This window comes from Kitasatospora sp. NPDC022856, assembly GCF_055561235.1.
In genome coordinates, this window is the sequence record NZ_JBVHHE010000030.1 from 1 (window position 1) to 57,671 (window position 57,671).

The 57,671-nt window shown below is 71.8% G+C and carries 30 protein-coding genes and 5 pseudogenes (1 of these 35 running past the window's edge); 12 read left to right on the top strand and 23 right to left on the bottom strand.

Annotated elements, in window-relative coordinates:
* Together ACZ34W_RS29560 and ACZ34W_RS29565 are read right to left on the bottom strand one after the other, a co-directional pair.
* The coding region (locus ACZ34W_RS29560; protein ID WP_465608436.1) for a PhoH family protein at positions 1-917 on the bottom strand (917 nt) is incomplete at its 3' end.
* A gap of 225 nt (positions 918-1,142) precedes the next feature.
* Positions 1,143-1,937, bottom strand: coding sequence for an isoprenyl transferase (locus ACZ34W_RS29565; RefSeq protein WP_329489398.1), 795 nt, complete (start codon positions 1,935-1,937; stop codon positions 1,143-1,145).
* A 522-nt stretch (positions 1,938-2,459) separates the two neighbouring features.
* Between ACZ34W_RS29565 and ACZ34W_RS29570 the strand changes: the two genes are divergently transcribed.
* A complete protein-coding gene (locus ACZ34W_RS29570; RefSeq protein ID WP_465608439.1) occupies positions 2,460-4,064 on the top strand; it encodes a chitinase in 1,605 nt (534 codons plus the stop codon).
* 101 nt (positions 4,065-4,165) lie between these two features.
* On the opposite strand, the gene ACZ34W_RS29575 is transcribed toward ACZ34W_RS29570, so the two are convergent.
* On the bottom strand, positions 4,166-4,879 hold the full coding sequence (locus ACZ34W_RS29575; RefSeq protein WP_359836770.1) for a prepilin peptidase: 714 nt from the start codon (positions 4,877-4,879) through the stop codon (positions 4,166-4,168).
* A 148-nt stretch (positions 4,880-5,027) separates the two neighbouring features.
* On the opposite strand from ACZ34W_RS29575, the gene ACZ34W_RS29580 reads away from it, so the two are divergent.
* Positions 5,028-5,798, top strand: a complete 771-nt coding sequence (locus tag ACZ34W_RS29580) for a hypothetical protein (protein ID WP_329489395.1) — start codon at positions 5,028-5,030, stop codon at positions 5,796-5,798.
* Between the two features lie 100 nt (positions 5,799-5,898).
* Positions 5,899-7,113, top strand: coding sequence for a pyridoxal phosphate-dependent aminotransferase (locus tag ACZ34W_RS29585; protein WP_329489394.1), 1,215 nt, complete (start codon positions 5,899-5,901; stop codon positions 7,111-7,113).
* Between the two features lie 237 nt (positions 7,114-7,350).
* Here ACZ34W_RS29585 and ACZ34W_RS29590 read toward each other — a convergent pair whose 3' ends face one another.
* Entirely contained in the window at positions 7,351-9,177 is a 1,827-nt protein-coding gene (locus ACZ34W_RS29590; protein ID WP_329489393.1) for a phosphoenolpyruvate carboxykinase (GTP), read from the bottom strand.
* A gap of 276 nt (positions 9,178-9,453) precedes the next feature.
* Here ACZ34W_RS29590 and trhA point away from each other — a divergent pair, with 276 nt between their 5' ends.
* Positions 9,454-10,137, top strand: coding sequence for a PAQR family membrane homeostasis protein TrhA (gene trhA / locus ACZ34W_RS29595; RefSeq protein ID WP_352289949.1), 684 nt, complete (start codon positions 9,454-9,456; stop codon positions 10,135-10,137).
* Here the strand turns inward: trhA and ACZ34W_RS29600 are convergent.
* Positions 10,108-10,833: a hypothetical protein gene (locus ACZ34W_RS29600; protein ID WP_465608443.1), complete on the bottom strand. Its 726-nt coding sequence runs from the start codon at positions 10,831-10,833 to the stop codon at positions 10,108-10,110. The genes trhA and ACZ34W_RS29600 overlap by 30 nt on opposite strands.
* A 304-nt stretch (positions 10,834-11,137) precedes the next feature.
* Between ACZ34W_RS29600 and ACZ34W_RS29605 the strand changes: the two genes are divergently transcribed.
* Both ACZ34W_RS29605 and ACZ34W_RS29610 read left to right on the top strand, forming a co-directional pair.
* Positions 11,138-12,706, top strand: a complete 1,569-nt coding sequence (locus ACZ34W_RS29605; RefSeq protein WP_465608445.1) for an MFS transporter — start codon at positions 11,138-11,140, stop codon at positions 12,704-12,706.
* 8 nt (positions 12,707-12,714) lie between these two features.
* Positions 12,715-13,371: a TetR family transcriptional regulator gene (locus tag ACZ34W_RS29610; RefSeq protein WP_329489389.1), complete on the top strand. Its 657-nt coding sequence runs from the start codon at positions 12,715-12,717 to the stop codon at positions 13,369-13,371.
* 166 nt (positions 13,372-13,537) lie between these two features.
* Here ACZ34W_RS29610 and ACZ34W_RS29615 read toward each other — a convergent pair whose 3' ends face one another.
* Positions 13,538-14,392, bottom strand: coding sequence for a hypothetical protein (locus tag ACZ34W_RS29615; protein WP_465608448.1), 855 nt, complete (start codon positions 14,390-14,392; stop codon positions 13,538-13,540).
* An 8-nt stretch (positions 14,393-14,400) separates the two neighbouring features.
* The gene (locus ACZ34W_RS29620; RefSeq protein ID WP_329489387.1) at positions 14,401-15,057 is read right to left on the bottom strand and encodes a papain-like cysteine protease family protein; all 657 of its coding nucleotides are present in this window, start codon (positions 15,055-15,057) and stop codon (positions 14,401-14,403) included.
* A gap of 265 nt (positions 15,058-15,322) precedes the next feature.
* Between ACZ34W_RS29620 and ACZ34W_RS29625 the strand changes: the two genes are divergently transcribed.
* Positions 15,323-16,255, top strand: coding sequence for a hypothetical protein (locus ACZ34W_RS29625; RefSeq protein ID WP_465608450.1), 933 nt, complete (start codon positions 15,323-15,325; stop codon positions 16,253-16,255).
* A 76-nt stretch (positions 16,256-16,331) separates the two neighbouring features.
* Here the strand turns inward: ACZ34W_RS29625 and ACZ34W_RS29630 are convergent, their stop codons facing one another.
* Positions 16,332-17,192 (bottom strand): GNAT family N-acetyltransferase, encoded by an 861-nt coding sequence (locus ACZ34W_RS29630; RefSeq protein ID WP_465608452.1) that lies wholly within the window; start codon positions 17,190-17,192, stop codon positions 16,332-16,334.
* A gap of 41 nt (positions 17,193-17,233) precedes the next feature.
* A pseudogene (locus ACZ34W_RS29635) lies at positions 17,234-19,325 on the bottom strand (thioredoxin domain-containing protein).
* 295 nt (positions 19,326-19,620) lie between these two features.
* Here ACZ34W_RS29635 and ACZ34W_RS29640 point away from each other — a divergent pair.
* Both ACZ34W_RS29640 and ACZ34W_RS29645 read left to right on the top strand, forming a co-directional pair.
* Positions 19,621-21,756: an ATP-dependent nuclease gene (locus tag ACZ34W_RS29640; RefSeq protein WP_465608454.1), complete on the top strand. Its 2,136-nt coding sequence runs from the start codon at positions 19,621-19,623 to the stop codon at positions 21,754-21,756.
* On the top strand, positions 21,753-23,567 hold the full coding sequence (locus tag ACZ34W_RS29645) for a UvrD-helicase domain-containing protein (protein WP_465608456.1): 1,815 nt from the start codon (positions 21,753-21,755) through the stop codon (positions 23,565-23,567). The genes ACZ34W_RS29640 and ACZ34W_RS29645 overlap by 4 nt, the downstream gene beginning before the upstream one ends.
* Before the next feature lie 196 nt (positions 23,568-23,763).
* On the opposite strand, the gene ACZ34W_RS29650 is transcribed toward ACZ34W_RS29645, so the two are convergent.
* Both ACZ34W_RS29650 and ACZ34W_RS29655 read right to left on the bottom strand, forming a co-directional pair.
* On the bottom strand, positions 23,764-24,798 hold the full coding sequence (locus tag ACZ34W_RS29650) for a DUF3825 domain-containing protein (protein WP_465608500.1): 1,035 nt from the start codon (positions 24,796-24,798) through the stop codon (positions 23,764-23,766).
* A 51-nt stretch (positions 24,799-24,849) separates the two neighbouring features.
* A pseudogene (locus ACZ34W_RS29655) lies at positions 24,850-25,152 on the bottom strand (cold shock domain-containing protein); the annotation flags it as partial.
* Positions 25,153-25,416: 264 nt separating this feature from the next.
* On the opposite strand from ACZ34W_RS29655, the pseudogene ACZ34W_RS29660 reads away from it, so the two are divergent.
* Positions 25,417-25,724, top strand: a pseudogene (locus tag ACZ34W_RS29660) (transposase); the annotation flags it as partial.
* 37 nt (positions 25,725-25,761) lie between these two features.
* Here ACZ34W_RS29660 and ACZ34W_RS29665 read toward each other — a convergent pair.
* A pseudogene (locus tag ACZ34W_RS29665) lies at positions 25,762-26,070 on the bottom strand (IS110 family transposase); the annotation flags it as partial.
* 146 nt (positions 26,071-26,216) lie between these two features.
* Between ACZ34W_RS29665 and ACZ34W_RS29670 the strand changes: the two are divergent.
* On the top strand, positions 26,217-26,783 hold the full coding sequence (locus ACZ34W_RS29670) for a Uma2 family endonuclease (protein WP_465608458.1): 567 nt from the start codon (positions 26,217-26,219) through the stop codon (positions 26,781-26,783).
* A gap of 157 nt (positions 26,784-26,940) precedes the next feature.
* On the opposite strand, the pseudogene ACZ34W_RS29675 reads toward ACZ34W_RS29670, so the two are convergent.
* Positions 26,941-27,096 (bottom strand): annotated as a pseudogene (locus ACZ34W_RS29675) (DUF255 domain-containing protein); the annotation flags it as partial.
* Between the two features lie 298 nt (positions 27,097-27,394).
* Between ACZ34W_RS29675 and ACZ34W_RS29680 the strand changes: the two are divergent.
* Entirely contained in the window at positions 27,395-28,492 is a 1,098-nt protein-coding gene (locus ACZ34W_RS29680) for a MinD/ParA family ATP-binding protein (protein WP_465608460.1), read from the top strand.
* Positions 28,493-28,508: 16 nt separating this feature from the next.
* On the opposite strand, the gene ACZ34W_RS29685 is transcribed toward ACZ34W_RS29680, so the two are convergent.
* The 10 genes from ACZ34W_RS29685 to ACZ34W_RS29730 form a co-directional block, all read right to left on the bottom strand.
* Positions 28,509-29,936: a S8 family serine peptidase gene (locus ACZ34W_RS29685; protein ID WP_465608462.1), complete on the bottom strand. Its 1,428-nt coding sequence runs from the start codon at positions 29,934-29,936 to the stop codon at positions 28,509-28,511.
* The gene (locus tag ACZ34W_RS29690; RefSeq protein WP_465608464.1) at positions 29,933-33,376 is read right to left on the bottom strand and encodes a right-handed parallel beta-helix repeat-containing protein; all 3,444 of its coding nucleotides are present in this window, start codon (positions 33,374-33,376) and stop codon (positions 29,933-29,935) included. Before ACZ34W_RS29690 ends, ACZ34W_RS29685 begins: the two co-directional genes overlap by 4 nt.
* Positions 33,377-33,482: 106 nt before the next feature.
* Positions 33,483-34,715, bottom strand: coding sequence for a hypothetical protein (locus ACZ34W_RS29695; protein ID WP_465608466.1), 1,233 nt, complete (start codon positions 34,713-34,715; stop codon positions 33,483-33,485).
* A gap of 177 nt (positions 34,716-34,892) precedes the next feature.
* Positions 34,893-35,336, bottom strand: a complete 444-nt coding sequence (locus tag ACZ34W_RS29700) for a hypothetical protein (protein ID WP_465608468.1) — start codon at positions 35,334-35,336, stop codon at positions 34,893-34,895.
* Between the two features lie 101 nt (positions 35,337-35,437).
* Positions 35,438-53,785 (bottom strand): WXG100-like domain-containing protein, encoded by an 18,348-nt coding sequence (locus ACZ34W_RS29705; protein ID WP_465608469.1) that lies wholly within the window; start codon positions 53,783-53,785, stop codon positions 35,438-35,440.
* A gap of 80 nt (positions 53,786-53,865) precedes the next feature.
* Positions 53,866-54,165: a hypothetical protein gene (locus ACZ34W_RS29710; protein WP_465608470.1), complete on the bottom strand. Its 300-nt coding sequence runs from the start codon at positions 54,163-54,165 to the stop codon at positions 53,866-53,868.
* Complete coding sequence (locus ACZ34W_RS29715) at positions 54,158-54,634, bottom strand: YbaB/EbfC family nucleoid-associated protein (RefSeq protein ID WP_465608471.1); 477 nt, start codon at positions 54,632-54,634, stop codon at positions 54,158-54,160. The genes ACZ34W_RS29710 and ACZ34W_RS29715 overlap by 8 nt, the downstream gene beginning before the upstream one ends.
* Positions 54,635-54,708: 74 nt before the next feature.
* Positions 54,709-56,988, bottom strand: coding sequence for a hypothetical protein (locus tag ACZ34W_RS29720; RefSeq protein WP_465608472.1), 2,280 nt, complete (start codon positions 56,986-56,988; stop codon positions 54,709-54,711).
* Between the two features lie 34 nt (positions 56,989-57,022).
* A complete protein-coding gene (locus tag ACZ34W_RS29725) occupies positions 57,023-57,457 on the bottom strand; it encodes a hypothetical protein (RefSeq protein ID WP_329489374.1) in 435 nt (144 codons plus the stop codon).
* A protein-coding gene (locus tag ACZ34W_RS29730; protein WP_465608474.1) for a hypothetical protein crosses the window boundary here: on the bottom strand, positions 57,457-57,671 show its 3' portion. 73 nt of this gene lie beyond the right edge of the window; the window shows 215 of its 288 coding nt (coding positions 74-288); its start codon lies off the right edge, out of view; the stop codon is at positions 57,457-57,459. Before ACZ34W_RS29730 ends, ACZ34W_RS29725 begins: the two co-directional genes overlap by 1 nt.

Genomic DNA, 57,671 nt, shown 5'->3' on the forward strand with positions numbered 1-57,671 from the left:
CCGGGCAGGTAGCCGAGCTCCTGGCCGCCGACCGCGTACAGCGGCCGGAACACCATCACCTTGCGGTGCTGCCCCCGCTCCAGCACCGCCTCCAGCCCCGCGCACAGCGCCAGCGCCGACTTGCCGGTACCGGCCCGCCCGCCCATCGAGACGATGCCCACCTCCGGATCGAGCAGCAGGTCCAGCGCCACCCGCTGCTCGGCACTGCGCCCGCGCAGCCCGAAGGCCTCGCGCTCGCCGCGCACCAGCCGCACCCGGCCGTCGCCGGTGACCCGGCCCAGCGCCCGGCCGCGCTCGGAGCCGAGCACCAGTCCGGTGTGGACGGGCAGCTCGGCCGCGCCCTCGACGTCCACCGCGGCGTCGTGGCCGGCCGCGAACAGCGCGTCCACCTGGTCGGCGGGGACGTGCAGCTCGGCCATGCCGGTCCACCCGGAGGTGATCGCCAGCTCGGCCCGGTACTCCTCGGCGAGCAGGCCGACCGAACTGGCCTTGATCCGCAGCGGCAGGTCCTTGGAGACGACGGTGACGTCGTACCCCTCGGCCTGCAGGTTGCGGGCCACCGCAAGGATCCGGCTGTCCGCCTCGCCGCCCGCGGACCGGTAGCCGACCGGCAGTATCGACAGGTCGGAGTGGTTCAGCTCGACCCGGATGGTGCCGCCGAGCTCCCCGACCGGGATCGGCTCGTCGAGCCGGCCGAAACGGATGCGGTAGTCGTCGAGCAGCCGCAGCGCCTGGCGGGCGAAGTAGCCCAGCTCCGGGTGGTGCCGCTTGGCTTCCAGCTCGGTGACCACGACCACCGGCAGGACGACCTCGTGCTCCTCGAAGCGGGTCATGGCGAGCGGGTCCGCCAGAAGCACGCTGGTGTCGAGAACGTAGGTCCGCCGGTCTGGTGTCCGGCGGCTCTTGGAACTGACCACTAGGCCTCCAGAGCGGATGACCCTGCGTCATCCGCGGCAAGCCGGCCCCCGCTGCCCCGGTGGCCTCGGGGCCGGTCTGCTCGGAGTATTCCCAGGCGAGGGGCGGTGCATTCACGCACTCGGCGAACTGACGGATCATTGCCGGTGAACGTTTGGCCTCGCGCCGCCGCCGGGTACTCCAGCCCTACTGGGGGGTCGGCGGGGGCGGGTGGGGACCGGTGGGCGTCAGAGCCCCATCCGCCGGTGGCGCTCCTCGTACGCGCGCAGTGCCCGGAGGAAGTCGACCTTCCGGAAGGCGGGCCAGTAGGCCTCGCAGAAGTAGAACTCGCTGTGCGCGCTCTGCCAGAGCAGGAAGCCGGACAGCCGCTGCTCGCCCGAGGTGCGGATGACCAGGTCCGGGTCGGGCTGGCCCTTGGTGTAGAGGTGCTCGGCGATGTGCTCGACGTCGAGGATTTCGGCCAGTTCCTCGATCGAGGTGCCGCGCCCGGCGTGCTCCTGGAGCAGCGAGCGGACGGCGTCGGCGATCTCGTGCCGGCCGCCGTACCCGACGGCGACGTTCACGGTGATCCCGTCGATCCCGGCGGTCTCGTCGGCGGCCCGCTTGAGCACGTCCGCGGTGTGCTGCGGGAGCAGGTCCAGCGCGCCGACCGGGTTGACCCGCCAGCGGCGGGCGGCGGCCAGGCCGGTGACGGCGTCCTCGATGATCCCGAGCAGCGGGACGAGCTCGTCGGCCGGCCGGGAGAGGTTGTCGGTGGAGAGCATCCAGAGCGTGACGACCTTGACGTGGGTCTCGTCGCACCAGCCGAGGAACTCGCTGATCTTGTCGGCGCCGCGCTGGTGGCCGTAGGCGGTGGAGCCGCCGGTCGCCTTGGCCCAGCGGCGGTTGCCGTCGAGGATCACGCCGATGTGATGGGGGGTCCGGGCGAGGTGCACCTCGACCCGGCGACCGTAGAGGCCGTACATACCGTCCAGCAGGGTGCGCAGACCCGGCGTGCGTTCGACGACATCGCGCAGACCCATGGTTTTCGGCCCCTCCGTACTCATTACACCGGGGGACGTCACAACCCCCGGCGCAGCCTACTCCGGCCCGGAGGCAGTGGGTAAAGCCGCAGGTAGCAGTCCGGTCACAGTCCTGTGCGGAGCACGTCGAGGGCCGCGTGGCGGAAGTGGCCGGAACACACCCGCACGAACGCCCGGTGGCTCCCGGGGCTCCGGATACGGAACGGTATCCGGTTCCTTAAAGAATCCGTAAGCCGACGGTTCAATGCTTGACGACCACCAATGGTCTAGTCCAGCTTGTGACCAGGGCGGAACACGCACCACCGCCGCCCCATCCGAGGCAGTACTGCGGACGCAATTCCCTCCTCGCCCCCGGGCGTTCCCGAACCGAACACGACGCTCCTCGCTCCGGTGCTCCCACACCGCCGACCGTAGGTCGTCCTCGGCCCGGGCACGCTCGTCGGCCCGGCGGGAGCCCTCCCCCACACGCGGCCGCCGCGCCCCCCACCGCGGCGGCCGCTCCTCCCCCAGGAGCGCACCTCCATGGCCCGTACGCTGAACCAGCCCGCGCACAAGCGCCGGCGCAGCACCCTTCCGGCCCTCGCCGCCGGTGCCACCGCCCTCGCCCTCGCCCTCGCCGGCAGCGGCCTCGCCCTCTTCGCCGGCGGCGCCAGCGCGGCCGCCGGCAACCTGGTCTCCAACGGCGGCTTCGACTCCGGTTCGACCGCCGGCTGGGTCTGTACCGGCGCCGCGGGCACCGTCTCCACTCCGGTCCACTCCGGCACCGGCGCGCTGCAGGCCACGCCGGGCGCCGCGGACACCGCCGAGTGCACCCAGACCATCAGCGTGCTGCCCAACACCAGCTACACCCTGAGCGCCTGGGTCCAGGGCCCTTACGTCTACCTCGGCGCGCGCGGCACCGGCGGCACCGACCCGAGCAGCTGGTCCAACCAGAACAGCTGGAACCAGCTCTCCTCCACCTTCACCACCGGCGCGAACGTCAAGAACGTCACGCTGTTCGTGCACGGCTGGTACGGCCAGAGCGCCTACCTCGCGGACGACATCACGCTGAGCGGCCCCGGCGGCACCTCCACGCCGAGCCCGACCGCGACGCCCACCGCCACCGCGTCGCCCACGGCCACCGCGACGCCGACCGCGACCGCCACCCCCACGGCGACCGCCACCCCGACCCAGACCGCCACGCCGACGCCCACGGCGACCGCGACCACCACCGCCCCGCCGGTCACCGGCCTGCCGAAGCACGTGGTCACCGGCTACTGGCACAACTTCGACAACGGCGCGACCGTCCAGAAGCTGAGCGACGTCCAGAGCGCCTACGACATCATCGCGGTCTCCTTCGCCGACGCCGTGCCGACCAGGGGCGGGGCGATCAGCTTCACCCTCGACCCGGGGCTCGCCAAGGCCCTCGGCGGCTACACCGACGCGCAGTTCCGCGCCGACCTGAAGGCCAAGCAGGCGGCCGGCAAGAAGGTCGTCCTCTCGATCGGCGGCCAGAACGGCGCGATCAGCGTGGGTGACGCCGCCGCGGCGGCCGCGTTCACCGACAGCGCCTACGCGATCATCAAGGACTACGGCTTCGACGGCATCGACGTCGACCTGGAGAACGGCGTCAACCCGACCTACCTCGGGAACGCGCTGCACAGCCTGCAGGCCAAGGTCGGCTCGAACTTCATCCTGACGATGGCCCCGGAGACCATCGGGATGTACAGCACCGCCGGCGCCTACTTCCAGCTGGCGCTGAACACCAAGGACATCCTGACCGTCGTCAACACCCAGTTCTACAACTCGGGCGGCATGAACGGCTGCGACGGCAAGGTCTACAACCAGGGCACCATCGACTTCATCACCGCGCAGGTCTGCACCCAGATCCAGGGCGGCCTGCGGCCCGACCAGGTCGGCATCGGCGTCCCGGCCTCCAGCAAGGCGGCCGGCGGCGGCTACGTCTCGCCGGCCGTGGTGAACAACGCACTGGACTGCCTGGCCACCGGCAAGAACTGCGGCAGCTTCGTCCCGCCGGCCAAGTGGCCCACCATCCGCGGCGCGATGACCTGGTCCACCAACTGGGACGCCAACAACGGGAACGCCTTCTCCAACGCGGTCGGCCCTTTCGTCCACCAGATGCCGTAACTCCCCCCGGCGCGCCGCTCCTTGAGGGTGGGGCTCGCGCGCCGACGGCGGGGCCCGCCGTACCGGTCCGGTACGGCGGGCCCCGCTCGTCCCCCCTCCTCCTACTGCAGCAGGACCGCGGCCAGGGTGCCGAGCAGCAGGAACGGGCCCATCGGCAGCTCCAGCCCGCGTACCGGCCGCCGCCGCGCCAGGGCCGCCACCGCCCGGACCACCGCCCAGAGCCCGGCCAGCACCGAGGCCGCGAAGAGCCCGGTGAACGCGGCCGACCAGCCGTACCGGCCGAGCAGCGCGCCCAGGCCGAGCGCCAGCACGGTGTCCCCCGGGCCCATCAGACCGATCCAGCCGGGCAGTTCGAACAGCGCGGCGGCGGCGAGCGCCACCAGCAGACAGCGCAGCAGCACACCCGGACTGCCGGCCGCCAGCTCCACCACCACCAGCAGCGCGGCCAGGCCGGCCGCCAGCGCCCAGCTCAGCGGGTACGGCAGCCGCCGCACCCGGGCGTCGGTGAAGCCGAGCACCACGCCCGGGCCGGCCGCCCAGAGCAGCAGCACCGCGTCGGCCGGGTGCGCCGCCGACAGCGCGGCCGCCGCCACCGCGACCGTCACCGCCTCCACCTGCCAGGCCCCCGGCCCCAGCCGCTCCCGGCAGCCCGGGCAGCGCCCGCCGGGCGGCAGACCGCGCAACCGCCGCTCGCACGCCGGGCACCGGGTGCACCACGGCCCGCCCTCCGGCACGGCGTAACGCACCACCAGGCCCCGCAGCGCGGGCGCCACCAGCAGGCCGCCCAGCACCGCCCCGAGCACGGCCGCGATCACGGCGCCCCCTCTCGTCCACCGTCGGTCACTGTCCCCGGGCACCGGTACGGTTCCCCGGGAACCGCCCGGCACTCGCCGGCGTCCGACCTCGCGGCGCCACATCCGCATTCCGGCGCCGCACCGACCACATCATCCACGGGGAACCACTGTGACCAACACTCAGAACGCGCTGCGCGCCGCCGTCCCGCTCGCCGCGCTGGCGCTGCTGCTGACCGCCTGCGGGCCGGAGAACGAGGACCCGGCCGCGGGCGCGGCGGGCGCCGCGGGCGCGAGCGCCGCCGCCACCACCGCGCCGGGCGCCACCGGGGCCCCGTCGGCCACCGGCGGCTCCGCCGGCACCGCGGGCACCGGCGGTACGGCCGGCTCGGCCGGCACGGCGGGCGCCGGCGGCAACACGCCGAACGCCGTCCCGTCCGCCGCCACCAGCGGGAACCCGATCGGCGGCGCCGGCGGCGGCGCCGGCAGCGGGAAGATCGGCTACGACAACCCGCTGGCGACCACCGCCACCGGCAGCTACCTGGGCAAGACCAAGGCCGACGTCACCCCGGTCTCGGTGGTCAAGGGCACCGCGGCCGAGGTCGCGCCGTACAACTTCAAGCCGGCCGAGCTCGACGGCAAGACGCCGTACTACGTGACCGTCTCGTTCACCAACCGCACCGGTGGCCCGCTCACCGACGAGTACTTCATGATGCGGTTCAAGGTGAAGTCGGACACCGCCGCCACCGGCGGGGTGCTGCCCGCGCCGACCGTCCTGAAGTCGATCCCGCAGTGCGACTCCGGCAAGAAGCCCGGCACCCTGGCGGACGGCCAGACCCAGCAGCAGTGTGCGGTCTATCTCGTTCCGACCAACACCCCGCCGAAGTTCCTCGTCTTCGGCAGCGTTCTGGACACCGAGCCCCTGATCTGGAAGGCCGGCTGACAGCTCCGCCTGCCGTTCGAAGGGGGCCCTTGAGGGCGGTCCGGCGCGTGTCCCCGCACCCGCGCCGGACCGGCCCGGGATACCCCTAAAGTAGGCAGGCATGCAGGTCATCCAGTCCAGCAAGCTCGCCAACGTCTGCTACGACATCCGCGGCCCGGTGCTCGACGAGGCGATGCGGCTGGAGGAGCAGGGCCACCGCATCCTGAAGCTCAACACCGGCAACCCCGCCGTGTTCGGCTTCGACGCGCCCCCGGAGATCCTCCAGGACATCCTGCGCAACCTCTCCTCCGCGCACGGGTACGGCGACTCCAAGGGCCTGCTCGCCGCCCGCCGGGCCGTGGTCATGCACTACGAGGAGCGCGGGCTGCACGGCCTCACCGTCGAGGACGTCTTCCTCGGCAACGGCGTCTCCGAGCTGATCCAGCTGGCGATGACCGCCCTGCTCGACGACGGCGACGAGGTGCTCGTCCCGGCGCCGGACTACCCGCTCTGGACGGCCTCCGTCTCGCTCGCCGGCGGCACCGCCGTGCACTACCGCTGCGACGAGCAGTCCGAGTGGTACCCGGACCTCGCCGACATCGAGGCCAAGGTCACCGACCGGACCAGGGCGATCGTGGTGATCAACCCGAACAACCCGACCGGCGCGGTCTACCCCCGCGAGGTCCTGGAGGGCCTGGTCGAGATCGCCCGTCGGCACAAGCTGGTGGTCTACGCGGACGAGATCTACGACAAGATCCTCTACGACGACGCCGAGCACGTCCCGCTGGCCACGCTGGCCCCCGACCTGTTCTGCGTCACCTTCAACGGGCTCTCCAAGGCGTACCGGGTGGCGGGCTTCCGCTCCGGCTGGATGGTGCTCTCCGGCGACCGGCAACGCGCCCGCAGCTACATCGAGGGCCTGACCGTGCTCGCCTCGATGCGCCTGTGCGCCAACATGCCGGCCCAGCACGCGGTGGCCGCGGCGCTCGGCGGCCGACAGTCGATCAAGGACCTGGTGCTGCCCGGCGGCCGGCTGCTGGAGTCCCGGGACGCCGCGTACCGGCTGCTCAACGAGATCCCGGGGGTCAGCTGCGTCAAGCCGAAGGGCGCGCTGTACGCGTTCCCCCGGCTGGACCCGAAGGTCTACAAGATCAAGGACGACGCCCAGATGGTGCTGGACCTGCTGCGCGCCGAACGCATCCTGCTGGTCCAGGGCACCGGCTTCAACTGGCCCGAGCCGGACCACTTCCGCCTGGTCACGCTGCCCCGGGCCGAGGAGATCACCGACGCCGTCACCCGGATCGGCGACTTCCTCGGCGGCTACACCCAGCCGTAGCGGGCCCGGACGGTCAGGCCGTCGCGGTCAGTCCGGTCCGGCTGGCCGTCGCGGTCCGCTCCGGTCCGGTCCGGTCCGGTCCGGTCCGGTCCGGGAAAAGCTACGGCCGGAGTCCCGGTCCGGACGATCTCCTTGGTCGGGGAAAGATCGTCCGCGGAACTCCGGCCGTCCTGTCGCTCGGTGGGTGCGCGATTCGTGCCACGCACCCACCACTACTCGCCGGGCTGAGGCTCAGGCTCAGCCGAGGCGGGCGACCAGGTCTCGGTACTCGTCCCACAGCTCGGTGGGCGTGTGGGAGCCGAAGAGCTCCAGGTGGGCCGGGACGAGCGCGGCCTCCTGACGCCAGATGTCGGCGTCCACGGTGAACAGCAGCTCCCGGTCGGCCTCGGAGAGGTCCAGGCCGTCCAGGTCGAAGCCCTCGACGGTCGGCAGCACGCCGATCGGGGTCTCGACGCCCTCGCCGGTGCCCTGCAGGCGCTCGACGATCCACTTCAGCACGCGGCTGTTCTCGCCGTAGCCGGGCCAGACGAACGAGCCCTCGCTGTTCTTGCGGAACCAGTTCACGTAGTAGATCTTCGGCAGCTTGGCGGCGTCCGCCTGGGCGCCGACCTTCAGCCAGTGGGCGAAGTAGTCGCCCATGTTGTAGCCGCAGAACGGCAGCATCGCGAACGGGTCGCGGCGCAGCTCGCCGACGGTGCCCTCGGCGGCGGCGGTCTTCTCGGAGGCGATGTTCGCGCCCAGGAAGACGCCGTGCTGCCAGTCGAAGGACTCCGTCACCAGCGGGACGGCGGTGGCGCGGCGGCCGCCGAACAGGATCGCCGAGATCGGCACGCCTGCCGGGTCCTCCCACTCGGGGGCGATGGTCGGGCACTGCGCGGCCGGGACGGCGAACCGGGCGTTGGGGTGGGCGGCCGGGGTGCCGGACTCCGGCGTCCAGTCGTTGCCGCGCCAGTCGGTGAGGTGCGCCGGGGGCTCCTCGGTCAGGCCCTCCCACCAGACGTCACCGTCGTCGGTCAGCGCGACGTTGGTGTAGACGGTGTTGCCCCAGAGGGTCTCGATGGCGTTGGCGTTGGTGTCGACGCCGGTGCCGGGCGCGACGCCGAAGAAGCCGGCCTCGGGGTTGATGGCGTAGAGCCGGCCGTCGGCGCCGAAGCGCATCCAGGCGATGTCGTCGCCGATCGTCTCGACCTTCCAGCCCGGGATGGTGGGCTGGAGCATGGCGAGGTTGGTCTTGCCGCAGGCGGAGGGGAAGGCCGCCGCGACGTACGTGGCCTCGCCGGTCGGCGGGGTGAGCTTGAGGACGAGCATGTGCTCGGCCAGCCAGCCCTCGTCACGCGCCATCGTGGAGGCGATCCGCAGCGCGTAGCACTTCTTGCCCAGCAGGGCGTTGCCGCCGTAGCCGGAGCCGAAGGACCAGATCTCGCGGGTCTCCGGGAAGTGCGAGATGTACTTGGTGCTGTTGCACGGCCAGGCGACGTCCGCCTCGCCCTCGGCGAGCGGCGCGCCGACGGTGTGCACGGCCTTGACGAACTCGCCGTCCTCGCCCAGCTGGTCGATCACGGCCTGGCCCATGCGGGTCATCACGCGCATCGACACGGCGACGTAGGCGGAGTCGGTGATCTCGACGCCGTACGCGGCCAGCGGGGAGCCGACCGGGCCCATCGAGAAGGGCACGACGTACATCGTGCGCCCCTTCATCGAGCCGCGGAAGAGACCGTTCTCGCCCTGGAAGACCTCCCGCATCTCGGCGGGGGCCTTCCAGTTGTTGGTCGGACCGGCGTCCTTCTCCTGCTCGGAGCAGATGTAGGTGCGGTCCTCGACGCGCGCCACGTCCGTGGGGTCCGAGGCGGCGTAGTAGGAGTTGGGGCGCTTCTTCTCGTCGAGCTTCCTGAAGGTGCCCTGAGCGACCAGCAGGTCCGCGAGGCGCTGGTACTCCTCCTCGGACCCGTCACACCACTCGATGCGGGCCGGCTGGGTGAGCTCGGCGATCTCGCTCACCCAGGCCAGCAGGCGCTTGTGACGGGTGGGCGCGGATGCGCTGAGAGCGAGGTTCTCGTACGACACGATCGCTCCGTTTCACGCCATCTCGGCACGGAGACGGCGTAGCGGGGGTTTGAGGGTGCTTGCAGCGTAGCTCCGGCCTCAAGCCCAGAACACGGCACAACGGTGAAATTGACTCATCTTTTACTACATTCAGTCTGGTTACTTGTTGGTAATCCGGCTCCTTCGGCCGACCCGGGCCCGACCCGACCGACCCCCGAACACTCCAAAACGTCCAAGTAGTGATGAGGACCACTTCCTACGCGTCAGTAACCTACGGAGCCGTAGGTGGCAGGTAGCATGCTGCCCATGACTGCTGAGCTCCTGGAGAGCACGGAGCGCGTGGAGATCAAGCCGAGTTGGCGCGGCTGGCTGCACGCCGGGATGTTCCCCGCCACGGTGGCCGCCGGGATCGTGCTGATCTGCCTGGCCGACTCCACGCCCGCCAAGATCGCCTGCGCGATCTACTCGGTCAGCGCCTGGCTGCTGTTCGGGGTCAGCGCGGTCTACCACCGCTTCACCTGGGGGCCGCGCGGCGACGCCGTGCTGCGCCGCCTCGACCACGCGAACATCTTCTTGATCATCGCGGGCACCTACACCCCGTTCACCATCCTGCTGCTGGACGGCGCCGCGCAGCAGGTGCTGCTCTGGGCGGTCTGGGGCGGTGCGCTGGCGGGGATAGCGTTCCGGGTGTTCTGGGTGGGCGCGCCGCGCTGGCTGTACACGCCGGTGTACATCGCGCTGGGCTGGGCCGCCGCCTTCTTCCTGCCGGACTTCCTGCGCACCGGCGGGGTCGCGGTGCTGGTGCTGATGATCGTCGGCGGGGTGCTCTACAGCGTCGGCGGCGTGGTGTACGGGCTCAAGCGGCCCAACCCCTCACCGCGCTGGTTCGGCTTCCACGAGGTGTTCCACGCCTTCACCCTCGGGGCCTTCATCGTGCAGTACGTCGGGGTCTCACTGGTGGCGTACAGCGCGACCCGCTGAACCCGGCGCCCCACGACGGGCGGTCGGCCGGTCCAGTGACCGGGCGGCCGCCCGTTCCGCTGTCCACTCCGGACCCGGCCGGCCCGGCCGGCGGTCCCCGCGCTCGTGCGCCGCGCCGTCGTGCCCCGGGCGCTCGTACGCCGGGCGCTCGCCCCCCGGACGCTCCCGTGCGGCGCGCTCGCGGGCCGCGCGGTCGTGACCCGGAAGCTCGGCGGCCGAGTGGTCGTGGCCCGCGAGCCCAGGGGCGGAGTGGCCGTGACCCGTGAGCCCGGCAGCCGAGTGGGCGTGACCCGGAAGCTCCGAGGTCCGACGTTCCGGCGCCGGGAACCCGCGCACCGGGTACTCGCGGCCGGGGTGCTCGCGGATCAGCTGCTCACGCACCCCGTACGGACGGGAGCCGGCCTGCCGCGCGTCCAGCGCCTCGCGCGCCCGGCGGCAGCGCTCGCAGTGCGCCGGGTCCGGCCGGCCGCGCCCCGGGCGGTGCCGGCGCGCCGGACGGCGCTCGCGCGGCCCGGCCTGCTGGTGCAGCTGCTGCCAGCGCCGGCCGACGTACACCATGAGCAGCAGCACCTCGACCCCGGCGACCCCCAGCACCAGGACGGCACCGTTGATCAGGTAGGCCGCGACCACGGCCAGCGCGGACACCACCACCACCGCCGCACCCCAGATCTGGGCGCTCGACTCCCTGCCGGCCATTCGACTCCCCTTCCTGCGCCGGGCACGTGGTCGGCTCCTGCCGCCCCACCCCTTCTCGCTCTCGGCACGCTTCGGCCAGCACTGACCGATTGCCACATCCTATCTACCGTCAGTCACCCGAAGCCGCCCCGGGGCGGCGAACGCCAGATCAACGTTGCGTCAATTCCTTGTGCGGGAAGCACACTTCCAGGACACGTCACGGTGGGTCACGACTACTCGCGGTGGCGCGCGACATTGACGGCCGCCCTCTTTTGGAAGTTACTCTCATTTGACAGTCACTCCCACGAAGGCTCCGGAGGCCGCCGTGACCCCTCCCGCCGTACCCGCCCCGCCCGGCCCCGATCCGCGGCGCTGGCTGGCGCTGGTCGCCGTCGCGCTGAGCGTCCTGGTCATCAGCTTCGACATGACGATCCTCAACGTGGCCCTGCCGACCCTGGCCTCCCAGCTGCGGGCCACCACCGGCCAGCAGCAGTGGATCGTCGACTCCTACACGGTGGTCTTCGCCGCCGCGATGCTCCCGGCCGGCCTGCTCGGGGACCGCTTCGGCCGCCGCCGCACCCTCACCACCGGCCTCGCCCTCTTCGGCCTCGCCTCCGCGGTCGGCATGCTCGCCGACAGCCCCGGCACCCTGGTCGCCGCCCGTGCGGCGATGGGTCTGGCCGGCGCCCTGGTGATGCCGATGTCCCTGGCGGTGATCCCCGGCCTGTTCCCGGCCGGCGAGCAGCGCCGCGCCACCGCGATCCTCTCCGCCGCGCTCGCCGCCGGGACCCCGCTCGGCCCGCTGATCGGCGGCTTCCTGCTGCAGCACTTCTGGTGGGGTGCGATCTTCGTGATCAACGTCCCGCTGACGGTGATCGGCATCGTCGCCTGCGTCCTGCTGCTGCCGGAGACCCGCAACCCCGCCGCACCCCGGATCGACGTGCTCGCCACCGTCCTCGGCGCGGGCGGTCTGGCCGCACTGACCTACGGAATCATCGAGGGCCCCGAACGCGGCTGGGCCGACCCGCTGGTGATCGGCATGATCGGCGGCTCGCTGGTCGCCCTCACCGTCCTGGTGCTGCGCAGCCGCCACCAGCACGCCCCGATGCTCGACCTCACCCTGCTCGCGGACCCGACCTTCCGCTGGGCCGCGGGGGCCGCGACGCTGGTCTCCCTGGTGCTCTTCGGCGCCTTCTTCGTCCTGCCGCTGTACTTCCAGAGCGTGCTGGGCGCGGACGCCTTCGGCACCGGTCTGCGGCTGATGCCGATGATGGTCGGGCTGATGGTGGCCGCCAAGCTCAGCGAGGGGCTGGTCGCCCGGATCGGCCCCCGGTCGGTGATCGCCCTCGGGCTCACCTCGCTGGCCGCCGCCCTGCTGCTCGGCAGCCGCACCTCCGTCTTGGAGGGCTACGGCCTGGCGGCCGTCTGGCTCACCCTGCTCGGCCTGGGCATGGGCCTCTCGCTGATCACCGCCCAGGCCTCCGCCCTGCTCACCCTGCCGCCGGCCCGGGCCGGGGTCGGCTCCGGCCTGATGCAGACGCTGCGCCAGGTCGGCGGCGCGATCGGGGTCGCCGTCTTCGGCAGCATGCTGGCCGACTCCTACCGCGGTGCGCTGGACACCGCCGCGCTCCCGGCCGAGGCCGCGCACCGGGCCGGGCAGTCGGTGGTCGCCGCCGACGCGGTGGCCGCCGCCTCCGGGGACGGCGCCCTGACCGTCTCCGCCCACGCCGCCTACGTGCACGGGATGACGCTCGTCCTGCTCGTCTCCGGGGTGATCGCCCTGCTCTCGGCGGTGCTGGTCGCCCTGCGGATGCCGACCGCCGAACCGCGCCCGGGCACCGGCGCCGGTCCCGCCCCGGAGACCACCGCCGTCCCCGCCGCCGATCACGGATAATCGAAGGTATGAGCGCAACGCGGCCGACCACGGCGCCCCCGGCAGACCCGGCCCACTCGGTCCGGGCGATGCTGGAGGCGCCGCTGTCGCTGCGCGAACGGAAGAAGCTGAGGACCCGCCGGACGATCCGCCGCGAGGCGTACCGGCTGATGGCCGCGCAGGGCTACGAGAACACCACCGTGGAGCAGATCGCGGCCGCGGCCGAGGTCTCGCAGTCCACCTTCTTCCGGTACTTCGCCACCAAGGAGGACCTCGTCCTCACCGACGAGTACGACCCGGCGATCGTCAGCGCGCTGCTCGCCCGCCCCGCTGACGAACCGTTTCTCCGCTCCTGCCGCGAAGCCATCGTCGGCCTGATCCGCGAACTGATCCAGGACGAACGCGACGAGCTGCTCACCCGCCTGCGGCTGATCCACGACGTCCCCGCGCTGCGCGCCAGGATGCGCGAGAACGCCAACGACCCGCAGCGCCTCTACCTCGCCGTCCTGACCCGGCGCCGGGGCGTCGAGGAGCCGACCTTCGAGATGCGGGTCACCGCGGCCGCCCTGGGGGCGGCGACCGGCGAGACCGTCCTGCGGTGGGCCGAGAGCAACGGCGAGCTGGACATCGCCGACCTGGTCGACCACACCTTCGCCGTGCTGGAGCGCGGCTTCACCGACCTCTAGGGCCGCACCGGCGAAGCCGCGACGGAGCCCGGCCGCAGAGCCGGACCCCGCCGCTCACCCGGTGGACGCGCTGCCCGGCGGACTCGTCGTCCGGCGGACCCGCTATCCGACGGACCCGCCATCCGGTGGACCCGCTAGCCGATGGACGCGCCATCCGATGGACCCGCTAGCCGCGCCGGGCGCCCGCCCGTCGCCGCAGGGCGAGGCCCGCGCCCACCAGCGTCGTGGCCCCCAGGGCCGCCGCCGCCGTGACGGCCGGCAGCGTGCCGCCGTCCGCCGCGGCCGCCCCCTGCCCGGTGGCGTCCGGCTGGTAGCCGCCGCCCTTGCCGGCCCGGTCGTACGCCGAGCCGGGCAGCTTGTCCCCGTACCGCTGGTGGACCAGCCGCTGGTAGGCCGCCAGGCTCACCCCGGACCCGCCCACCGAACGCCGCGCCTCGTCGTCCAGCGGCAGCACCCGGCCGTCCCGCAGCACGTACCAGGCGTTGAGCTGCGGTTCGCGGAACGCCGTCCCGCCACCGCCGGCCGCCGCCCGCGCCGCGTAGTCGGTCTCGTCGCCGCCCGAGGCGATGTTGACCACCCGCCAGCCGTCGCCCTGTTTGACCGTCCAGACCGAGGCCACCTGGCCGTCCGCCGAGACGGCCTTGCTGGCGGTGTACTCGGCCGTCGCGACCGGTGCGCCCGCGGCGCCGGCCACGAAGCCGGCGTCCAGGGTGTAGACCGGCACGGTGTCGCCCGAGAGGCTCGGCGCGGCCGCGCTCGCCGCCCGCGCCTCCTCGGCCGCGCCGATGGTGAGCTGCTGGGTCGGCGGGACGCCCTTGCGGGCGAAGAAGTGGCCCAACCGGTCCAGGACGGCCGGGTCCTGGACCGCGCCCCGGGCCTGCGCGAGGTCGGCGGCGGTGACCGGGGCGGGGGTGCCCGCGGAGCTGTCCGCGGCGGTGTCCGCCTGGGCGGCCGGGGTGACGGCCAGACCGAGGCCGGCGGCGAGCAGGACGGCGACGGCCGCGTTACGGATGCTGGTCATGGCCGCCCTCACGCGCCGATCCGGTACAGGGAATGGGTCCAGGAGAACGTGCCGTTGGACACGTAGTAGGTGAAGTCCGCCCAGTTGTAGCGGGTGTTGGAGGGCCACGGGTCGCCCCAGTACACCCAGTTGCTGCCGGTGTCGTAGCCGTAGACCACGTGCATGTGGCCACCGCCGGAGCTCCACTGGATCCGGGTCTCGATCGGCCGGTTGGCGTTCACCTCGGTCTGCACCGTGCTGTAGCGCAGGTACCCGGTGACGTACGAGCCGGGGTTGATGCCGATTCGGCTGAGACCGTTCTGCACGTCGCCCAGCGTGGCCTGGCTGTTGGGGCAGCTGGAGTTGGACGAGCGGCCGAACGCGGCGTTGCAGAACTGGTTCTGGCTGTAGTCGTACCCGAACCAGGTGGCGATGGTGTTGCCGCTCGCCGCCCAGCACCAGTTGGTCTGCTGTTGCTGCTGCATGGTGATGTTGAGCTTCTTGAACGTGCCGGCCAGATCGGCCGTACTGCCCGGCGCCGCGGCCGGACGAACCTGGGCGGACGCACCGGTGGGGGCCGGCGCGGCCGAGGCGGGGCTGGTCGCCGCGACGCTGAGCGCCGGGCCGAGCACGCCCAGCGCGAGCGCCGCGACGGCGCGGCGCGGACGTATCCGTGGAACTGGCATGGGGGAGTTTCTCCTTGCACGACAGAGGAGTGGGGGTTCCGTCTGGGTGCGGTCCGGATCGCGCCACCGAGCATCGCCCCGTTGACAGAAGCAGGTCAACGGCCTTCACAGCACGCGGAACGCGGTGTGAACGGCCCGGCCCAGGTGTGAACGCCGCCCCGGAAACGCCCGCGCGGCAGGCCCGGACCGGTGACAAACGGCCTTCCACATGTGAATATTCACGACCAGCCGGTGTCCGCCCTGCCCGCCCACCGAGGAGGCCGCCATGCAGCGGAGCGACCAGGCCGACCTCGCCACCGCGCTGCGCACCGGCCCGTTCCACGTGGCCCTGCGCACCGCCATCGCCGCCCGGGGCCTCGCCCTGCACCGGATCCGCCGGCACCTCGCCCTGCGCGGCATCGACATCGGGGTCACCAGCCTCAGCTACTGGCAGCAGGGCCGCCGCCGGCCCGACCGGCCCGAATCGCTGCGCGCGGTCCGGGCCCTGGAGGAGGTGCTGGAACTCCCCGAGCACTCCCTCACCCGGCTGCTCGGCCCCCGCCGGGCCACCCCCGCCGAGCAGGCCGGCCCGCCCGTGCGCCCCTACCGGGACCTCATCTCCCCGGCCGCCGCCGTCGACGACCTGCTCGCCGAGCTCTCCGGCCCGCGCGACACCGGCCTGCACACCATCACCCACATCGAGCGGATCCGGATCGGAGCCGACCGCCAACTGCTGCGCCGCGACTCCCAGCACGCGCTGCGCGCCCACCGCGAAGGCATCGACCGCTACCTGGCCATCTACCAGGGGGACCCGGGCTGCGACATCGCCCGGGTCGGCGTGCGCGCCGAGGAGAACTGCCGCCCCGGCCGGATCCGCCGCGACCAGACCCATCACCTGCTGGTCGCCGAGCTCCTCCTCGACCGCCGCCTCCGGGCCGGCGACACCCACCTGCTGGGCTACGGCTTCGACGCCAGCCCGTCACCCACGCCCGGCTGCGAGTACGTCCGAGGCTTCAACTCCGGCGCCGGCCAGTACGTCCTTCAGGTCACCTTCCACCCCGCCGCCCTGCCCGTCCGCTGCCACCGCTTCGCCCTCCACTCCCCCGGCGAGAAGCCCTACGAGACGGAGGAGTTGACCCTCGACGGCCACCACTGCGTGCACCTGGTGGCGACGGCCCTCCAGCCCTGCCTGCTCGGCGTCCGGTGGGACTGGGAGTAGCCCGCCCCCGCGCCGTGGACGGGCCGCCCGCCGGTCACGCCCGGACGCCGAACCGTCGGACGGGGACGCCCGCCGCTCAACCCCGGAAGCCGACCGTCAGGCAGTCCTCCACCGGGCGGTAGCCGAGCTGCCGGTAGATCGAGTTGCTGGTCGGGTCGGCCAGATCGGTGAACAGCAGCACCTCGGCCGCCCCCTGCGCGAGCGCGTGCGCCGAGGCCGCCGCGGTGACGCCGCTCGCGTAGCCGCGGCCGCGCCGCTCGGGCGGGGTGTAGACCGGGCCGATCCGCGACATGCCGGCGATCACCGGGCTGTTCCCGGCCATCGCGACCGGGGCGCCGCCGTCCTCCCAGACGTGGAGCAGCCCGGCGGCGATCCGGTCGTCCACCGTGTCCCGGGCGTTCGGGAGTTCGATGGCGACCTCGGCCCCGAAGGCCCCGTACCAGTCCACCAGCAGCTCGCGGTCGGCCGGAGCGCAGACCCGGGGGCGGCCGGCCGGCGGGCGCGGCGGGCCGGTCAGCCCGTCGAGCCGGTAGAGCCGCTGACGGGAGCGCGCGCACGCGGTGGCGCCGGTCGCGGCCTGCCAGGCTGCGGCGAACGCGTGGACCGCCGACTCGCCACCGGAGACTGCCGTGACCTCGGTGAAGTCCGGCCCCGCCGCGGCCAGTTCGACGGCGAGTTCGGCCGCCGCCCGGTCCGGCATCACGCTGAGGCGCGGCTCGAACGGCGGGGTCCGCAGGAACGCGCCCTCGACCGGGCCGCGCGGCTCACGGCTCCACCACCCGAAGACCGGCGTCTGCGGGCCGAAGGCGTGCGGCCCGCGCCCGACCAGCCGGTCGCTCACGGTGAGCAGGACGGTGTTCTCGGCCGGGCGGGCGCGGAGGAAGCCGCCCGCCCGCGCGAGGAAGTCGTCCAGGGACGTGGCCAGGGTCCAGGTCATGGGCGATTCTCGCCCGGCCGCCCGGCCGGGCACAACTCGATTCAGCTCGCCGGGTCGTCCAACTCCACCAGGACGCCCAGTCGTTCGGCCAGCACCGCCGGGTCGGTGGTCGGTGCGTCGCAGGCGAAGTGCCGGCAGATGTACGCGGCGGGTGCGCCGCCCACCAGCGGCCGGTCCGCCAGCAGCGGCACCTCGTCGGCGTCCGGCGCGCCGACCGCGACCACCGCGCCGGGCGCGGTGCCCAGCAGCGCCGCCCGGTGCAGCGCGGCCGTCGCCGGATCCGCGGCCGATCCGACCACGGCCACCTCGCGCGGGCCGTCCACCAGCGCCTCGGCCACCGCCAGGCCCCAGCCGATGAACCGGGGCGCCCGGCCGGCCAGTGCCCCGACGATGCCGAGCGCCCGCTCGGCGGCCGTGCGGTGGCGCGCCGACCCGGTGTAGGCGGCGTAGGTCAGCAGCGCGCCGGCCGCGGCCGTCCAGCCGGACGGGGTGGCGTTGTCCGTCGGGTCCTGGGGCCGCCGGATCAGCTCCTCGGCGTCGTCGGCGGTGTCGTACAGCGCGCCGGACGCCTCGTCGGCGAAGTGCTTGAGCACGGTGTCCAGCAGCCCGCCTGCCAGCTCCAGCCACTCGGCCTCACCGGTGACGGCGTACAGCGCGAGGAAGCCCTCGGCGGTGTCCGCGTAGTCCTCCAGGACGCCCGCGTGGGCACCGGCCCGGCCGTCCCGGGAGGTGCGCAGCAGCCGGCCGTCCGGCGTGAGGTGGACCGCCAGCAGCAGGTCGGCGGCGCGTTCGGCGGCCTCGACCAGGTCGGGCCGCTCCAGCAGCGCGCCGGTCTCGGCGAGCGCGGCGACGGCCAGCCCGTTCCAGGCGGCGACCACCTTGTCGTCCCGGGCGGGCGCCGGCCGCTCGGCCCGCGCCGCGAAGAGCCTCGCCCGGATCCGCTCGGCCGCCTCGGCGTCCGGCGGGTCGGCCGGCAGCTGCAGCACCGAGGAGCCGTGCTCGAACGTCCCCGTCGCGGTCACCTCGTAGAGCTCCGCCGCGAGGGCCCCGTCCGCCTCCCCCAGCACCTCGGCGAGCTGCCCCGGCGTCCAGGCGTAGTACGCCCCCTCGACCGAGGCCCCGCTCCCGTCCAGGCTGTCGGCGTCCAGCGCCGAGGCGAACGCCCCTTCGGGGGTGCGCAGTTCACGCAGCAGGAAGTCGGCCGTGGAGAGCGCCACCCGGCGGGCGAGCGGGGAGCCGGTGGCCCGCCACAGGTGCAGGTACGCGCGGAGCAGCAGCGCGTTGTCGTAGAGCATTTTCTCGAAGTGCGGGACGACCCAGCCGGCGTCCACCGCGTACCGGGCGAAGCCGCCGCCGAGCTGGTCGTGGATGCCGCCGCGGGCCATCGCCGCGGCGGTCCGGACGGCCATCTCCAGCGCGGCCGCCGAGCCGGTCCGGGCGTGGTGGCGCAGCAGGAACTCGATCACCATGGCCGGCGGGAACTTGGGCGCCCCGCCGAAGCCGCCGCGCCGGGCGTCGAAGTCCCGGCCGAGCGCGACCAGCGCCTCGTGCAGCTCGGCCTCCCCCGGCGGCCGGTGGACCCCGCTGCCGACCCCGTACACCGAGGCCCGCTCGGCCAGGTCGGCCCGGATCCGGGCGGCGACCTCGCCGACCTCCTCGCGCCGGTCCCGCCAGGCCGCGTCGACGCCCTCCAGGACCTGCCGGAAGGACGGCATCCCGTGCCGGGGCTCCGGCGGGAAGTACGTCCCGAAGTAGAACGGGTCCTTGTCGGGCGTGAGGAAGACCGTCATCGGCCAGCCGCCCTGCCCGGTGGCCGCCTGCACCGCCTCCATGTAGACCGCGTCGACGTCCGGCCGCTCCTCGCGGTCGACCTTCACCGCGACGAACCGCTCGTTGGCGTACGCGGCCAGCGCCTCGTCCTCGAAGGATTCGTGGGCCATCACGTGGCACCAGTTGATTTGTCGTCAGAAGCGGTAACCAATGGCAGGATGCGTACCCTACCGAGAGGAGGATGGGTACGTCCCGCCTTGCTGCTTCTGACATCGCCTCCTCTCCCCACTCCCACCAGTCCACAGGATTGGTGGCGTGCTGCTGGAGATACGGCGACTGGGCGTGCACCAGTCGATTCACCATGCCCGCAGTATCCCAGACCTTCCACCCACCGCGCGGACCGATCAGCCAACACGCCGAGTATCTGCCCCTCGCGACCTGCGCCAACGCTTCGCAGCAGCACAGCTTCAGAGCATCGATTGGCGCTCCGTCACTGCAGCATCGCTCCCCAAGCCAAGCAGCGACCGGCCGCAGCCGTCAGTGTCAAGCAGCCCGCTCTGCAAGTAAGCCAGGGCTGGGAAATCAGCCCAAACGGTCACACGGTGACCGCTTCGAGGCTACTGTCTTGGCCCAAGTGCGCGCCCTGACAGGAGCGATCGTGAGCGCAGGTCAGCCAGAGTCTTCCGAACAGCCGCAGTCCGTACCGCAGGTGAGCCCGCCCAGGGTCACGAGGACGGACGTCAAGAACTTCCGTCTTCTGCGGGACGTCAGCATCGCCTTCGACAAGGACGTCACCGTCTGTGTGGGCCGGAACAACACCGGAAAGACGTCACTGGCGGAGGTACTGAGCAGGTTCCTCCGCCCTGGCGACATCAGGCTCCGTGTAGAGGACTTCTCTACAGAGGCGTACTCAGAGTTCTCCCAGGCATACAAGACGTTCACCACTGGAGACGAGGAAGCCGCGCGAAAGCTGCTCCCGGAGATCTCGCTGACCGTCTTCATCAGCTACGACAAGGAGACCACCGAGTACGGCCCCCTCGGCTCGCTCATCGTCGACCTCGATCCGGACTGCACCGAAGTGGTTGTGACTGTCCGCTACGCACTGAAGCCCGGCGCAATGAAAGATTTCTTTCGGGACGGGCCAAACGACTTGGCAGAGGGTTGGGGTGATTCGCTCCTCCTCTCCCTGGTAGGCCCTCGAATCCCTCACCTCTTCGAGCGATCCGCCATGGCCGTGGACCCAGCCGATCCAACGAACTTCCGCCAGGTTTCGATGAGCGAGGTCGCCAGAGCAATCAAGGTCGATTTCGTGAAAGCGCAGCGCGGCCTCGACGACGAGACGGAGCGACCCAAGGAGCCGATCGGCAAGGTCTTTGAATCGCTTTTCGTCGGAGCATCGAAGGCAGATGAAAACTCTCCCCTCAGGGACTTCGCCGATGATGCGGAAGCCGCTTTGGGAGAGATCTTTTCCAACCTGGACGGAAAAATCCAGGACATGTACGACAAGATGGCACCCACCGTCTCCGACTTCGGATATCCCGGCCTGGGGAACCGAAATTTCTCCACCCGGACAACCCTCGACGCAAAACGTCTTCTGGCGAACTTCACGAGCATCAGGTATCCAGGATCAGCCGGAATCGAACTACCCGAGTCGTACAGCGGCCTGGGGTCTCGAAATCTCCTCCTAATCCTACTTACGCTCTTCAGTTACTATCGGGATTACGCGGCCCAACGCAACCAGTCCTGCATCCACTTGATCTTCATCGAGGAACCCGAAGCGCACCTGCACCCCCAGATGCAGGAGATCTTCATTAACCAGCTCGGGGTATTCAAGAAGAACTTCCCCGCCACGGATCAGAAGTCGAATTCCTGGAACGCGCAATTCCTCGTAACTACTCACTCCGCTCATATCGCCAACAGGGTGGGGTTTTCCGCAGTTCGATACTTCCGACTGGATGAGCACAGCGAGCCAGATGGCGCCACTAGCTCACAGGTTCTGAACCTTGCCGATGCCCCGGGAGTGAGCAAGGAGTTCCTGCACAAGTACCTGACCTTGACGAGAGCCGACCTCTTCTTCGCCGACAAGGCCATCCTGATCGAGGGAACGAGCGAACGCCTCTTCATTCCCGCCGCAATCGCGAGGCTCGACCAAGCCGGCGGAGTAGGGGGAGGGAGCCTGGGGAGCCAGTACGTCACCGTCATGGAGGTCGGCGGGGCCTACGCTCACCTCTTCTATCCGTTCCTGGACTTCTTGGGGCTTCCGACGCTCGTCATCACCGACCTCGACGCAGTAAAGCCCGACTCCTCCAAGAAGCTCAAAAGCTGCTGCGCGACCGAAGGAACCACAACCTCAAACGAGGGGATCAAAAAGTGGTTCAACAACGAGAAAATCACCCTCGCCGAACTGGAAAAGTTCGCCACTCAAGAGATGCCCGTGATCGAGCGACGCGGGCTCGCCTACCAGGTGCGGGAAATTCCCGGCGGCGCGTGCGGGCGAACATTCGAGGATGCGTTCATCCTGGCCAACCCCGGAATCTTCAACCTGGAAGATTTCGCAACCATGAGCGTTGCGGAGCAGGAGCAGGAGGCTAGAGACCTGGCCAAGGGGCAGAAGAAAAGCAACTTCGCCCTCCGCTTCGCCGTCATGGAGGAGAATTGGAATACCCCACGCTACATCAGGCGCGGTCTCGAATGGCTGCTTCGCCAGAAACCGACACTGACCGAGGCGAACGTGCCGGAGCCCAACGCCGAACACAGTGAAACACCGCCGGAAAGCCAGGTGGCAGTGCGATGAAGACCTCCACCTTCCTAGAAGGTGCCACGGCTGACCACGAAAGCCAGCATGCGCTGCGGCAGATTCTCGCTTCCCTGGACAGTCGCCGCAACTTCAAGTTGGAGGCCGGCGCTGGTGCAGGCAAGACCCGCTCGCTGATCGACACGCTTCGGCACATCCTAGAAAACCGTTCGGAATACTTGCCACAAGATGGCCAACAAGTAGCATGCGTCACCTATACCAACGTCGCCCGCGATGAGATCATAAGCCGCACCGACGCCAGTTCCCATGTCTTTGCTGGAACGATCCACGGCTTTCTGTGGGAGATTATTTCCGGATTTCAAAAAACACTTGCTCAAGAGATCAGCACCCTTCCTAGTTGGGATCGATTGTTGGCCGAAGAAGGCCCCATAGACGGCTTCTCGGTCAGCTATGATCTAGGCTTTCGCCGTATTAGGGACGGCGTCGTCCGGCTCCATCACGACGATGTCCCAGCGCTCGCCATCAGGCTCTTTGAGCGGAAGAAATTCCGGTCGCTTGTTGCCGATAGGTTTCCAATCATCTTCATCGACGAATATCAGGACACTCCCGCCGGCTTGGCGGAAGCCATGATCGGCGATACTGCGACCCAGCCCACCGGGTCAACTTACGGATTCTTCGGGGACCACTGGCAGCAGATCTACGATCGAACCTGCGGAACGATAGACCACCTTCCGGTGACTGCGATCGATAAACGAGCGAACTGGCGCTCCAGCCCGGCCGTCGTGAGCCTGCTTAACCACATGCGGCCCGAACTTCCCCAAGCTCCAGTCCCTGATCGCAAGACCAGCTCTGTCGTGGTCTATCACACGAATTCCTGGACCGGCCCTAGAGAGTCGCGTTCGAAGAAGGGGCAGATCCCTGACATAACTTTGAAGGAAACTCTTCGCCTCGTCACAGAGGACGCCCGGCTGCGAAATCTGACCCCCCAGAACGAACCACTGAAGACCCTTATGCTCACCCATTCGTCAATCGCTGGCGAGCTAGGCTTCGGCAATATAAATGATGTTTTCCGATATAATGACGACTACGTCCGCAAACAGGACGAGGTAGTGGCTTTCCTACTGGAAACCCTGGAGCCGGCCTGCGAGTATTTTCGCAATAAACGGTACGGCCTGGTATTCGACACTCTTAAGCGCTCTCGCCCTCGCATGAAACATCGCCGCGATAAAACCGGCTGGGCAGAACTTTTCCATCGCCTCGACGAGGCTCGCAACAGCGGCACGGTCGGAGATGTCCTGGATATCGTGCTGCAGCAGAGCTACTTCTCCCCTCCCCGGGCAGTTCACGACCGTCAACGGAAGTGGGCGGAAGCGCTGAGCGTTCTGGAGCCCGGACAGGTGCGGTCAGAGCCGAGGCGGATCGTCGAGTACGGAAAACTCCGAGAAGTCCAGTATCGCCAGATCATAGCTCTCCGCGAATACGTGGACGAAAAGACACCGTTCTCCACCCAGCATGGCGTCAAGGGCGAGGAATACCCGTCCGTACTGGCTGTGTTCGGTGGCTGGTCCCTGTACAACTTTCCGAAGATGCTGGCCGACTTCTCTCGCCGTCAATTGCTCAACGATGAGGATCGCAAGAGGTTCGAGCGGTCGCGAAATCTCTTCTACGTCGCGTGCTCGCGCGCTCAAGAGAATCTAGCCCTGCTCTTCACCACGGAGCTCCCTAAGGAAGCTCTGAAGACCATGGAGGAGTGGGTCGGTCCACTCAACATCGTTGCGGTCACCTACTCCGCTGACGGCTCTCCTCGAATCAGCCGCCCAGGCGACGCCAGTTCAGGTTCCACTCGATGATGGCCTTCTTCCCGAAACGGGAAGAAGGCCGACCGGTGGAGTGGCAGACACCACAGCCTCGGACTGCGCACCCGGGGCCAAGCCCGGCCGCCTCGCCCTCAGTACTTCCGAGAATGGGCTTAAAGTAGAGTTCTGCCCTACCGAGCATAGGCTCTCATTCCATCCCTCGCCGATCGTCGAGGGATGGAATTTCGGATTAAGGGTTCAGCCAGTCCCGGTCGGGCCGTGCCAGGAGGCGAGCGTTCTTGAGGGCCGCCGCAAGCGCAAGAACGGTCTCGCCGTGATATTCGTCGCCCACTCGCCGGACCACCAGCGCCAGCTGCGCTTCTGCTGTGCCACGCAATGCGAGCGGTAGAAGCAGTTGGACCTCACCTCTGTGGAACTGCGGAACCGCTGCCTTGTAGTTGCGGGCAACTCGCTCGACAGCACGGTCAATCGCTGATCGAGTGAGCATTAGGGCCATTGCTTGATCGCGTAGATCCGAGGGGTATCGCGAGATGTTGTCCTTGACGAAATGGTCCCAATCCAGAATCAGTGGAAGGCGCGGATCGTAAAAGAGGACCGACGGATCTGACCAATAGGTGGCCCTGGCGGGGCGTGGTGAAAACAGTCCGGCAAGTCGCCCGTCGGACTCCTTCATCCACCCTTGGTGGCGCCACGGGTACCCGTCCTCGTCCGACTTCTCTGCGAGGATCCCGTAGATCTCCTCCTGATTTTGGGTCACCAGGCCGGTATTGAAACCCGCTCGCTTGCCGTCCGTTGTCTCCCCATACGCTATCTTTCCCTGATCCAACAGACGCGCGAAGGTGTGCTGGATGTAACTGCGAAGGATCGGTAGATCCGCTAGTGAGGTGCCACCGCCTTCGGTGTCGTCGAGCAGCTCGTCATCTTCGTCCGGGCTATTCATAATCCATGCTTCACCCTCTGCCAGGTTCGCAAGGTCTTGCCATGATGCCGCAGGCATACGGACGAATCGCTGCAGAGGCTCTCTCGGGTCCAGGCGTTTGACGCGCTTCGCCACCGGGCCCTTGGCGCCGGGCTCGATCTCGAATTCCACCTTCTCTCCGGTTGAGAGCGTGGCGCGAGTTGAGCTGGGGCGAAGGATCTCGGTGTGGTGAACGAAGGATGAATTTCCCGTATCGTCGTCGACGATGTAGCCGAACCCCTTCAAATGGTCAAACTCCTGGACGGTTCCATACTGCCGATCGGCTGGAAATTCCAGGTTTGCCACGCGGGTCTTTCCAGTAGTTGGATCGGGTTCCGTTGATACCAGTACCTTCTCCCCTTCCACGAGACATCGGTATCCTCGACCGGGGAGGGTTGAAATATGTACAAATGCTGTCTCATTGGAAGAGTTGAGTCTCACCATCCCAAAGCCGCGGATGGAATTCCACCATTCAACGACCGCGCCCGTCGAACCGGCCTGGTCGTTCGATGTGGGGGCCACAGGGTGGGGAGTGATCCGCGGTGATTGGGCTGTGCTCGCATCGGCCGATCGGTGGGGCATGTTGGCGGGCGTCGGGCGGCCCGATTCGTGCGGCATTGGGGTGACCTCCTCAGGTTTGGGGGTCTCACATCGAGGCATCGAGCAATGTATCCAGGATCTCGCCGGTGCGGACGGGAATGCGTGAGCACCGCGCGAGCGGACCGGATGGATCGAACGGTTGCATGGTGGATCACGGAACCTGCCGCACGGCGCTGACCTGCAGGTTCAGCACCATGCGGCATCACGTGTCACGTCCCGTCGTGATACGGGTTCTTCTTGTAACACGATCTCGTGGGATGTGGGCTGGTGGGCCGTATCCGGTGTGACGATTCGTCCGTTGGTGGTGGCGTGAGTGCACTGTGGATGGTCGATGACGAGTTGTGGGCGCTGATCGAGCCGGTGCTTCCGCCGTGGCCGGAGCGGTCCCCAGGGCCTCGGCCGGTGGACGACCGGTTGTGCCTACAAGGCGTCCTGTTCGTACTGTTCACCGGCATCACCTGGCAGCAGCTTCCACCGGAGCTGGGCTTCGGCAGACGTGCTGGCGCCGGCTGTGCCGGTGGCACGACGCCGGAGTGTTCGACCAGGTCCACCGGCTACTGCTCGCCGAGTTGAACGCAGCCCGACGGATCGACTGGACGCGTGTGGACGCCTCCCACGTGCGCGCGAAAGGGTGCGCCTATGGTCTTTGTCGAGCAGTGGCGGCGGTAGGGGCTGGTAGAGGGTGCCGTCTCTGAGCATGGCGAACAGGACGTTAATGCGGCGGCTCGGGAGGGCGACGAGGGCGGCGACGTGGTGCTTTGCCTCGCGGCGTTTCCGGTCGTAGTAGGCCTGTGACTCCGGTTGCGAACGCCACGAGGTAGAAGGCCCGTTTGAGCCGCTTGCTGCCGCGCCGAGAGGGGTGTCGCCACAGATGACGGAGCCGAGGCCGGCGTAGGCCGCGAGATGTCCGGCGCTCGGGAAAAGCGCTCGCGTCGCCGATGTCGAGAGGATCCGGGCAGGCCTGCTGGCTCCGCCTGGAGCAGCCGCTGCAAGATCGGCAGCACAGCGATGCTCGTGCAAGCCAGCCCGACATCAAGGCCTGGCAAGAGCAGCGTCCCCGAGCCGCAGAACAGTACGCTGGGCCGAGCAGCACCGAGCCCGTCGAGTCCCGAGGAGGTACGCCGATGACCGCCGAGATGGTCGCTCCCGAGTGGATGCACCACCAGATCACCGTGGACGAGTACGACTCCTGGTCCGAGGAGCAGTGTGCGGGTATCGAGATCGTGGACGGGATGGTCGTCGTGAGCCCGAGTGCCTCCAAGCGGCACAACCGCCTGGCCCGGATCCTGGCGAACACCCTGGATACGGCCGCTGGTCCGGACTGGAACGCCGACACGGACTTCGATGTCCGGTTGCAGGACGTGCCACTCACCAACCGGCGGCCCGATGTCGTGGTCTACCGGGCCGAGACCATCGACATCACGCCCACCCGCCCGGAACACGTCCTCCTGGTCGTCGAGGTCGTGTCACCGGGCTCGGAGACCACTGACCGCATCGTGAAGGTGGATCAGTACGCCCAAGCCGGCATCGCCTTCTACTGGCGGATCGAGCAGACCGCCAACGGCGTCCCTCTCGTCTACACCTACGTCCTTGATCCCGCGAGCCGGTCCTACCGCGACGCGGACGTGTTCACGGGCACGATCAGGACGGCCGCTCCGTTCGCAGTCGAGATCGACCTCAGCACGATCTGACTCGTCCCCCGGAAGATGGCTGGCCGGTCTCGGGCGAGGCGGGCCAACTGGTCTTCACCTCAGGCGCCTACGTCCCGAGACCCTCATCGTACGTGTCCGCGCCAGCACTCCTTGGAAACATCCCAGGTCAGGACTACCTGGTTGTGTTAAGTCACTGGCACCAGTGGCAGGCCGCGTAGCCGACCGACAGCAGCACCGGCACGCCGCGCCGCTCCGCCTCCGCGAACGCCTCGGGGCCCCAGGGCCACCAGTCGACCGGGTTGTCGGCGTGCTGCAGCAGATAGGGCGAGGTCGCACCGGCGAGACGATTCACGCCGCCACCCTACTCATGGCAGGCGACGGGACAGCTGTCGAAACGGCGGCCCGGTGCGCCCGAGTGCCGGCGGTGCGGTCCGGCGGTGGTCGAGCGTCCTGGTCGCGAAGCCCGGGACGCGGGGGCTGCCAGGGGACGGCTGCTCGGCGTCCGGCCGCTGCCGCAGCTGATCCGACGCGCACCCGTCGGGTGTTCGCCCCGTCGATCCGGGGCGGGATGCGGCGTTGAACCGGCTCGCCGCCCCGGGCCGTTGAGTCGAGGCGGGCGGCGGGGCGATGCGGTGACAGGAGGCAATGGCGTGACGGGCGACCACACGGTCATCGAACGGGTGCGGCGGCTGGAACGGGAGGCGGACTGGGACCTCGCCCCGGTGTACGGGCCCGTCTCGCCGCCACAGGAGCCCGAGCGGCACCGGCCGCTGGACGCCACGGGCACGGTGCCCGTGCTCCCGGAGGCCGCTCCCCTCGCCGCCCCGCCCCAGCCGGCGGCACAGCCGGCCCAAGCCGTGCCGGGGGTCGGCGCGCCCGTCGCCCGGCGGGGCCTGCGCGGGATCGGCCTCGGCGCCGGGCTCGGCCTGGGCCGGGTCGATCGGGAACGGCTGGAGGCCGTCGTCCGCACCCCGCTGCACCGCTCCTACCGGATCGCGGTCGTCGGCCTCAAGGGCGGTGTGGGCAAGACCTCCGTGACGCTGGCGCTCGGCTCCGTGCTCGCCGAGACGCGGTCCGACAAGGTGATCGCCGTCGACGCCAATCCGGACACCGGCACCCTGAGCGGGCGGGTTCACCGGGAGACCACGGCCACCGTCCAGGACCTGCTGGTCGCCGCTCCCTCGATCACGGGCTACATGGACATCCGCCGCTTCACCTCGCTGACCCCCAGCGGTCTGGAGGTGCTGGGCAACGACCCGGACCCGGCGGTCGCCACCGCCTTCGGCGGCGAGGACTACCAGCGGCTGGTCGACCTGCTCGCCCGCCAGTACCCGATCGTCCTCAGTGACTGCGGCACCGGCCTGCTGCACGGCGCCACGCGCGCCGTGCTCGACCTCGCCGACCAGTTGGTCGTCGCCGCCACCGCCAGCCTCGACGGCGCGAGCGGCGCCGACGCCACCCTGGAGTGGCTGCACGCGAACGGTTACGGGCCGCTGGCACGGCGCAGCGTGACCGTGGTCTCCGGCGTCCGCGGCACGGGCCGGGTGGTGAAGGCGGAGAACCTGGTGGCGCATTTCGAGAGCCTCTGCCGGGCCGCCGTCGTCCTGCCCTTCGACGAGCACCTGGCCCTCGGCGGGACGTTCGAGCCCGCGAAGCTCCGCCACCGGACCCGCCGTGCCCACCTCGAACTCGCCGCCGCGGTCGCCGAGGGGATGAGCCACCCAGACGCCGCCGTTCCCGCCGACTAGGGCCTGGTAGGGCCCGTCAGGCCTGCCAGCGCCCGGGGCGCCAGGCGCGGCGGCGGCCGGCCGCGCAGACCAGTGCGGTGCCGGTGACCAGGGCGACGCCGGCGAGGACGGCGCCCGCCGTCACCACCGCCTGGTGCCCGGCGGTGTCCGGCGACGGCGGCCGGAGTGCGGCGACGGTCGGGGCCGGGCGGGGCGACGGCGGGACGGCGGCCGGCGCCGGGGCGCCGACGGCGGCCGCCGGGTCGACCGTGCCGTAGCCCACGCGGGGGTCCGGCAGGGCGGTGCCCGGGTGGTAGGCGGTGGACGTCAGACGGTCCTTCAGCCCGGCCGGCCCGAGGTCGGGCCGGTAGCCGAGGACCAGGGCGGCGGTGCCGGCCACCACGGCGGCGGCGAAGCTGGGCCCCGAGCCGGTGAAGTAGCCCTTGCCGCCGGGCCCGACGCTCATCATGGCGCCCCCCGGGGCCACCAGGTCGATCCGCCCGGCGCCGCTGCCCGGGGCACCGGAGCCGCCGGAAGTGCCGGAGGTGCCCGAGCCGACCCCGCCCGACCCGCCGGAGTCCGTACCGCCGCCGTTCGGGGCACCGTTCGGGGCCAGGTCGGACACCGTCAGGACCTCCGCGGGGGCCGGGGCGGACCCGGACCCGGACCCGCTCCCCTGGTCGGGCCCGGCCGGGGCGACCACCAGCGCCCCCTTGCCGCCTGCGTAGCGGACCGCGCCGGCGAGGTCCTCGTCGCCCGCCGCGACGGGCAGGGCCAGCGCGATCACCCGGGCGCCGCCGTCGGCCGCGTCGCGGATGCCCTTGGCCAGCAGGGCGGCGGTGGTGTTCCCGGCGTCATCGGTCACGGCCACGGCCAGGACGCGTGCCTCGGGGGCGATGCCCGCGAAGCCGACGCCGTCGCGCCGGCCGGCCGCGATCAGTCCGGCGAGGAACGTGCCGTGGCCTACGCAGTCGCGGGTGGAGGCGCCCTCGCCGTACTCGCGCGGCCCCGGCACCAGGCGCCCGCCCAGGACGCCGGAGGCCGGGTCCACTCCGGAGCCGACGACGGCGACGGTCACCCCGGCGCCGCGGCCGAGCTGCCAGGCGGTCTCGGGACGCAGGAAGGCCTGCGCCCACGGCATCCGGTCGGTGTCCTTGTCGGAGGGCTTCACGCAGCCGTCCGCGCGGCCCGCGCTCCGGCTCTGCCCGATCACGGGCAGCGACCCCGGCTCGGCGCCGCCGGAGGAGGGCTGTCCCGGACGGGCCGTACCCGCCGCGGCGGGAGTGCCGGGGACCGGGGCGCCGGGGACCGGGGCGCCGGGTGCGGCGCCGGCCGGGCCGGCCTGCGCCAGCAGGATGCCGAGGCACAGCACGGCGCACACCGCCGGACCGGCCCCCGTCCGCCGCACCCCCGCAGCCGGTCGGATCAGCGCGGCGCGGCGCGCACGGGAGCGAGCGCCGGTCATCCAGCCCTCCCCCGCGCCGGCACGGGGATGTCCTGCGGCAGCAGCAGGCTCAGCTCCGAGACGTCGCCGATGTCGAGCCGGGCCAGGCGCCCGGCCTGCCGGGTCACCATCGCCTCCAGCGTCTGCCGGGCGAAGCGGCCGTTGCCGAAGTTGCGGTCGCGCGGGACGGTTTCGCACAGCTGCGCCAGGGCGGCGAGGGTCTCGGGCGCGCAGACGTAGCCGGCCTGCTCGGCCTGCAGCCGGACGATGGTGACGAGTTCGTCCGCGCTGTAGTGGTCGAAGGCGATCTGCTGGGAGAAGCGGGAGGCCAGGCCGGGGTTGGAGGCGAGGAAGCCCTCCATCTCCTCCTGGTAGCCGGCCACGATCACCACGACCTCGTCGCGGTGGTCCTCCATCAGCTTCATCAGGGTGTCCACCGCCTCCTGGCCGAAGTCCCCGCCGGCCCCGTTGCGGGGCGTCAGGGTGTAGGCCTCGTCGATGAACAGCACGCCGCCGCGCGCGCGTTCGAAGGCGTCGCGGGTGAGCTGGGCGGTGTGACCGATGTAGCGGCCGACGAGGTCGGCGCGGGCGGTCTCGATCAGCTGACCGCCGGGCAGCACGCCGAGTTCGGCGAGGAGCTCGCCGTACAGTCGGGCGACGGTGGTCTTGCCGGTACCGGGCGGCCCGGCGAAGACCAGGTGGTGGCTGATCTTCGCGGTGGGCAGGCCGGCCTCCTCCCGGCGGCGCACCTGGGTGATGAGGTTGACCAGGTTCTCGACCTGCTCCTTGGCGGCGGCCAGGCCGACCATCGAGCGCAGCTGTTCCAGCAGTTCGGTGCCCCTGCCGCCGTCGGCGCCCGCCGCGCCGGCCTCCGCCCGGGCCGCGGCGGCGGCCTCCGCGCCGAGGTCCTCGGGCAGCAGCAGCGGCAGGTCCGCGTCGGTGACTTCGGCGAGCTCGGCCAGCCGGGACGCCTGGCGGTCCACCATCTCCTCGAACACCTTGCGGGCGGCGCGGCCGTTGCCGAAGTCGGCGCCCTTGGGCATCCGCGTGAAGTGCGTCCCGAGCGCGTCCACGGTGACGGCGTCGAGTTCGTAGCCGTGCGCGGTGGCGGACCGCTCGACGATGGTGACCAGTTCCTCGGGCGAGTAGTTGCGGAAGTCCACGGTGCGGCTGAAACGGGAAGCCAGGCCCGGGTTGGAGGCGAGGAAGTCGCGCATCTCGTCCGAGTACCCGGCGACGATCACCACCACGTCGTCGCGGTGGTCCTCCATCAGCTTGACCAGGGTGTCGATCGCCTCCCGGCCGAAGTCCGGTCCGGTGCCGCCGGAGCCGGCGGACAGCGTGTACGCCTCGTCGACGAACAGCACGCCGCCGAGCGCGGACTGGAACACCTCGGTGGTCTTGATCGCCGTGCCGCCGATGATCGAGGCGACCAGGTCGGCGCGGGCCACCTCCACCAGGTGGCCGCTCGGGAGCACGCCGAGCTCGGCGAGGATGGCGCCGTAGAGACGGGCGACGGTGGTCTTGCCGGTACCGGGCGGCCCGGCGAAGACCAGGTGGCGGCCCATCGGCAGAGCCGGCATGCCGGCCTGTTCCCGGCGCCGGGCCAGCTTGTTGAGGTTGACCAGGGTGGCCACCTGGTCCTTGACTCCCTCCAGACCGACCAGCGCCTGCAGCGCGGCCTGCGGTCCCTCCGGCTCGGGCGGCGGCGGGGCGGCGGCCGAGTGCCGCGCCGGGTCGGTGGCGTCGTCGCGGTCCCCGGCGCCGGTGCCGTCCTGCGCGCCGGCCGGCCGGACCGCCGCGGGGCCGTCCTCGGCGCCGGCGCTCGCGCTACCGTGGCTGTCGGCGCGGCCGTTGTCCCGGCTGGTGAGGTCCTGTACCGCCAGCCGGCTGCCGGCCCTGGTCTGGCGCAGCCCCGAGCCGCGGTTGCCGGCGACGGTGCACCCGGTGACCCGGACCGGTTCCTCGGAGTCCACCCGCAGGCCGTCGCCGGCGTTGTCGGTCAGTTCGCAGCCGTTCAGCGCGGCCCGGCTGCCCGCCGCCATCAGCACGCCGTGGCCGCGGTTGCCGTGCACCCGGGCGCGGACCATGGTGAGTTCGCCGCCGTCCTCGACCAGCACGCCGTCGCCGGTCCATTCGGCGATGTCGCAGTCGCGCAGGGAGGCGACGCCGCCGGGGCCGACCTCGACCCCGGCCACCGCGGCGGCCCGGCCGGGGCCGGCGGCCGGGGCGCCGCCGCGCACCGTGGAGCCGCCGACCTGGGTGTTGCCGCCGTCGGCGACCCGCAGTGCGGCCCGCCCGGTGGCGGACAGCACGCACGACTCCAGGCGTCCGCGTCCTTCCCGGAACACCTCGACGCCGTGGCCGCGCACCTCCGCGATGTCCAGGCGGCGCAGCAGCGGGTTGGCGCCGTCGCGCACGCTCACCCCGGCCCCGGCCGCGCCGCGCACCTCCAGCCGGTCGAACTCGGCGGCGCTCTCGCCGGTCAGCTCCACTCCCGCCCCGGCGGTGTCGGCGACCGCGGTGCGGGTCAGGGCGGGGCTGGAGGACTCGTCCACCAGGATCCCGGCCAGCTCCGAGGCGGCCACCTCGCACTCCTCGAAGCGGCCGCGGGAGCGTCCGGTGACGTGGATGCCGTGGCCCTTGGTGCGCACCGTGCGGCAGCGCCGCAGCAGCGGGTCGGTGCCGCCGGCCAGCACCACGCCGTGGCCGCGGGTTGAGCTGACGGTGCAGTCCTCCAGCACCACCTGGGCGGCGGAGCTGACGTAGACGCCGATCGAGGTGTCCAGGACGGTGGTGCGCAGCACCCGGGTGGAGCTGTTCTCCTCCAGGGCTATGCCGGGCTTGTCGGTGGCGGAGATCTCGCAGTCCTCGATCGAGCCGCGGCCCTCGCCGTTGACGCACACGCCGTTGCCGCGGGCGTCGCGCATGACGCAGCCGCGGACGACGGGGTTGGCGCGTTCGCCGATCACCACGGCGGAGCTGCCGAGGTGTTCGATCACGCAGTCCTCGATGACGCTGGTGCCGGTCGAGGTCTCGACGATGCCGGCCCCGGCGGGGTTGACGACGCGGCAGCCGCGCATCGCCAGCGAGCCCTGCTGGCGGGCCAGCACGGCCGTCCAGGAGTTGCCCGCCACCTCGCAGTCCTGGAGGGCGGCCTGGCCGCGCGGGACGTCGACGGTGGGCAGTTCCTCGTCCTGGCCCTGGAGGACCAGGCCGGTGAGCTGGACGGCCTCGGCGACCACCTGCACCACCGCGCCGCGCCGGGGTGAGATGCGCACGCTGCCGCGGGCCTCCTCGGCGGTGATGGTCACCATCTTGGTGATCACCAGGTTCTCCTCGTAACGGCCCGGGCGGACGCTGATGACCGCTCCGCTGCGGGCCGCCTCCAGGGCGGCGCCGATCGTGCGGTAACCGCCGCCGCTCGGCTCCGCGCAGACCGTCAGCACATGGCGGCTCATCGGGCGTTCTCCTCCGTCGTTCGTGGGGCGGTGACGCTGGTCGGGCGGTGGTGCGGGCGGTGGTACGGGCGGCGGTCGATGGGCCGCCGGTGGTGCGGGCCGCGGGTCAGCCGGTGCAGTTGGCCCTGACCGCGGAGGCGGCGTGGTGGGCGTAGGTCTGGGTGCCGCCCTTCCAGTCGTTGCCGCGGCTGTGCAGCACCACGGCGATCCTTCCGCCGCTGAGCGGGAAGGTGCCCGCGGAGACCCACTGGCCCCGGTGGGCGACCTGGTTCACCTCGAAGGACCTGTCCTGCACGGTGTAGTAGGTCGGGGCGCCGCCGACCGCCTTGATGTCCCCGTCGGGCACGAAGACCGACAGGTTGCAGGTGCCGGTGGTGACCGGGCCGGTGGTGAAGGTCCACACCACCGAGTTGCTCTTGTCGTCGTTCGCGTCGCCGGACATCGGCACCGAGCTGAAGCCACCGCCGCAGCCGTCGCCGGTGTAGCCGCCGGAGTTGCGACGCCAGCCTTCCTGGCCCTTGTCGTACCAGCCGTTCAGCTGCATGGAGGTGGACCCCCCGCAGCCGGGGCCCGCGACGGCGTAGTAGGTCGGCGGTGGGGGCGGGGGCGGCGGGGCCGCCTGCTGGGTGGGCTTGGCCGGGGGCACGGCGGGCTGCTCGGCGGCGGGCGGCTGGGGTTGCGGCGTGCCGGCGGCCTGTCCGGTGGTCTGGGCGGTGCTCTGTCCGGCGCCCTGGGCGGGTGCGGGGGCGCTCGCCGCGGTGCCGGTGGCGGGACGACCGGTGGGTCGTGCGCTCGGGCCCGGGTCGGGTGCCTGGACGGCGTCGGGCAGGGCGGCGGCCCCGGCGGCGGCGGGGACCACGCCCTCCCCGGGTGCCGGGCCGTCGGCCGGCGGGCCGGGCTGCGGGGGCTGGTCGCCGGGCGGGTTACCGGGCGGGTTTCCGGGCGCGTCGGGGCCCGGCACGTAGCCGTCGCCGCCGCCGTCCGGCTGGGAGTACCCGGCGGGCGGCGGGCCGTCGGCGCCGGGGGTGTGGGGGCCGTCCCCGCCGAACCCGGAGAGGGCCAGCGGCACCCCGACCAGCACGAGGCCGGCGATCACCGCGGCGGCCACCATCGACTTGGGGAGGCGGCGTTGGCCGCCCTCCTCCTCGGCCGCTCCCGCCGGTGCGGGCACGGCGCTCACCCCGGCGCGGGACTGCCCGGGCGCCGCGGCGCCGCTCTCCCCGACCGGGGGCACCGCCCCGGCGGCGCCCACAGCGGCGGGCGCCCGCCGCGCGGGCCCGGCCGCGGCCTCCGCCGGCTGCCCGGCCTCCTCGGCCGGCTCGGGCACCGCCCATGCCACGGCGGGCAGTTGGACGCCCCCGCCTGACGGCTGACTCTCACGTCCGTTGCGCACCTTGCCCACCCGGGCCTCCTGGCTCTCGACAACGACACCCGACAGGGACGGCCCGTCCCGGCCGCAGCGGCCGCCCGACACAGCCGTCCCTTAGGAACTCACGGACGGCGGGGCACGCGGGGTTCAGTCGGTGTCCGGGCGCCAGGCCGGCTCGGCCGGCTGCGGCGGGTGGAGGACGAAGTCGGCCGCCCGCTCCAGGGTCGCCGCGTCCGGCCGGGGCCGTGCGTCGCCCCGCTCGCGCAGGTGCGCCAGCAGCCCGGGTTCGGGAGCGATGTCGTACTCCTCCAGGTAGTAGGTGACGGTGTCGGTCCAGATCCACTCGCCGTCGGTGCGGTAGTTCAGCGGGACGGCGCCCTGCCGGGAGGTGTCGAAGATGTCGTCCATGAGCATCGGCGTCATCAGCACCTCCGCGCCGGCCCGCAGGTACCCGGCCAGCGCGGCCCGCTCCGTCGCGTCCTCGACCACCGCGCGGTCCGAGAACCCCGGCCCGGTCACCGGGTCGACCATGTCGAACACCGCCGCCAGCCGGAACTCCCCGACGTCCTCGTGCTCCTGCTGCTGATCCAATGTCCTGCTCCCTCGCTTGTCGGCCCCGCCCCCCGGGTGCCCCCACCCGGGGCAACGGCGCCCGGAGCGGGCGGTGTTCACCGGGTGGGGCGCGGAGCCGGTCAGCTGCTGCCCTTGATGGCCGGCCGCGGGTTGCGCTTGAACCAGAGCGGGAGGGCGGCTCGCAGTTCGGGGGTGAGCTTCCACGCCAGAAAGCCGCTCTTCATGTGCTTGTCGAGTTGCGTGACGAAGTCGTCCTCCGTACCGGTGTAGTCCTCGACGAACTTCATCACCCTCTCCGCCGATTTCGGCCTGACCGCTCCGTCGATCACGTTCAGGGCCTCGGCCTCCGCCGCCCGCCGTGCCGCGGCCGCCTCCTCGGCCGCCCTGTCCGCGAGCCTCTCGTTCCAGGCGGCCTCGCCGTCCTTCGCGGGGAAGTACTTGAAGGCGATGTCCTTCCCCTTGGGCAGGTACGCGCTGGTGGAGTTGAGCCTGGACGTCTGCTTCCAGCCGTACTCGATGGTGCCCGGTACCTCCTTACCATCCCTCGTGTACGTGCGCTCCTGGTCCGAGGACGTCGACTTCTGCTTGGCGGCGATCGTGTACCCCACGTAGGTGCTGACCTTCGGGAACGCCTCCCGGAAGTCCTTGACGACCTCCTTGCAGCTCGCGCACGTGCCTCGGGAGGAGAGCACGGTGAGCACACCCTCGGGCTGGGGCGGCAGTTGGGCACCGGGCCGCAGGGCGGCCTTCTCCGGCAGCTTGCCGGAAGACGGCACCGGCGCGAAGCCCCAGTCCTTCATCTGCTGGTAGGCCTTCGCCAGCCCCTTCACCTCGGCGTCGTAGCGCTGCGTCCTCAGGCCGTTCTCCTGCGCCCAGCGGTCGGCGGCCTGGAGCGACCGGCTGCCGTTGATGGACTCGTCCCTGCCGTTGGTGACGGCCTCCGTGGTCTGCCAGCTCTTGTCGCCCTTCAACTCCAGGCCGATGACGGCGTACGTCTTGGTCACGTCGGTGCCGGCGAAGAGCGGAGCGAGGAGGGAGTCGTCCAGTACCGCCCTCGCCACCTCCACGGTGTCGGGGTCCGGCTTCACGACGGTGTCCTCGGCGGTGTCCTCGGCCCTGTCCTTGCCCTTGCCCTCCGTCGCCTCCTCCGGCTTCCCCTCCCCGTCCGCGTCGGCCGCCGTCCGCTTGCCCGACAGCGCCATTTCGACCAGGTCGGACGTGAGGGTGTCGGTGCTCCTGGATTCGGTGCTCTTGGACTCGGTGCTCTTGGCGTCGGTGCTCTTGGCGTCGGCGTCCCCGAAGACGTGCGCGCCGTCCACCGAGGTCGGGCCCTGGCGCTTCCAGCCGTCGATCTGCTGCCTGGTCGCCCCGTCGATCAGAGCAGCGGACTCGGTGTCCAGCCGGCCTTCGCGGTCCGGGGCGCCGAAGAACTCCCACGGCGCCCGGTGCGTCAGCGGTGCGCCCTGCCCTGGCATGGCGAGCACCGCCTGCCAGTCCGCCAACCGGACCGCACGGTCGGGGAAGAGCAGCGGATCGATCACCCGGCTCTCTCCCGCTGTCTCGACCAGCACCGCGACGTGGTGGTTCCACTCGTGGTCCGGGTGGAGCCGCCCGTGCTCAGTAGCGGGATAGGCCCAGACCTTGGCGAGGTGTTGGCGGCCGATCCCCGGGTCTGCCGCGGCGATGAGCTCGGACAGGGCGTGGGCCCGGAACTCGCAGTTCTGGGCGAGGTTGCCGCCCTCGGGGTTGTAGCGGCCCATCACCTCGGTGTGGAGCGCCTGGAACCGGTCGGCGGAGGGCAGTGGGACGGCGTGCTCGGCCAGGGCGTCGCGGCGGTCGGTCAGGTCTTGGCGCCGGTTCTCCGTTTCGTGGTTCAGCAGCCCCAGCAGCGCGTCGGCCGCCCGCACCGAGTGCACCAGGCCGACGTTCTGGACGGCCGTCAGCACATCGCGTTCGGCCCTGATCCGGGTGAAGACCGCATCGGGGGCGTTGCCGACCTCGGCCCTCCCCCACAAGGCCGCGAGCTGGTCGGAACGCCTGCCTACCACCCGCAGGAGGTCGCGATAGTCCTCCGCCGAATCGGCGAGCTCACTGCCGGTGTCGTCGTCCGACACCATCTCCTCGTCCGAATCGGAGGGATCGTTCGGCCGGACGCGCTTGCCCGAGCTCGGGCCCTCGCCCGGGTCCGAGCCCGAGTCCGAACTCGAGTCCGAGTCCGCGATCCCGCCCTTGCGCCGGCGTCCGGAGAACGCCACCGCGTCGCTGTGCGACGCCAACTGGCTTCCGTTCGGCGCGGACCGGTCCGGAATCACGGTATAGCCCTCGGGCGCCGGCTCCGAACGCGGCGGGAGGGTTCCGTTCACCGGCAGGTGGGCGCCGACGGTGCGCACCACGGGCGGGGCGTCGGGGGACGCGTCCCGCGGGCTCGTCAGGCTCACCCAGCCGCCGCCCTCCACCAGGACGGGACGGCCGGCACTGTCGAAGGCGACCTGCCGGGCGACCACCAGCGCCCCGGGACCGTGCGGGTCGCTGCGGAACGGCCCCGAGACCGGGGGCGCGAACCAGGCCAGGCCGCTGGGGGCGTAGACCTCCAGGTCCAGGCCGGGCAGGCGCAGGCGCAGCTCCCGCAGCACGCCGGCGGCGAACGACGTCTCGCCCTCGCGGGCCGACGAGCAGGCCACCAGCTGCACCGGCTTGTTCCCGTCCCAGGCCCGCTGTTCGTACAACGAGGCGAGCAGGTCGGCGACTTCGCCCTCGGTGACCCGGGTGTTCTGCCAGCGCGGCACGCCGTCGGGGCCGGTGTGCATCGCCACGGTGAGGAAGCGTTCGTCGGTGGGGAAGCGGTCCAGTGTCCCGGCCATCCGCTGCCGGGCCTGCTCGCCGACCGCCGGGTCGTCCAGCCGGTAGGCGCCCGAGGCCTCGTGGTGGACCAGCGCCTCGCGCAGCTCGCCGCGACGGCCGGTGACCGGCGGGTCCGCGGCCGGCGTGTGCTCGGGACCCGGACCGAAGTGCCCGGCGTCGGGCACCGTCGTCAGCGCGGCCTCCGGGTGCGCGGACTCCTGCGACGCCACCTGGTCGGGTGCCGGGCGCTCGCTCCAGGGGCCGGGTCCGAACTCGGCGGGGCCCACGTAGAGGTCCGGCGCGCTGAGCTCGATCACCCGGTTGACCTCGGCCGGGTCGTCCTTGGGGCTGACGCCGAAGCTCAGCAGGCGCGGCGCGCCGTGCTCATCCGTGCGGCCGGTGGCGACGGCGACGTGGTCGCCCCGACCGAAGACGACGATGTCGCCCGCACGCGGGAGCGGCGTGTGCGGATCGTTCGCGTCGTAGGTGGTCCTGGTGTGCGGCAGCAGGCCGGCGATCAGGTTGGCCGTCCACTGGGGGCCCGTCAGGTCGGCCGCGTAGAGGTCGTGGATCCGGTCCCAGTTGATCAGCCCGGCCGTGTGGGCGGTGAGCAGGACGGACTCCCAGCAGTTGAGCGTGGTGTCCTGCGCGAGCGGCGGCGGCTGGTCCGCCGGGCCTTCCAGCGCCCAGTCCGCGAAGGCGGTGCGCTCCAGGTCGAGGGCGCCCGAGGCACGCCAGTCCAGGACGACCCCGCGCTCGGACAGGCCGTGCATGGCCTGCGCCAGCTGCCGGCCGCCCTCCGCGGCGGGCAGGTCGAAGCGGCCGGCCAGGTGGTCGGCGCGCAGCGTCAGGAGGGCGTCCAGGACGGGCGGTGGCAGTGCGCCGCCGTCGGCGGGGTGGTCGAGGGCGCTGTGGTCGGTGCCGGCGAGCAGGTCCAGGTCGTGCAGCCTGCGGCCCACCGCGGTCACGTCCGCGCTGCGGTTGGCACCGCCGGGGCCGACACTGGCGGAGAGCGTCAGGCCGAGCGCGCCGGCGTGCTCGGGTACCAGCGGCGAGGCGAGGTGTTCGGCCGTGGCCCGGACGAGCGGCTCGACGGTCGCCGGGGGCACCGGCAGCCTGAGCGGTGGGGCGTTGCGGTTCCTGGCCCGGGCCTCGATACGGCGCTGCAACGGCTCCGTGTCCTGCCGGACCTGTTCGGCCCGGTCCGGTGCCACGGCGCCGAGGTCCTCCAGTCGGCGGTTCAGTGCCAGGACGTCGGCCGGGCGGTTGTTGTTCCGTCCTTCGTCCCCGACGAACGCGCCGGAGGCCATCCGCAGGCCCGTCCGGGTGGCGGGGACGTCCCGGTTCGCGGCGGGGGGCAGGACGGCGGGCGGCAGGACGGCAGGTGGCTGGACGGCAGGTGGCTGGACGGCGGGGGGCAGCGGGGCGCTCTGCGGCGGAGCCTGCTCGGGAACCTGCGGAGCCTGGGCGGGCCGGCGCACCGCCGTCGTCGCGCCGGTGTTCCCACCGGCCGGGGGTTCGGGCTGGCCGACGAGCTGCTCGGCCGTGCTGTGGACCTGGTCGTTGCCGCTGGTGGTCAGGCCGGCGCCGGCACCCGGGTGCGGCTGCGGGGCCGGGGCGGGCGCGGCGGTGGGGACCAGGACGTCCTGCGGGCGGTTGCGCTCCGGCATGGTGCCGGCCGGGCGCAGTTCCACCGTGAAGGTGTGGCCCTTCTTGGCCGCGAACGCGCGGAGCTTGTCGGCGATCTCCTCGGCCCGCTCCCGGGTGGGCAGTTGCTGGTCGCGCCGGGGGACGGGGGTGTCGCTCGGCCGCTGGTGGCTGATGACGACGTGGCGCAGGTCGCGCCAGGACAGCGGGCCGTGGATCTGCGTCTCGAAGTAGCTGTTGGTGTCCATGCCTTCGGTGAGCATCCGCGCGCCGAAGTCCGGGTCGTGCCGGAAGCCGGTCGCCTCGCCGAAGACCCGTTCGACCATCGCCGGTTCGCCCCACAGCAGCAACGGCAGCAGGTGGGAGTCGGAGGTCACCGACAGGGCGCCCTTCTCGCGCGCCGTCCAGGAGTCGTTGGGGGTGTGGGTGACGCGGCCCCGGATGTCGTCGGACCAGTGCAGCGCGAACGCGCCGTAGCGGCGTGCCACGCCGAACGGCTGCAGGTCGGAGACCAGCGCCCCGTACTTGGGCAGCAGGCCGCGGTCGTCCTTCGCGGGCTTGAACCGGCTGTCGTCGCTGCCGGTGTCCTGGTAGAGGTGGCGGGTGTCGTGGCTGCGGCGCAGAGCGGGCGCGTAGCCGAAGTGCTCCTCGACGCCGCCGCGGCGCGAGGGGACGACCGCGGCCTGCGAGGCGCCGGTCTCCCAGGCGTTGCGGAACAGCCCCTGCTTGTCGGCCATCAGCTTGTCCAGCAGGGTCTTCGACTTCGATCCCCACCCGCCCAAGCCGCGGCCGGACGTGCCGAAGGTGGTCTGGCGGTTGGCGTTGAGCGGTTGGTCGAAGTGGAAGTTGGTGGCGATGTACATGGTGTCGCGCATGTGGTTCTCGACGTCGGTGATCAGCCGGTCGACCGCCTCAGGTGTGTCCCGGGGGTACTTCGCCGCCCACCGCCACTCGCCGGTGGGCGCGGTCAGCCGCTCGGTGAGCAGGGCGCGATCGCGCTGCTCGAAGGCCATCGCCTTGCGTTCGACCATGACCAGGGCGGCCGCCTGGACCGGGTGCAGGGCGGTCCAGTCGACTCGGGCGCCGGTGAGGCGGTCCAGGAGCGCCGACTCGTGTGCCCCATCCTCCAGTGGGTGCTTCTGCGGCTCCCGCAGGTGCGCCACCAGTGCCAGGTCCCGCGCGCTGGGGACCATCCGCTGCTTGGACTCGGTGTCCAGGGCGTGGCGGTCGAGTTCGGCCTGGAGTGCGCGGACCTCCAGCTCCAGCGTGTCCAGCTGCCGGCGCCGGTGGTCCTCCTGCCAGGTCCCCGGGGTCGGCGTCTGCGTCCGCAGCTGTTCGATCTCCTGCTCACGTACCCGCGCGGCGGCGGCGAGGTCGCTCCCGTCGTGGTCGAGGAAGGTCGTGAAGGCGGACCGGAGCCTCTCCTGCGTCCGGTCGATCTCTCGTTGCAGCTGCCGGCGTTCGGGGCTGCCCTCGGGCAGGTCGGCGAGCCGCCGGCGCAGGTCGCCGAGCTGGTCCCCCGCGCGCTCGGCCCGGAACGGGTCGAGGGCGTCCGGGCCGGGCATGCGCATCGGGACGTCGGACGGGTGGTCCGTCAGGCGCATCGGCCCGCCGTCGAGCGGCGGCCGGGCGTTCCCGTCCTGGGCGGCCGGCGCGGTGCTCTCGCCGTGTTCCGCCAGGACGGTGATCTCGTCGTGGGCGTCGATGACGGTGGGGACGGTGGGGGTGTTCTCGTCGGTCCCGTGCGGGGCGGTGGTCTCGGTGACGGTGCGGTGAGCGGCCGTGCCCGGGTCGCCGCCGGTGTCCTTGCCGGTGGGGTGGACGGTGACGAACTCGGGGCGGTCCTGGCCGGGCTGGCGCAGCTGGACCAGCCTGGTGCTGCCGTCGGCCTCCTTGGCGACGTAGGTCTTGCCGGTCGTCGCGTGCACGGTACGTCCGGTGGCGTCGGCGATCAGCCCCAGGTTCACGCTGGACAGGCCCGCCTCGCACGCCAGCAGCACGACCGGCGACTCCTCCGCCCGCGCGGACAGGCTCGCCCGGCGGTTCAGCATGCCGCCGAAGTCCCTGTACGAGACGGACTTGTAGCCCTCCGTGCCGGCCGGCGTGCGCACGGCGACCTTCAACCAGTTCCCGGCGCCGTGCAGGTTGGCGAAGTACGGCTTGCTCTTCGGATCCCACGGCACCTGGACGTCCGCGTCCTCGCCGTCGCGCTCGCCGGGCTTGTTCTCGCCCCGATGGACGGCCGCCCAGTCGAAGCCGCCGTCGGGGCGGACGGCCCGCTGCGGTGCGAAGTCCGGTTTCGCGACCTGGTGTTCGGCAGCCGTCCGCTCCGAGGGGAAGTTCAGGTGCGTCTCCCGGCGCAGGCCGAAGTCCTCCCCGGTGTGGAAGGAACGCCCCACGGTGACGCCGTCCTCGCCGACGATCGCGTGGGTCACCAGCTCGCCTTCGGTGAAGGGCTCAAGCCGGTCGGAGCCGTGGTCGAGGACGCTCGGCACGTCCTGCGTCTCGAACTCCCCGTCGAAATCGAACCAGTCGTAGGGGAGGTCGAGCGACTCGAAGCTGGCGTTCTCGGCCAGCGTCTGCGCGCGGAGGCTCCCGCTCACCTCGCCGATGGTCGCGGCGCGGTAGACCAGCGGGTCCCGCCTGTAGGGTTCGCCTCCATCGGGTGGGGTGTCTTCGCTGGAACGCCAGAGGACCGAGACGGATTCGCCCTGGTGGCTGATCGTCACCTCCAGGAACTGTCCGCTCAACTGCTCGTGCGGGTGCTCGATCCTGACGGTCTTCTGGAGGCCGTCCGCCGACCACGACTCCGTGACGCGGTGGTGGGGCTTGAGGTCGTAGGGGTAGGCGGTCCGCAGCGAGCCCTCGCTGAAGAACCGGGTGAACGCCTGGAACGCGTCCGGCATCGACATGTCGCTGGACCAGTTCTCGACCTCGGTCCGGATGTCGTCGACCGACAGGGGTTCGGCGTCCGCCGAGATGACGTGGAAGCGGCCGTCCTCCTCCCGCGCGATCACCGTCAGGCGGCTGGGTCCGAGCGTCACCTCGGACTGCTTCTCGTTCACCGGCTCCGGGTCATCGTCGGCCCTGGAGTGGCCCGGCGGGAACGACAGCGCCAGCATGGGATGGGACTGCGGCACGTGGATCTCGAACAGCGCGTAGTTGTCGGCGCCGCCCCCGTTCGACATCCAGTCCTGGACGAACTCCCGGTCGAACGAGGTGGACGACGGCAGCAGCTCGGTGAAGACGTCCCGTTCGCGGCCCTGGGGGTCCATCCGCACCGCCCGGTACAGACGCAGGGCTCCCCCCGCCTCCTGCGCCCCAGCCGGGGGGATCGCCTGCGCGTGATCGAGAAACCTCTGGACGTCTCCGAGCAGGGCCTCGTACCGCTCCCCTTCACGGATCCGGAGCATGCCCTGGTCGTCGCGCTTGCTCGTGAACGCGCCGTTCCTGATCCGCCCCATGAACTCGCGGAGTGCCGGGTTCTCGGCCGCGGCGGTGAGGTGACGCCGGGCCAGGTCCACCGCGACCGGATCGACAGGGACCGGCGGCGCGCCGGCCGGCCGGTGGAGGTCGCCGCCCGGGTCGGGGACGCGGTCCGGGTCGGGGTCCGGGTCGGGATGGGGGTCGGCCAGGTCGTCGAGTGACCAGTCCCCAACCAGGTGCTCGTCCGGGAAGCGCCCTTCCGGCGCCACGTCCGTCCGCAGCTCGTGCTCGGTCAGCGGGGCGAGGAAGCGGTAGCGGTGGTAGGTGTCGTTGTAGGCGAGGTCCGTCCTGGCGAGGTTCGGGTCCGCGCGCTCCTCCGGGGTGAGGCTCTCCGAGAACAACCGGGAACCGGTCATGATCTCGTGGAAGGTGTGGTCGTCCGACTCCACCATCCAGCCGAGCAGCCCCAGCCTCAACAGCTCGAAGTCGACGGGCTCGGCCTTCATGTCGGCGAGGGCCGCTCTGCCCTCCTTCGTCCTGGCGAGCTCCTTGACGGCCTGGAGCATCCCGAAGGCCGTGCCGGAGGTGCCGCTGACGACCAGTCCCCCGCTCTCGTGGGCGTCCTGCTGGAACTTGGAACCGAGCTTGTAGTGGAAGCTCTTGGCACCCGGCTGCCAACCGAGCCGGCCGTCCTTGTCCACGGCGCTGTACCACTCGCCCCGGCCCAGCGGCGGGTTGACGTCGAGGGGGTTGCGGTCGGTTTCGAGAATGCTCCTGGCCCGGCGCTCCGCCGCCTTCTGCGCGCCCTCGACGATCTGCTTGCGGTTCCAGTCCCCGATCTGCTCGCTCCGGCGCTGGGCGTAGTCGTCCCGGATGCGGTCGATGACGGGCCCGTACGGCTCGTCGGTGCGGAACGATCCGAATGGCGCCTCCTGCTGGGACTCGCCGACGGGCCCCTTCAGCAGTTCCCCGTAGACCTTCTTGATCTCCGCGGTCAACGGGTTGACGACCTCGGCACCGATGTCGTGGCGGTCCGCCCGTTCCCGCGTCAGCTGCTCCGGTCGCGGCAGCTGACGCTGTCGGACGAGCTTGGCGAAGTGGTTGGAGGTGTAGCCGTTGTAGAGCAGGGCCATGCGCTCCCGGAGGTTGCCGCGGTCGACGACCTCCTGCAGCAGGTGCCGGTCGGTACCGACCATGCCGGTCGTGCCCGTGCTCCTGGAGCCGAACTTGACCTTGTCCTTGTCGCCGGTGGTCATGGCCCAGGCCAGGTCCACGACCTTCTTGACCTCGCGCTGGACGTCCTCGCGCTGGAGCAGGTGAGTGGCGAGCCGCCGCTCGAAGGCTTCGGCGTGCTCGCGGTAGGCGATGCGCCTGAGGTCCCCGGGCGAGGCGGGCGGGGCGGCGTCCAGGACGGCGTTCATCGGGACCGGATCCGGCCCGCGGAGGGGGCCGGGCGCGTCCTGGCTCCGCGGGTGCTGGGCCGCCTTGTCCTGGTGCGCCTTGATCAGGTAGCCGTCGAACTCCGGGACGAAGTCCTCGGTCCGGTAGTGGTTCCAGAGCGCTTCGCCCTCCTTCACCTTCAGACCGGCGATCCGCAGGCCGCTCTGCTTGTCCGCGGGCTGCGTCCCTTCCCGGAGGAGGCCGTCGTAGAAGCGGGGGTGGAACTTGAACTGCGTCCCGTCGGTGAGGAAGTCGTACTTCGCGAGCGTCTGCGGGACTTCCTTGTCCGTCCAGTTCTGGGTGATGTTCTCCACCTTCAGGCCCGTGGCCCCGCGGGAGAGGGCGAACTCCATGACCACCGGCAGGTTGGAGAGGGTGTCGCTGTAGGCGGCGGCGTGACCGAAGTCGTGGCCGGTGTAGAGCCCGGGCCCCAGCTGGGACCACCCCTCCTTGTTCTTGACCGCGCCGATCTTGCCCTGGATCAGGTACCCCCGCAGCGTCACGGCATCGGTCACCCGGAAGACCGGCTGCCCGGGCTCCATGGTGACGACGACCATGTCCGGCTTGACGCGGCCGGCCAGCTCGTTCGCCACCTGCGGGTCGACCGGGCGGGTGGTCTCCACCGCCACCGGCGCCCGGGTGTCGGGCCGCAGCGCCGAGTAGTGCGCGGCGAGGCCCTCGCCGGGATCGCGGTAGACGTGCACCTCGCGGCCCTGCACGTCGGAGTTGTACGCGGCGCGGGTGTTCCCCTGGTGGACCACGAGGTGGATGCCGAGGGCGTGGGCGATGATGACCGGCGCCTGGTCGTAGAAGGAGGTGTTCCACAGGGACCGGTTGCGCAGCCCCATGTCGTACAGGTCGCTCATGCGCAGGTTCCCGAGCTGGTCGGCGGAGAGCGTCGACGGCTGCTCGTCCCCGGGGCTGCGGTACACCTGCCAGGTCCGGGTCCGCTCGTCGGGTTCCAGACGGTCCTGGGGCCGCTGGCCGGTGTTGTCGGCGTTGTGGCGCAGCACGGCGCCGGCGTCACTGCGGAACCACTGCGACGCCAGCTCGCGCAGCCCGTTGACGGTGAGGTCGCCGTGCTGCCAGCCGGCCAGCTCACGGGCGCCGGCGAGGACGGCGTGGAGCAGGCAGTCGCCGTCGCCCGGCACATCGACGACGTGGTACAGCCGGCCCCCGTCCAGCACGTTCACGCGTGATTCGTGCACCGGGGCCGGAGCGTTCGGCGCCCTGCTGGTGGCGACGTCGCCGGCGCGGGTGGCGCTGCCGGTCGGGGTCAGCGCGCCGGAGCCCTCGGTCTCCGGGTGCCGCTGCGTCAGCGGCGCTTCGACCGTCTCCGGGTGCCGCTGTGTCGGTGGCGCGTCCACCGTCTCCGGGCGGGGGCGCTCCTGCCCGAGTGGCAGGTCACGCAGGACCGGGCCCGAGCGCAGGACGTCCTCGATCCGCTCCAGGTGCCGGGGCAGCACCGTGAAGTCGTCCCGGTGGGCCGAGGTGCCCATCACACCGTTCTCGCCGGCCCATCGGTCGCGGCGGCGCAGCGCGAACGCGTCGCCCGGCTTCGCCGCCGGTTCGACGTACTCGTCCGGCAGGCCGAGGTAGTGCAGCGCCTCGTGCAGCAGCACGCCGGGCGGGCTCTCGTCGGACCAGGTGATCTGGTCGCTGCGTTCGCGACCGGGAACCACGGTGACCGTCTGGTGCGCGCCGGCCGCGTCCGGCGTGCCGTCCACCCGCAGGTGCACCTGGTCCCCGCCGGGCAGGCGGAATCGCTCGTTGAAGCGTTCGTCGACCACCGACCGGACCCGGTCGAGCATCCGGGTGGCCTCGTGCGCGGGCAGCGGGCGGCCGTCCGGCCCCTGCAGGTGCAGGTTCAGCGTGAACTCGGTGACCCAGTGCCCGGGACGGACCTCGAAGCGCCGCGCGTCGTAGCTGATCGTGGTGTCGGCGCCGTGCAGCCCGCCCAGGCTCAACTGCCGGGCCTCGTACTGCTCGCGCACCCCGGGCCCGGCGATGGCGCCCGGCCCCCCCTGACCGCGCACCAGGGGGTCGAAACGCACCGTCTCCATCCGCGCGGGCGGCGCCGACGTGCGGATGTCGGCCCAGGACGAGGCGGGCAGCACCGTGCCCGCGCCCTCCGGCGGCGCGACCGGGCCCGGCTCCCGCACCGGCGGGGGTACGGCGGCGGGCCCGGCCGGCGCCTGGGCGGGCTGGTGCACCGCCGTCGCCGCCCCGGTGTTCCCGCCGGCCGGGGGTTCCGGCTGGCCGAGGAGCTGTTCGACCGCGCTGCGGAACTGGTCGTTGGCGTCGGCGCTCAGGGAGTCGCGCCACGCGTCCAGGTACTCGCGCACCTCGCCGGTCGGGTTGTCCAGGTCGTGCAGGAACGTGGCCAGCTCCGCGGTGTTCCCGGTGGCGAGCGCCGCGGAGGCCTCACCGATCCGGTGGCCGCCCTGTGACGGGGTGCCGTTCGGTGCCAGCGTCCAGGGGCGGGTCTCGCCGCCCGGGCGGGCCGAGATGCCGGGGGTGGCGAGGGTGAGGATCTCCTGCCACGTGTTGGCGCCCTCGGTGACGACCAGGGTCGAGTACCGCTCGAACAGTTCCATCACCGCCGGTTCCACGCGTCCCAGCCCCAGCTGGTGGGCGCCGCGGTCGTCGGACGGCGCGTCGGAGAGGCCCCGGAGGCCGGCCAGCAGCTCCGCGGGGTTCTGTCGCTCGTTCGGCCCGGCTCCCAGCAGGACCACGACCGACGGACGGGGCGGCCCCGGGACCTCCCGCAGCGCGGCTTCCATCCGGGTGGCCATGTCCCGGTGGCGGACCGTGCCGTCGATGGAATCTCCGTAGTAGGCGGTGGCCAGGCGGATCTCGCTGTTCTGGGCGCGCCGCAGGAGGTCGGCGACCAGGTCCGGAACCGGGTCGTCGGCGCCGGTGGCCGTCGGCCAGTGGTCGCGGACGTGGCCCGGGAGGTCCTCCGGGACGGGCTGCGGGCGGAAGGGGTAGGTGACGGTGGCGCCCTGGTCGTGCCAGAGCTCCGCCAGGACGTCGTCCCCGCGGCGGATCTGCCGGGGGTGGCTGTCCCACAGGAAGGGCTGCAGGACCAGGACGTCCGGATCCTGCTCCCCGGTCATCTCCCGCAGGGACGAGGTCAGGTTCTGCTCGAAGTAGCCGGCCGTGTCCCCGCCGTGCGGAGCGTCCAGGGCGGCGAAGACGGTCAGCGTCCGGCCCTGCCCGGAGGACTGGGCGCCGGCCGTCAGGACGTCGGAGGTCAGGTGCTGGTCAGGACTGATCGGCCGGTCGCGGTTGTCCTCCCTCATGACGGAGTCCCGGAAGTCCTGCTGGATCTGCGGATTGTCGCCCAGGTACCGGCTGCGCACGGGTGCGCTCGGCCTGCTGGAGTCCAGCCAGGCCCCCTCGGGCCTCGCCCCGCTCCAGGCGAAGTACTTCCAGTACGTCTCCACGTCGGCGGCGATCCGCCGCGCGACCGGGTTGTACGCGACGTCCAGCGGCGCTCCCGCCGGGTGTGCGGTCACCCGCATCCCCTGGTGGACGCCCGTCCACGGACTGTGGAACAGCTCGTAGGAGCGCCGCGGGTGCGCCACGTCGGCCGAACGGCCGAGCCGTTCGGCGTAGAACGGCGCCTTGCCGCGCGCGAAGGTCAGATGGACCTCGCCGGAATAGCCCATCCTGGCCAGGCCTTCCAGCACTCGCAGGAAGGCGACCTGGTGGCCGCTGCCGGGCGAGCCCGGGTCGACCAGGCTGATCCGCGGGTAGCGCTCGCTCAGCTGGTGCCCGAGTGCGGCGTCGGCCGGGGACACGGTCGGCGTCCCACCGGTGTGCGGCGGCAGTGCGGCGAGGTGCTGTTCGTCCTCGGCGCGGTGCTGCTCCCGGATCTCCTGGACCGGCCCGTGCGAGGGCACCGGCACGAACGGCGCGGCGACGGGCTGTCCCGCACCACCACCCGGTACGGGCGGCGCCAACGGGCCACCCGGCGGCGGGGGCGGCGGACCGCCCGGCGGCGGGGGTGCCAACGGGCCACCCGGCGGCGGGGGCGGCGGAGGCGGCGGGGCCTGCGCGGGCGTGCGCTGCGCCACCGGGTAGACGGCGTCCTCGGTGGCCTGACGCTCCTTCCCGGCCGGCACCTGGTGTACCGGCTCCTGCACCTCACGGCGGGACCCGGTGCCCTCGTGGTCCTGCCCGGTCGTCAGGAGCGTCGGGCGTGCCCGCTCCTGCGACGGCCCGGCGGTCGCGGGCCCCCCGTCCTCGGGTGCGGGGGTGTGAGGGCGGCGGTCGCCCTGCTCGGCGAGCTCGTGACCCTCGGGCCGGACCCCGTCCCGCTTCGTGCCCGAGGACGGCTCCCGGACGCTGTCCCGGGGACGGACCAGGGGGCCGGACGGGGTGAGCGGCCCGGGTACGGGGGTCGGCTCGGGCTTGGTCTCGGGCTTCGTCTCGGCTTCGGGCTTCGTCTCCGCTTCGGGCTTCGTCTCCGCTTCGGGCCCGGTCTCGGCTTCGGGCTTCGTCTCCGCTTCGGGCCTGGTCTCGGCTTCGGGCCTGACCTCGGGCTTCGTCTCGGCCTCGGCCCTGGGCTCGGGCCGTTCCTCGGACGGGCGGCGGCCGAAGACGTTCTCGTTGGCCGCTTCGTGGCCGCGCCAGTGCTCGCCGTTCAGGTCCTCCGGACCCCAGTGGTCCTTGTAGGCGTCGAAGAACTCGCCGCCGTAACGGGTCTTCAGCTCCTGGACGGTCTCGTCCGACACCTTGCGGCTCTCGGCGAGGCGGTCGTAGCCGGCGGCGGCGTGCTCGCGGGCGGGGAGTACGGCGCGTTCGAAGGCGACGTGTCGGTCCAGGCCCTCCGTCAGCCGCTCCCGTTCGAGGCGCCACTGCTCCAGCCGCTCGGGCAGGCCGGCCTTGTGGTCGGCGTCCGCGTCGCGCAGCAGCGAGCGGAAGTTCTCCTCGAACGCCGCGCGGATCCGCTCGGTGTAGCCCTCGCGCACGCGTTGGGCCGCGGCGGAGGCCGGCGGTTCGGAGCGGTCGGTGCGGCTGCCGCGCGCCGGCCGTCCCAGGGCCGTCTCGACGGAGGCGGCCGTCGCCGTCCCGCGGCCGCTGCCGTCGGCGGTGTCGGGGCCGCCCAGGTCGTGCGGGACCTTGGTGCGGGCGGTGTCCTCGGCGACGCGCAGCGCCTCCTCACGAGCGCCGTGCAGGGCCAGCAGGCGGTTGATCTCGGCCGGGTCGGTCAGCCGGTCGAGTTCCTCCTTGAGCCGGGCCGGATCGCGATCGGCGGCGGTGTGCTCGGTGACCGCGCGGTCGGTGAGGCGGGCGAGCTGGGCGCGGGCGGCGGCAACCGCGCCTTCGGACGGGCCGGCGGCCAGGCCCAGTGCGCTCAGCGCCTCGGCGCCGAACTGCTCGGGGGCACTGGTCTTCCACGCCCCGACCGCGTCCTTCACCGCGTCGATGGAGCGGTTCAACACGGTCTCGCGGACCGCCTGGACGGTGAAGTCGTGGGACAGGCCGCCGCGGTGGCTCTCGAAGACGTCCCGGAAGTCGGCTTCGAGCCGGTCCCTTCCCCTGCGGGTGGGGTCGGAGGGGGCGAGGTCGTCGCCGTTCTCGTCCTCGATCGTCAGGAACGTGTCCTCGTCCCGGCGGCCGGTGCCCGGCTCGTTCTCGTCGGCGTCCAGGGCCGTCCGCTCCTGGTGGCGGCCGTGGACCTCGGCGAGCCGCTCGCGCATGGCCTCGGCGACCTGGTCGCGGGCCTCCTCCGACACCCGGGCGTCCTTCGGCACGCCGACCGCGTCCAGCAGCGCGCGGTCCGACTCGGAGAGGTTCTCCCGCTTCCAGTCGGCGTGGGCGTCCTCCACCGCCCGCTCGATGCGCTCGGTCTGCGTGGCGCGGGCCTGCCGGACGTCCAGGTCCCCGGCGGCCCGGCGCAGCCGGTGTTCCAGCGCCCGGGTGGCCAGGGCGTTGCGTTCGGGGGTGAGATCGGCGCGGGTGGCGTACAGCTGGGAGATGTCGCGTTCGGCGTCGGAGCGGAAGCGCTCGGAGACCTCCCGGCGGATCTCCGCACTCGGGTGGTCGCCACCGGTGGCCGCCGGGTCGAGGCCGCGCTCGGTCAGCAGGTGGTCGAAGCGGGTGACGGCGATCCGCAGGGCGAGTTCGCGGGCGCCGGCCAGCTCCAGGCGGTCGGCGGCGCCGGCGAGGATCTCCTCCCGCTCGTGCGGGCGGGCCTCGATGTCGCTCTGCACGTCGGCGGCGGTGCGTCGCCACGCGTCGGTGCCCGGGCCGGTCAGGGCGCGCAGTTCCCGGGGCAGCTCGGCGTGGCCCTCGATGAGGTGTTCCTCGACCTCGCTGTGCAGGGCTTCCTTCGCCTCGGCCTCGGCGAGCACGGTGTCGTGCCGCTCGGCGAGCTCCTGCTGCTTGTCCTGCCAGGCCGTGCGCCGCTCGTCGCCGGCGGGCACCTTGGCGTGCTCGGGTGCGTCGACCCGGTGGTAGGCGTGGCCGGAGGGCGTGTGGGTGGTGAGGGGAACGGGCGGGCCGTCGGGGTCGTGCGGGTCGGTGGGACCGTCGGGCCTGGGACCGCGGGGCGGGGTGGCGGGCGGCACCGGCCCGTTCGGGGCGGGGCGGTTCGGGTCCGCGACCGGCACGTCCGGGGTCCTGGGCTCCGGGCCCTTGGGGTCCGGGGTCTTCGAGCCCTCGGCCGGTACGTCCGGGCGGTTCGGGTCGAGGCGGCCGGGCGGGGTCGGCGCGGTGGCGTCGCCGGGGCCGTCGGTGCTGGTGCGCAGGGGCGGCGGCACCGGGGCCGTGCTCCGGTCACCGTTCGCGGGCGACTGCGGTTGCGGCTGCGGCTGCGGCTGCGGGCCGTTGTCCGTCCCCGCTCGTCCGCCCGCTCCCCCGGGCCCGCCCGTCGCGTTCCTGGGCTCGCTCAGGGGCGGTTCGGCGTGCTCGTCGACGACCGTGGTGCGGCGCGCCGGGTCGGGCGCGGGCGCCTGCGGCTGGGGCTTCGTGCTGCCCTGGTTGCTGGCGTCCGCGGACGCCGTCGCGGTCCTGCCGCGCTCCCCGGCGCCGGCGTTCTCGGGCCTCGGGTTCTCGGACCTCGGGGTCTCGGGGCTCTCGGGCCCGCCACCCGTTCGGGTCCTGGGCGCGGGTGAGGGAGCGGCGCCGTCCCGGTGGCCGGGGGCTGCCGGGGACGCGGAGGACGAACCGGGCGCGCCCGTCCGGCCGTCGCCCCGGGACTGCGTCTCGACCGGTCGCGCGGGGGCCTTCGGGTCCCACCCGCCGTCGACCGAGGAGGTGTGGCTGGTCTTGCCCTTGGGGTCGGCGAGGACGCCCTCGCCGTTCTCCGCGGGGTGGTGGCTCCCGGACCCGAGGACGGACGGCAGCGAGCCGGCGCCCGACTTGAGCGAGGCCCCGTCGCCGCCCGACAGCCGCGTCCCGGCGATCTGGTCGATGTGCCCGGGCCGGGGCACCGGGAGCGGCGCCGAGTACCCGCCCATGTTGCTGATCACCGAGAGGAAGGTCAGCGGGTGGAGGTATCCGTAGTTGTCGCCGCTCTCCGGGGTGACGCGCGAGCTCTCCAGGCCGCGGACGAAGTCCGCGTACCGCAGGGTCAGCGGCGAGGCCAGGCCCATGATCATGTGCCGCATGCCGCCCATCATGAAGCCGCCGACGAAGCTCATCCCGCTGGCTTGCCACTCGCCGTTGTAGATCGTGTTGTAGATGCCCTCGGTGAGGTACTGGTTGATGCCCGACTCGATCTGGCTGCCCAGCACATGCCCGAGGTAGAACATCTTGTTCATCCTGTTGACGCCGCCGGCGAGTTCGGGAATCTTCTCGACCAGCAGCTTGAGTTCGGGCGTGAGCGCGACCTTGCCGGCGTCCTTGGCGAGGTTCTCCAGGGTCTCCTTCAGCGCCTCCTGACTGCCCTCCTTCTTCACCGTCTTGAGCGAGTGCTGGACGAACTGCTTGCCGACCTCCTCGCCCATCTCCCGGGCAAGCTTGTGGCCCACTTCCTGCCCGAGTTCCTTCTCGAAGAGCTCCCCGAGCTGGCGCACGAACTTCTCGCCCGTCGCGGCGCCCACCTTGCGCCCGGCCTTGAAGCCCTTGGACAGGTACTGGGCGTTCTCCTTCAGCAGCGTGCTGATGCCCCTGGCGAACCGCTCGGCCGCCTCGTTCCCGAGCAGGTGGCCCAGGCCCTGACCGGCCTCCTTGCCCGCGCCCTTGAGGGCACCGGCCGCCGCGCCCTCGCCGAGCTCCTTGCCGACCCCCTTGAGAGCTCCGGCCGCCGCGCCCTCACCGAGTCCCTTGCCGATCCCCTTGAGGGCACCGGCCGCCGCTCCCTCGCCGAGTTCCTTGCCCGCCCCCTTGAGGGCACCCCCGGCCAGCCCCTTGATCACGTCGTTGAGGGCGCTCTGCACGAACAGCTTGGCCAGGCGGGGGCCGAGCAGCTTGCCCAGGCCCAGGCCCAGCAGGTTCAGCGGCCCGCCGATCGCACCGCTGAGAGCGCCGAAGATCGCCGCCTGCTTGGTGAGCTCCGTGTCCCACTCGTGCCGGTCACCGCGCTTGAACTGGATGCCCTGGATGATCGAGTCCAGGATCAGGCCGCCGACGATGCCGCCGAAGGCGTGCAGGGCGATCAGCTGCGCGAGCTTCTTCAGCAGCTGGACCAGGAACTGCCTCGTCAGGATCTTCTTCCACTCCAGCGCCACGAGGGAGGCACCGCCGGTGAAGATGGACCAGGCGATGGCGAAGGCGATCTCGATGACCAGCTGGACGAGCTGGCCGATCGCCATCCACTTGGTGTACTCGACGGTGTTGGCGACCTTGCCGGCCAGTTCGGCCAGCTGGGTGCAGAGACCGGCGGCATTGCGCAGGGGGTCGGTGGCCGGGTCCGAGCTGGTGAACCGCCCCCACTCCTTCTGGAAGGCCTTGGCGGCCTCGCCCTCCATCCTCGTGTTGCAGGTCTGGACCGCGTCGAGGATGTACTCGCTCAGCTTCGGCAGGTCCTGGGCCAGCGCGAGGTAGTCGTCCCGAACGTCCCGCAGCAGCCCCTCGTCGCTCTCCGGCCAGGGCATGCCGGTGATGATGTGGAAGAACTTCGCCACACCCGGGGAGACGTGGATGGACGAGTGGGACATGGCGCAGGGCCTCCGGGGGCGGGACTGGCGGTACGAGGGTGCGGGGCGGGCGGATTGACTCAGGCCCTAGCGGCGGCCGTTCACACCATGCCGGCGCCGTGTTCGTCGGTGGCGTCGAAGAGGTCGGCGGTGCCCTGGCCGTGCGCGGACATCGCCTTCAGCTTGTTGCGGATCTGCGACGTCAGGCTGTACAGGTCGGCCGTGGGCTTGTCGATCTTCTCGTGGTACTGCTTGCCGATCTCGTCGCCGCCGCCGGCCTTGACGTTCTTCTGGTTGATGTCCTCCATCTCCGTGTTGATCTTCTCGACCAGGGCCGCCACGACGTCGAAGTTGGCGAACGCCGCTTTGAGGCCCTCCTCCTTGCGCAGCGTCTCAGCCATTGAACTCCTCCTGGTTGCGGGAAGGCTTGACCGTCCGGTCGGCGCCGGGGCGCATCGCGGTGAGGGGGGCCAGCAGCGCGTCCAGGTCCAGCCCGCCGCCGATCCCGAACAGGCCCTCCTCCTCGTCACCGCGCTCGCCCGTGAAGTCCATCCGCAGCGTCTCTCCGACGCCCTCGAAGCCGCGCATCTCGGCGGTGATCTGGTCACCCATCCGGGCCTTGGCCTCGTTGAGCACGTCCTTCAGCACGGCGCCCAGCTGCGCCGGGGCCATGGACTGGTAGGCGGTGGTGTGGAAGCTCAACGCGAGCAGCTCGCCCTGGGGGCCGACCTTCGCGGTGACCATCCGGTCCTTGCTGGTCGCCGAGGCGGTCATCGCCTGCATCTTGCGCGTCGACTCGGCCAGCCTCTCCTTCTGCTCCTCCAACGAGGCCATGGCCTGGTTCAGTTGGTCCTCGAACGAGTGCGACATACCTTCTCCGTTTCCTTGTCCAGGGGCGGTGTCCCTCCCGGGACGCCGCCCCTTCCTGCCGGTGCGCCGTGCGCTCAGCGGCCGATCACACCGTCGACCGCGCCGGTCTCGGTGCCCCAGACCTCTTCGTCCTCGGCGAGCCAGGTGGTGCGCTGACGGTCCTTCTCGCCTTGGCCCGCTCCCATACCACCGCCCATGCCGCCCATCGGCGGCATCATCGGCATTCCGCCGCCGCTGGTGGACACCGACCGGCCGCGCATCGCGGCCTGCTCCTCGGCAGCCATCGCGGCGGCCTTCTGCGTGGCGGCCTTCTCCGCGGCGGCGGCCTCGGCGGCCGCCACGGCCGCCGTCTTGCCGCCCGGAGCCAGCCCGCCGCTGTTCTCGATGGCCTGCGGACTCAGCCCGCCGCCGGAGCTGACCAGCCGGGGCAACGAGCCGCCGCCGGACGAGAGGCCGCCCGACGAGAGGCCGGTTCCCCCGGCGCCGCCGAAGAGGCCGGCGTAGGATCCGAGGCCGCCGGAGGCGGAGGCCGAGCTCCCGGCGGAGCCGTAGTCGCCGAAGGAGGAGCCGAGGTCCAGATTCCAGTCGGACCCGGTGGACGGCGGACGGATGCCGCCACCACCACCGGTCCCACCCCCGCTGCTGCCACTGCCGCTGCCGACCATCGCGTCGATGGCGTGCTGCCGGTCGGTGTAGCGCTGGGAGATGTCGGAGATCGGACGACCGGTCGAGTCGAGCAGCGTGCCGTCGCCGGCGATGGATCCGCCCTTGGGCAGCACCACCGGGTTGCCGTCGCGGTCCAGCACCTCCTTGTCGTCGGGTCCGATGACCGTCCCGTCGTCGCGGACCTTCGAGCCCTTGGGCACCTTGGCGTTCTGCCCGTAGATGCCACCGCCGGTGCCCGGCGGAACGTCCGAACCCGGGGGGACGACGACGGGCTTGCCGTCCTTGCCGGTCACCTTCTGACCGTTGGCGTCGTACACCTGGCCGTCCTTGCCGATGTAGCCGCCCGGGGGCAGCATCACCGGCTTCTTGTCGGCGCCCAGGACGGGCTTGTGGTCCTTGTCGAGGATCGGCGTGCCGGCACCGTCGCCCCCGAGGCCGGCGCCACCACCGCCACCGCCACCGCCGCCGGGGCTGATGACCGGGGGCGGCGGCGGAAGGTGGGTGTTGTTGCCGCCGCCCTTGCCGTCGCCGCCGCCACCTCCGCCGGCACCACCACCCAGGTCGGACTCGTCACCGGCACCGCCGCCCGCGCCTCCGCCCGCACCTCCGCCCGCACCTCCGCCCGCTCCGCCGCCGCCGTCACCCGTCCCCGGGCCGGGCGGCGCCGCGGTGGGCAGGTCCAGGTGCACGTTGCTGTAGGCGAAGGGGAAGTTGGCGTCCAGCTTGGAGTAGGCCGTCTCCAGCGCTCGCATCGGATCGGCCTCCACGACCTGCCGTTCGTCGACGACGTGGATGACGCGCCTCTTGTCGAGCTGCCTCTCGACGTTGGCCAGCCAGATGTTCTTCGCGCTGATCTCCAGCTGGTCGTAGAAGCCCTGCTCCCGGGGGTCGCCGAGGGGGGTGCTGATCGACTTTATGGAGTGCATGTCAGAGTTGAGTTCCGGCACGACGCCCGTCAGGGCCTGCGACAGGGCCTGGTAGATGGCGTGGGAGGGCCACACGTTCCCGCCGGCGTACCACTGGTAGTGGGCGTCCCGGAGCCCGCCGATGGTGCGCCCGATCTGGTCGGCCGCCGCGTAGAGGTCGGCCTCGTACGGGGTCTTGTCCAGTTGGAGGCGGATGGTCTCCATCTCCAGCGCGTACCGCTTGAGCAGGAGCTTGAACTCACCGGCCGCGTCGCCCTGCCAGTCGCTGTCCGACCCGTTGATCTTCTCCGCCCAGCCCTGCACCCGCGGGTACCAGGTGCTCAGCCACGTGCGCACATTCGCGATGCCCTGCGCGGCGTACCGCAGGCTGGCGGGGTTGACCGTGTCGTTGCCGGCGCCACCGGGGCCCAGCGGGGCGAAGATGTCCTCGTGCTGGTGGATGAACTGGGACAGCGGCTTGTCGCGGTCGTTGCCCCAGTCCTTGTAGTTGACGCTCAGCGTGATCCGGAAGTGGTGGTTGATGTTGCTGTGCGTGAAGTTCCACGCCCACCAGACGTCGGGGGAGCCCATCCCCGAGACCCCGCCCTGAGTCGTCGAGCCGTTGTAGAACTTGCTGTTGTCAAAGGCCATCTTGTCGATCGGGCTGAGCCAGGGCTTGTCCTTCGAGGGGCCGGCGACCTGCTCCCTGGTGACGATCTTGGCGGAGCGCTGGGCCTCTGACGCGAAGAAGCCCAGCACGTCCTCCCACTTCGGATCCGGCATGGGGTGTCCATCTCTCCGTAGGTGTGCGGGGCGCTCAGCCCGGGTTCGGCCCGCCGGCCTTGGGAGCGGTGGCGGTCGACACCTTGGTGAGGACCTCCATCATCTCGGCGGCCGTCATGGCCTCCTCGTGGGCGGCGTCCATGAGCGTCAGCGCCAGCCGGATCCTCAGCTGAGCTTCGGTCATCTGGACGCCGAGGGTCTTGAGGTCAGTGGCCACGCCCGTCGCCAGGTTCTTGAAGTCGGTCTTGATCTTGCCTGCGACGGGCATCACCTGGTCCGAGCCGTGGCCCACCAGCAGGGAGGTGAAGTCCCCGCCGCCGTCCCCGCCGAAGGACAGCATCGTCTTGAAGCCGGGGTCGTCCTTGAGGACCTTCAGGTAGTTGCCGAGCTGAGTGTCGGCGAAGTACTTGAGGTCGTCGCTCTGGACGCTGAGCGTGTGCCCGTAGTCGGGCTCCGGCGGCGTCGCCATCAGCCGACGCCCCCCGCGGCACGCTTGTCGGCGTCGCGCAGCAGGCCGTGCATGACGCGCAGGACGTCGGCGCCCTGGATGATGTCGTTGTTCATGGCGCTGTTCTGGTCGGCGAGCGCCTGGTAGAAGGCATTGGCGGCGGTGGCGAGGTCACCGCTGAGCTGGGCCTCGGCGGCCTTGATGGCGGCCATGCAGTCGTCCATCGCGGCGTGCA

Coding starts and splice junctions, on each gene's coding strand:
- ACZ34W_RS29565 (WP_329489398.1), bottom strand. CDS start 1,937: ATGGGTCTGCGCGATGTCGTCGAACGCACGCCGGGTCTGCGCACCCTG.
- ACZ34W_RS29570 (WP_465608439.1), top strand. CDS start 2,460: ATGGCCCGTACGCTGAACCAGCCCGCGCACAAGCGCCGGCGCAGCACC.
- ACZ34W_RS29585 (WP_329489394.1), top strand. CDS start 5,899: ATGCAGGTCATCCAGTCCAGCAAGCTCGCCAACGTCTGCTACGACATC.
- trhA (WP_352289949.1), top strand. CDS start 9,454: ATGCTGCCCATGACTGCTGAGCTCCTGGAGAGCACGGAGCGCGTGGAG.
- ACZ34W_RS29600 (WP_465608443.1), bottom strand. CDS start 10,833: ATGGCCGGCAGGGAGTCGAGCGCCCAGATCTGGGGTGCGGCGGTGGTG.
- ACZ34W_RS29610 (WP_329489389.1), top strand. CDS start 12,715: ATGAGCGCAACGCGGCCGACCACGGCGCCCCCGGCAGACCCGGCCCAC.
- ACZ34W_RS29615 (WP_465608448.1), bottom strand. CDS start 14,392: ATGACCAGCATCCGTAACGCGGCCGTCGCCGTCCTGCTCGCCGCCGGC.
- ACZ34W_RS29620 (WP_329489387.1), bottom strand. CDS start 15,057: ATGCCAGTTCCACGGATACGTCCGCGCCGCGCCGTCGCGGCGCTCGCG.
- ACZ34W_RS29625 (WP_465608450.1), top strand. CDS start 15,323: ATGCAGCGGAGCGACCAGGCCGACCTCGCCACCGCGCTGCGCACCGGC.
- ACZ34W_RS29630 (WP_465608452.1), bottom strand. CDS start 17,192: ATGACCTGGACCCTGGCCACGTCCCTGGACGACTTCCTCGCGCGGGCG.
- ACZ34W_RS29645 (WP_465608456.1), top strand. CDS start 21,753: ATGAAGACCTCCACCTTCCTAGAAGGTGCCACGGCTGACCACGAAAGC.
- ACZ34W_RS29670 (WP_465608458.1), top strand. CDS start 26,217: ATGACCGCCGAGATGGTCGCTCCCGAGTGGATGCACCACCAGATCACC.
- ACZ34W_RS29685 (WP_465608462.1), bottom strand. CDS start 29,936: ATGACCGGCGCTCGCTCCCGTGCGCGCCGCGCCGCGCTGATCCGACCG.
- ACZ34W_RS29690 (WP_465608464.1), bottom strand. CDS start 33,376: ATGAGCCGCCATGTGCTGACGGTCTGCGCGGAGCCGAGCGGCGGCGGT.
- ACZ34W_RS29705 (WP_465608469.1), bottom strand. CDS start 53,785: ATGTCCCACTCGTCCATCCACGTCTCCCCGGGTGTGGCGAAGTTCTTC.
- ACZ34W_RS29710 (WP_465608470.1), bottom strand. CDS start 54,165: ATGGCTGAGACGCTGCGCAAGGAGGAGGGCCTCAAAGCGGCGTTCGCC.
- ACZ34W_RS29715 (WP_465608471.1), bottom strand. CDS start 54,634: ATGTCGCACTCGTTCGAGGACCAACTGAACCAGGCCATGGCCTCGTTG.
- ACZ34W_RS29720 (WP_465608472.1), bottom strand. CDS start 56,988: ATGCCGGATCCGAAGTGGGAGGACGTGCTGGGCTTCTTCGCGTCAGAG.
- ACZ34W_RS29725 (WP_329489374.1), bottom strand. CDS start 57,457: ATGGCGACGCCGCCGGAGCCCGACTACGGGCACACGCTCAGCGTCCAG.